Source organism: Streptomyces verrucosisporus (assembly GCF_017114865.1).
Lineage (GTDB): Bacteria > Actinomycetota > Actinomycetes > Streptomycetales > Streptomycetaceae > Streptomyces > Streptomyces fenghuangensis.
Genome location: NZ_JADEYH010000005.1, coordinates 1 through 56,899, shown reverse-complemented (window position 1 = coordinate 56,899; position 56,899 = coordinate 1). Strand labels below are relative to the sequence as shown.

The following is a 56,899-nucleotide window of genomic DNA, read 5'->3' as shown; positions in this document are numbered from 1 at the left end:
CGGCCTGAGCCGCCCGGCCGCCGTGATCGTCGAGACGGTCCAGGGCGAGGGCGGCGTCAACGTCGCCCGCGCCGAGTGGCTGCGCGCCCTGGCCGGTCTGTGCCGCCGCTGGGACATGCTGCTGATCGTCGACGACATCCAGATGGGCTGCGGCCGCACCGGCGGCTTCTTCTCCTTCGAGGAGGCCGGCATCGTCCCCGACGTCATCACGTTGTCGAAGTCCATCAGCGGCTACGGGATGCCGATGGCGCTGACTCTGTTCCGGCCCGAGCTGGACGTGTGGGAGCCCGGCGAGCACAACGGCACCTTCCGCGGCAACAACCCCGCCTTCGTCACCGCCACCGCGGCCCTGGACACCTACTGGGCCGACAGCGGGACGGAGAAGCAGACGCTCGCCCGCGGCGAGCAGGTCGGGGCAGCCCTGGACGAGATCGCCCGCGAGCACCGCCGGAGCGGGGCCGGATACCGGGGCCGCGGCCTGGCCTGGGGGCTGACCTTCACCGACGCCGGGCGCGCCGCCCGGGTGTGTGCCCGCGCCTTCGAGCTGGGACTGCTGGTGGAGACCTCCGGCCCCGAGAGCGAGGTCGTCAAGCTGCTCCCGCCGCTCACCGCGACCCCGGACGAACTGGACGAGGGCCTGCGCACCCTGGCCCGCGCCGTCGACGAGACCGACTGACCGGCCCGACCGCACGCGGTACGCCGTACGCCCGGGCTCCCGGGTGGGGCGTGAGGCCGTCTTCCCGGCCACTCGGCGGGAGGGCGGTCCCACGCCCCGCCCCGTAGCCCCGGCGACAGCGCGCCGCCGTTCCGGAAGCGTCATAGTCTTCTTGTATGGGATATATCCGGCATGCCTGCCGCGGTGTGCCGCCACCGGGACGGACGGGGGCGGCACACCGGTGCCGCACGCCGTGCGGCACCGCCGGCGGAGCGGCCGGAGGCCCGCCCCGCGGCCTGGCCCCCGCGCGGGGCCTGAGGGGAGCGCATGGTGGCCGGGGCCGATGACACGCCGGTCGGACAGGACCGGCTGGAGACGGAGTTCCTGGAGGTGGTGCGCGGCGCAGGCGCGTCCGTCGGCGCCCTGTACCTGCTGGCCCCGGAGGAGGACGTGCTGCGCCTCGCGCTGATGTTCGGGGCGCCGCTCGACTTCGTCGAGCCATGGGCGAGGGTCGCCCTGGCCACACCCGTCCCGGTGGCCGACGCGGTCCGCGAGGACCGCCTGGTGTGGGTGGGGAGTCAGGAGGACATGGCCCGGCTCTACCCGCGCACGGCGGTGGCGCTGCCCTACCACTTCGCACTGGCCGCCGTCCCCGTCGGCGCGGACCGCGCCCAGGGCGCGCTGCTGCTGCTGTGGCCCGGCACCCACTCGCCGCGGATCACTCCGAGGCGGCGCGACAACATCCTCTCCGGCTGCCGGCGGCTGGCACGGCTGCTGGAGGAGGACGACGCGGGACGGCCGGTCGGTCCCCCGGACCGACCGCGGTTGCTCAGCGCCGGCACCGTACGCGCCGGCAGGTCGCAGTCGGCGCTGGCCGCCGAGGACTTCGCCGAGCGCCTGCCCGGCGGCTGCTGCGCGCTGGACCTGGAAGGCCGGCTCACCTTCGTCACCTCGGGCGCCGCCGAACTGCTGGGCCGCAGCGCCGCCGAACTGCTGGGCACCCGCCCCTGGCACTCGCTGCCCTGGCTGGACGATCCGGTCTACGAGGACCGCTACCGGGCCGCGATCGTCAGCCGCGAGCCGGTCTCCTACACCGTGCACCGGCCGCCCGGCCGGTGGCTCGACTTCCGGCTCTACCCGGACGCCAGCGGCATCAGCGTACGCATCGAGCCCGCGGGCACCGGCCCCCGCCCCGCACCGGTCCGCGGCGAGTGGACCGGGAGGGCCGCCAAGGCCAGGGCCGGACAGCTCTACCAGCTGATGCACCTGGCCGCGGCCCTGACCGAGACCGTCGGGGTCCGGGACGTGGTCGACCTCATCGCCGACCAGGTCATGCCCGCCTTCGACGCCAAGGGGGTGATCCTGTCCGCCCTGGAGGAGGGCCGGCTGCGCATCGTCGGCCACCGCGGCTACTCCGCGGCGGCCATCGAACGGCTCGAGGGCGTGTCGTTGGACACCTCCCTCACCCCGGCCGGGCGGGTGCTCGCCGAGGCCACGCCGCTCTTCTACTCCTCCCCGCAGGAGATGGAGCGCGAGTACCCCGGCCTGCCGCGGACGACCGACAAGCAGGCGTGGGCGTATCTGCCGCTGGGCATCTCGGGACGGCCCGTGGGCTGCTGCACCCTGTCCTACGACCGGCCCCACGAGTTCACCGCCGAGGAGCGCGCGGTGCTCACCTCCCTGGCCGGACTCATCGCCCAGGCGCTGGACCGGGCGCGTCTGTACGACGCCAAGCACCAGATCGCCCACGGCCTCCAGCAGGCGCTGCTGCCCCACACCCTGCCCGCCGTCCCCGGGCTGCGGGTGGCCGCCCGCTACCTTCCGGCCACCCGGGGCATGGAGATCGGCGGCGACTTCTACGACCTCATCCGCCTCAGCGACAGCACCGCGGCCGCCGTCATCGGCGACGTCCAGGGGCACAACGTCGCCGCCGCCGCGCTCATGGGACAGGTCCGCACCGCCATCCACGCCCACGCCACCGCCGGCGTCCCCCCGGACCAGGTGCTCGCGCGCACCAACCGGCTCCTGACCGATCTCGACCCCGGACTGTTCACCAGCTGCCTCTACGTCCACCTCGATCTGGCCCGGCGGTGCGCGGGCATCGCCAGTGCCGGCCACCCCTCCCCGCTCCTGCGCGAGCCCGACGGCCGCACCCGCCCCCTGGACGTCCCGCCCGGCCTGCTGCTGGGCGTCGAGCCGGACGCCGACTACCAGGTCTTCGACACACTCCTGCCGGCCGGCGCCGTCCTGGCCCTCTACACCGACGGTCTCGTCGAGACCCCGGGCGTCGACCCCGACGAGGCCACCGCCGGGCTCGCCCGCCATCTGGCCGGTGCTCCCGACGGGGATCTGGAGCGCCTCGTCGACGCCGTCATCCGCGGGGTCCGCCCAACCCGGCAGCGCACCGACGACATCGCCCTGTTCCTGCTGCGGACGGTGTTCGGCGAGGACGGTGGGGACGGCGAGGACGGCGAGGACTGAGCGCGGCCCGGACGGCCGGGGCGCGGCGGAGGCGGAGACGGCGATCCCGCCCCGCCCCGTACACCCGGGTCAGCGGCCCACGGGGTCGCCCTCGGCGCCGTCGTCCGGCGTACGCAGCATCATGTGGCCACCGTGGTGCAGCGGTGTGTCCAGTCGCGGGCGGGCCGCCTCGCGGCCCGTCTCCGCGTCGACGATGTGCACCTCGCCGTGGCCGCCGCGGGTGACGGCGACCCAGTCGGAGCCGGGCGAGGCGGCCACCGCCCTGCGCTGGACGCCCTCCCAGGGGGTGCCGCCGCGGCGCGGAGCGCCGTCCATGGCGGCCAGGGGGAGGCGGCGTACGGCGCTGTCCGGGCCGTCCGCGTCCAGGAGGACCAGCTCGTCACCGTCGGGGTGGATGCGGGTGAAGGCCGCGTGGCGCCGGGCGAGGGCCAGGCGGAAGACCAGGCCGGGGCCGAGATCCGCGAGACGGGTGCGGCCCGTCCCCAGGTCGTGCCACCACGCCTGATTGGTCCACTCCGGCCACCTCAGCGGGTCCGGCGCGCCGCCGCGCAGTGTGCTCCACAGCGACTGCCGGCGGGTATCGAGCCGCAGGTACCAGCCCCGAGCGGGCGACTCCCACGGAATCACCGCCTCGGCCGTGAGCGCGTCGCCCGCCCTCCGGGCCCGGTGCACTCCCTCGCCCGTGGCCGCGAACACGTGCCCCGAGCCGGGCGCGTACGCGTCCCCGTGCCCGTCGTCCGGCAGGGGCAGGAGCGATCCGGGGGCGGCCGGAGGGCAGCCGGGAGGCGCCGCGAGGAGGTCCGCGAACCGGTGGACGGCCAGCGCCCCGGGCTCCCGGTGCCGCAGCACGACCAGCGGATCGCCGCCGCCCGGCATCGTCACACCCGGTTCACCGGCCCGGGTGCGCACCCGGGAGGCCTCTTCGGTGGCCAGGTCGACGACCGTCAGCAGATCCGACCACGGCTCGGTGTTCTTCCCCAGACCGGTGGTGACGGCCAGTCGGCGGCCGGACGGGTCGCAGGCGAGGTGCTCGGCCGGCACGGCGACCGGGACGGTGAGTTCCACCAGTTCGTCGCCGAAGGGGTCGAGCACCAGCAACTCTCCCCGGCGGTCGTCGACGCAGGCCGCCCGCCCTCCTGGCAGCGCCAGGAACCCGGCGTGCTCCGAGAGGTGCCGCCCTGTCAGGCGGTGTGTGACGGTGCCGTCCGGCACGGTCAGGACGTACAGGGAGCCGTCCACGTGGTCGGAGACGAGCAGCAGGGGAGCGGTGCTGGACATGGGGTTCCTCCGAAAGGCCGACATCGTGAAAACGATTATCATGTATCTTCGGCGTGTTCCGGCTCTCCCCGAGAAGAAACGAGGGCGTCAATGCTGCGTTCACCGTCGAGATCCGTCCGTGGCTGGATCGCCGCAGCGGTGCTGGGTTCCGTCCTGACCGGCTGCGGCTCGCCGTCCGGCGAGCCGGCGGACGGCAGGGCCGAACCCGGGGCGAGGACCGAGGTCACCGTCGAACCCATCCAGGCCGCAAGCGAGTTGACCGACGTCAACGGCACCAGGATCTCCCTGGACGGTGAACCGGAGCGTATCGTCTGCCTGTTCGCCCTCTGCGACGACATCCTGACCGAACTGGGCATCGTCCCCGCGGCCACCAACAGCGCGCTGCTGGCCCACCCCGACTTCCTGGGTGAGGAGAAGGCGAAGGAGGTCGACGTCATACCCGGCGGTTTCATAGCCCCGGAGGTGGAGGCGATCCTCTCCCACAAGCCCGACCTCGTGATCGGCCTGGGGGACACCCACGGCAAGCTCGCCCCCGCGCTGAAGGGCGCCACCACCTTCTGGGCCATGCAGCCCGAGACCTGGCAGGACAGCGTCGGCTATCTGCGCGACGTCGCCGCGCTCACCGGCCGCACCGACGAGGGGGAGAAGGCCGAGAAGGCCTTCCGCACCAAGCTCGCCGAGGCCGAGAAGAACCCGAGCGACAAGACCGCGCTCGTCATCTACGGCAGCGACGAGAACTTCGGCGTCGCCACCCCGGAGACCGACGTGGCCGCCAGCCTGTTCCCCAAGATCGCCGAATACCCGTGGAAGTCCCGTGGTGTGGAGGGAAGTTACAGCCTGGAGGAGATCCTCGCCGAGGGTGTCGACGTGCTGTTCGTCGAGACGATGAGCTTCGGCGACGCGGACGGCAGGCTCTCGGAGAAGCTGTCGGACAACCCTTTGTGGGGCAAGATCCCGGCGGTGCGCAACGGTGATGTCCACGAAGTGGACCCGGAGGTGTGGGCCAAGGGCCGCGGCACCCGCTCGCTGGGCATTGTCCTCGACGAGGCCACGGCCGCGCTGCGGTGAGGGCGCCCGTCCCCGCGCCCACTGGGGCGGATGAGAACGCGGCGGCGGAAACCGGGGTGGAGGACACCGGGGCGGGAGGCGCGGCGGCGAAGGGCCGGCGCGCCTCGTACCGGGCACGGTGGCGGCAACCGGTCCTGGTGGCCGTACTGCTGGCCGTCTCGTCGGTCTGCGCGCTGAGCCTGGGCACCCCCCACGTCCCGCCGCACCGGCTCGCCGGCGCGGTGCTGGAGGGCGAGGCCACGCTCGCCGGGATCGTCGTCACCGAGCTGCGCGTGCCCCGCCTGGTGCTTGCGCTCGTCGCCGGCGCCTGTCTGGGGGCGGCGGGGCTCGTGCTCCAGGAGGCGCTGCGCAACCCCCTGGCCGTGCCGGAGATGCTGGGCGTCTCCTCAGGCGCCGCGCTGGGGGTGGCCGCGCCCCTGGTGCTGGCACTGTCCCTGCCCGCCGCAGTCCAGCCCCTGCTGGCCATCGGTGGCGCCGCGCTCGGCGGCGGGCTCACACTGCTCGCGGCCGGGCTGGGCCGAAGCCCGTCCGCGGTGCTGCTGACCGGCGCGGCGGTCGCGGCCGCGCTGCAGGCCGCGCTGCTCGTCCTGATGGTCATGGCCGACCAGCTCGACCTCCAGCTCATCTACCGTTATCTGCTCGGCTCCCTGTCCGCCCGGACCTGGGACGACGTCGCGGGCCTGTGGCCCTGGCTGCTCGTCGTCGCACCCGCCCTCGTGCTGTGCGCGCCGGTGCTCTCGGTGATGCGGCTGGGCGACGAGGACGCCGAGGCGCTGGGCGTGCGCGCCCACCGGGCGCGGCTGGCCGCGCTGGCCGTGGCCGTGGTGCTGATCGCGCCCGTGACGGCCGTGTGCGGGCCCGTGGCCTGGGTGGGCTTCCTCGCGCCGCACCTGGCCCGGTGGTTCACCCCCGGGGCCGGGGCGGTGCGCCGGCTGCCCTGGTCCGCCGCGTGGGGCGCCGTCGTCGTCGCCGTCGCCGATGTGCCGGCCCGGCTGGCGCTGGCGCCCGTGGAGACGCCGGTCGGCGCCTGGACCGCCCTGCTGGGGGTGCCGGCCGGAATCGTCCTGACGCGGTCGGGTGGTCGCGGCCGTTCCCGGCGCAGGAGGACCGAAGCGGCCGAAGCGGCCGAAGCGGCCGAAGCGGCCGGAGTCGCCGGAGCGGAGGGCGCGCGGTGAGCCGGAGGTTCGCGGTGCTCACGGCACTGGCCGCGGTGTGCGCCGCGCTGGAACTGGTGGCCGGGCGCGGCATGTCCCCGGCCACGGCATGGGACGTGCTCGGCGGCGGCGGTGACGCGACCGAGCGCCACATCCTGCTGCAGCTGCGCCTGCCCAGGCTGCTGGTGGCCCTCGGCGCGGGCGCGAGCCTGGCCGTGGCGGGACTGGTCCTGCAGTCCGCGCTGCGCAACCCCCTGGCCGGGCCCGAGGTGACGGGTGTGACGCCGGGAGCGGTGCTCGGGGCCGTCACCGCCACCGCCCTGGGGCTGGCCGGGTGGGACTCCCCGCTGGCCGTCGTCCTGGCCGCGTGCGCGGGCGGATGCACCGGAGCGGCGCTGCTGTGGCTGCTGGCCGGCCGCGGCCGCGGCGACCCCGCGGCCACCGCCGTGCACGGGGTGCTGGTCTCCGCGGTGCTCGGCGGGCTCACCGCCATGGTGCTCCTGGTGGAGCCGGGCGAGCTCGGCAGCGTCGTGCAGTGGCTGGTGGGCACCACGGAGGGCCGGGTTTGGCAGCACTGGCACCTGCTGTGGCCGTGGGCGCTGCTGTGGGGGACGGCCGCCTGGCTGCTGGCCGGACCGCTGACCCTGCTGCGCTGCGGGGACGAGACCGCCCTGGCCGCGGGCCTCCCCGCCCGGCGGGCGCGGACCCTGGCCCTGCTGTGCGCGGTGGCGCTGACCGCGGGCGCGGTGGCCGCCGTCGGGGCGCTGGGCTTCGTCGGTCTGCTCGTACCGCATCTGGCCGTGGCCCTCTTCGGTGCCGACCTGCGGGTGGGCCTTCCCGGCGCCGCCGTGGTGGGCGCGGTCGTGGTGTGCGGTGCGGACGCGGTGGCGCAGCTCTCCTCGCGGCTGCTGGCGGCGGCGCTGGAGACCGGAGGGCTCACGCTGCCGGTCGGGGCGCTCACCGCCTGCCTGGGCGCCGTGCTGCTGCTGGCCGTCGTGCGCCGCACGCCGGACCGTACGTTCTGAAGTCGAGGGAGAAAGCCCGTTGACCGACACCGACACCGACACCGACACCGACACCGGCGCCGGCCCCGATACCGACACCGAGTCCGTGGGGATCCGTATCGAGGGGGTCCGCTTCGGATATCCGGAGCGGCCCGTGCTGCGGGGGGTCGACATGACCGTCCGGCCGGGCGAGCTGACCGCTCTCGTCGGGCTCAACGGCTGCGGCAAGTCGACCCTGCTGCGGCTGGCCGCCGGGCTGCTGCGGCCGGACGAGGGGCGCGTACTGCTGGGCGGGGACGACCTGGCCCGGCTGTCCCGGCGCGCCACGGCCCGGAGGGTGGCGCTGCTGCACCAGTCCGCGCCCGCGGTACCGGGGATGACGGTGCGTCATCTGGTGCGCCAGGGGCGGTACGCGGCCCGCGGCCCGCTGGGCATGCTGCGCGAGGGCGACGACCCCGTCGTGCACCGGGCGCTGCGGGACGTGGGCGTGGAGCGGTGGGCCGACCGCGACGTCGACGCCCTGTCGGGGGGCGAGCGGCAGCGGGTGCGGCTGGCGATGGCGCTGGCCCAGGACACCCGCGTCCTGCTGCTGGACGAGCCGACCACCTATCTGGATCTGCACCACCAGCTCGACGTGCTGCGGACGGTGGTCCGGCTGCGCGAGGAGCGCGGGCTCACCGTGGTGATGGTGCTGCACGACCTGGCCCACGCGGCCCGGTTCGCCGAGCGGATCGTCGCGCTGCGGGACGGCCGGGTGGCGGCCGACGGGGCGCCGAAGGACGTGGTCACGCCGGGGCTGCTGGCGGATGTGCTGAGGGTGGCCGGCCGGGTCGGCCGGGACCCCGAGGGCGGCTGGCCGGTGTGTTACCCAGATCACCCTCTCCCAGGTATGGAATATGAAAATCGTATTCACTAGGGTGTGAGTGCGGCGCTCGTCCGAACGCCGTATCCCCTTGCGAACAAGGAGAGTTCATGGACAACGAGCAGGTCTTCACGCCGATCGCCGACCCGGGCCAGCTGGCCCACGACTCGGCCTCCCACTCCAACGCCCTCGTCGAGAACCCCTTCGAGGACACCGAGGAGTAAGCGAGGGCCCAGCCGCTCTCGAACGTGGGTCCGCCCGGCGCCATCCGGGCGGGCCCACGCCCGTCCCGGGCTCCGTCGCCCGCCCCGCCGCCCAGTCCACCGCCGGCTCCCCGCCGACCCCGCTTACAGGAGGACCGCCGTGTCCCGCAGTCAGCTCGCACCCGGTGTCGAGGTCGTCGCCGTACCCGGGCGGGGTCTCGCCGTCCGCACCGCCGAGGGGGAGTTCCTCGGCGTCCGGACACGGGGCGCCGACGAGGAAGCCCTGCTCCGTCTCCTGTCCGGCGCCGCCGGAGAACCGGCGGACGCCGAACAGCGCCGCATTGTCAGGGCGTTCGAGGACGCCGGCTATCTGACGGACGGTCCGCCGCGGCCGCGGTGGACCGCCGCCCGCCGAAACGTCCGCCTGCTGGGCGACCCGGTGCTCACCGAACCGCTCGCCGCACAGCTGACCGCCCTGGGCGCACGGCCGCGCACCGCCCGGGCCACCGCTCCCGGCGCGTCGCCGGGCGGCCTGGACGATCTGCTCCACGACGACCCCGCCGCCGTCGTGTGGTGCCTGGACGGCCCCGTGCCCGGCGGACTGTGGGACGCCGCGGACCGGCTGCCCGCGCACGGCGTCGCCTGGCTGCGCTGCCACCGCGAGGGGCGGCAGGCGTACGTCGAGCCGCTCGCCGCCGCTCCCGGGGACGTCACCTCGGCCCACGTCAGGGCCCGCCGGCTCGCCGCCACCCCCGCCCACCGGGAACTGGCCGCCTACTGGAGGGGACCCCGCGCCTGCGGCGCCCCGGCCGGGCTCACCCCTCCCGCGGCCGGCCTGCTCGCGGCACTGCTCGCCGACGACCTGCTGCGGTGGGCCGCGGGCCTCCCCGAGGAGGCCGGCCTGCCCGCGCGGCGCCGGCTCAGGCGCGTGGACCTGCGCACCCTGACGGTCACCGAGCACCCCGTCCTCCCCGTGCCCGCGGTCGCACCGATGCCGGGGACCGCCCGGGAGCAGGAGGCCTCCCCGGCGCAGGGGCGGGACGGATGACGCCGTCCGGCGCCACCGGCGGGGAGCCGGTCATCGAGCGGGAACCGGTCACCGTCGGGGGACTGGCCACCGACGTCCGCCTCCCCGCGGACCGCGGCCCCTTCCCGGCCGTCCTCCTGCGCACCCCCTACGACCGCCTGCGCCACCGGGCCGAGGCGAGAGGCTGGGCCCGACGCGGATTCGCCGCCGTCGTCCAGGACGTACGCGGCCGGTTCGCCTCGCCCGGGCACTGGAGGCCGTACGAGAACGAGACCGCCGACGGGGCGGCGACCACCCGCTGGATCCGGCGGCAGCCCTGGAGCGACGGCCGGCTGGTGGCGGCCGGTGCCTCCTACGCCGCCCACTGCGCGCTCGTCCTCGCCCTCGACGCGCCCGGGGACGCCCGGCCCGACGCGGTCCTGGCCGCCGTACCCGCCCTCGGCGCCGCCGAGACCGCGCGCGAACCCTCCGGCGTGGAGCGGCTGCTGGCCCGTGCCGGATGGTGGGCCGCCCACGGCGACCGGAGCGACTCCGACGAGAGGGCCCTGGAGGCGGCCCTCGCCGCCGACCCCGGCCTGCTCGGCCACCTGCCGCTGACCGGCCTGCCTCAGCGGCTGGGCCGCGACCTGCCCTCCTGGGCGGGGCTGTGGCGCCACCGCGACCGGGGCCGCCCGGTGTCGCGGGCGGCGCACGCGGCGGTGCCCCTGCTCGCGGTGGGCGGCCTCCACGACCCCTTCGCCGAGGACACCGACGCCCTGTGGCGCGCCTGGGGCGGCCCCTCGGCGCGGCTGCTGACGGGCCCCTGGGGGCACGGACTGACCGCCGCGCCCGGCCCCGGCGCCGGCCCCGCCCACCGGGTGAACCTCGGCGAGCTGTACGCCGGCTGGGCCCACCGCGCCCTCGCCGGCGAGCTCGCCCCCGGACACCGCGGCGCGCTGGCGCTGGCCGGCGCCGACCGGTGGCTGCCCGCCGGCACCGAGGGCGAGCCGCGCGCCCAGCGGCTGCGGCTCCTGCACGGCCGCGCCTTCACCGCCGACCCCGGACGCCCCGTCCGCTCCGACGACCTCGCCGTCCCCACGGCCGGAACGCCCGACCGGTGCCTGCTGGCCACCGCGCCGCTGCCCCGCCCGCTCGACGCGGTCGGCCCCGCGCGGGTACGGCTGCGGGCCGCGGCCGACACCCCGTCCGCCGACTGGGCCGCCCGGCTCGTCGCCCTCACCCCGGACGGGAGGGCCGAGCCGCTGGCCACCGGCATCGTCCGGCGCGAGGAACCACCCGGCCGGGAAGCCGAGTTCACCATCGATCTGGGCCGGCTCGCGCGCCGGCTGCGGGCGGGCACCCGGCTGCGCCTGGAGATCGCCGGACACCACTTCCCGGCCCACGCCCGCAACCCGCACACCGGGGACGACCCGATGACCGCCGATCGGCTGCTCGCCTCACGCCGGGAGATCGGCTCCGGCGGCGTGGCGCTGACGCTGCACGTACTGCCCTCCCGCCCCACCACCACCGAACCCGCCGAGGAGATCCTGCGATGACCGCGCTGCCGCTCCAGGCCCTGGTCGACCCCGTCTGCGGCATCGTCCGCAAGGTCAAGCCCGTCGAGCACCCCGCGGGCGCGCCGCCCCGCTACACCGCGTTCACGGCCGAGATATCCGACGCGCGCAGACTCGGCCTGTGGCCCGCCGACCGGGTCTCCCTGGGCACCACCTTCGGCGACCCCGAACAGGCCCACCTCGCAGCGGTGGCCGAGGGGGTGGAACGTTACTGCGGCAACCGCGTACCGCCGCCCGGCCACCCGGACGCCCCGCTGCACGCCACCGCCGCCGAACTGGCCGGCAAGGGGCTGCGGCTGTACGGACCGGGCGACCTGCCGGCCTACGCGCCCTGGCAGTACGCCCGGGAGGGGTTCCCCTACCGCCCTCTCACCGACGACACCCCGGCCCTGTGGACGCGTGGCGCCGAGCGCCTGCCCGACGGCACGACCGCCGAGGTCTGGGCGCCCGTCGCGCTCACCCACCTCAACTGGCGCCAGGGCGGATTGCGCTCGCTGCCCCGCACCCACCACCTCAACTACGCGGGCATCGCCACCGGCCAGGGCCTGGACGACGCGGCCGAACGCGGCCTGCTGGAGATCGTCGAACGCGATGCCCTGGAGCTGTGGTGGCACCTCGACGGGCCGACGCGCGGCATCGATCCGGCCAGCGTGCCCGGCCTCACCGGCGACCTCGCCGGATCCGCGCTCGACCTCCACCTCGTCGAGATGCCCTCGGAGTTCGCCCCCTGCGTGGCCGCGCTCGTCCACGACCCCCGCCTCGGCCTGTACGCGGCCGGGTTCGCCTGCAAGTACGACCCGGCCGAGGCCGCCCGCAAGGCGGTGCTGGAGGCCGTGCACACCTGGGTCTTCACCCAGGGCCTGACCGACCCCGGCGGCTGGGTGTTCCAGGCCGTCGAGGCCGGTCTGCTCGCCCGCGGGCTCTACCTGGACCACCGCGCCGACGGCCGCTACCTCGATGTCTGCGGCGAGGAGTTCGAGCACGTACGGGACCTGGGGGCGCACGTACAGGTGTGGCTGGACGAACGGATGGCGCCCCAGGCCCGGCGCTTCACCGAACCCGCGCTCGGGACCGTGCCCGTGGACGCGGTCGAGCCCGGCAGCCGGGAGAGGCTGGAGCGCGTGCTGCGCGAACGCGGCCACCGCGTCATGACGTTCGACCTCACCACCGAGGACGTGGCCGAGACCCCGCTGCGCGTCGCCCGCGTCCTGGTCTCCGGGCTCCTGCCCAACGCCCCGGCCGCCTTCGGGTACTTCGGCTGCCCGCGCCTGGCCGATGCCGCCGTCGGGCGGGGCTGGCGTACGACCGCCCCCGCCGGGCCGGAGGACTTCACCCTGGCGCCCCCGCCCCACATGTGAGGGTCGCCCCATGGAACACACCTTCGAGGAACACGCCCATGGCGACCACCCGGTGGACCTCGCCGCCGCCCTCGCGCTCGCCCGGTCCCCCGGTCCCCCGGGCCCGGCCGCGCCCGCCGGCCCCGCCGTCCGGGCCTGGCCCGGGCCGTCGCTGCCCGTCCCGGACGCGGCCCCGGGGGAGGTCGACCTGGACGCCGTACTGCGCCTGTCCCTGATGGCCTCGGACGGCTCCGGGCGCCTGCGGCCGGCGCCCTCCGCCGGCGCGTTGCACCCGGTGGACGCCGAACTGGCCGTGGGAACCGGCTGCTCCCTGCCGCCCGGCCGCTACGGCTACGACCCGCTGCGCCACCGCGTGCACCGCCTCGGCCGGCTCCCCGGCGGCACCCGGCCGGGCGTGACCGCCCACCTGTCCGTCACCGCCCGGCGCACGGTCTCCCACTACGGCCACCGGGCCTGGCCGCTGCTGCTGCTGGACACCGGGCACGCCGCCGCGGCGCTGTTCCTCGCCGCCCGCGCGCTGGGCATGGGAGAGCCCGAGGCCCGCCTGGACGGACTCGCCGGAAACCCGCTCGCCGCGGTGCGCATCCCCCCGCCCGGCGGCACACCGCCGCCGCGGGACGCACCCGCCACCGCCGAACTGCGGGCCCGCCGCAGCGCCCCGCCGCCGCTGACGGGTGCCCCGCCCCCCAAGGCGCTGCGGGCCGTCCTGGCCGCCGCCGCACGGGCGGGAGGCGGAGAGCTGCGCTGGTGCGCCGCCGTCGGATCACCGGACCCCGGCCTGGTCGAGCCGGACGCCGACGGCACGGAGGTGCGCCGGTACGCCGCCGGAGAGGCCCGCCCCACACTGGCGGCCTGGGCCGCGGGCCAGGCGTGGATCGCCGGCGCCGGCGCCGTCCTGCTCGCCCACGGCTGCCCAGCCGACGCCGACGCCCCGCACATCCGCCGCACCCATCTGCGGGCCGGATTCGCCGTCCACCTGGCCCAGCTGGCCGCCCTGCGCCACGGACTGGCCGCCCGGCCCGTCGGCTCCTGGCAGCAGGCGGACCTCGGCGCCGCCCTCGGCGGCACGCCCGGCCGGGACTGGATCGTCCACGCACTGGCCCTCGGCACCCGCCACGCCGACGAGGAGAACACCACGTGATCGTCCACCCCGAACTGCGCCGTGCCGCGCTGCGCGCACGGCGCCCCCTGCTGGCGGCCACCCTCCTGCAGGGCGCCGTCACCCTCACCCACCTGGCGCAGGCCGCGCTGCTGGCCGTCGCGCTCGCCGACCTGGCCCGCGGGCAGACCGGCAGACTTCCGTGGCTGCTGGCCGCCGTCCTCGCCGTCGTCGCCGTCCGCGCCGGGCTCGCCGTACGGCAGCGGCGCACCGCCACCCGCGCCGGAGCCCGGGCGAGGGTGGCCCTGCGGGACGAACTCCTGTGCCGCCTCGGCCGGCTGGGGCCCGCGCACCTGGCCTCGGCCGGCCCCCGCTCCGGGGGAGCCCCGGCGCGCGCCGGGGCGGTGCGCACCACCCTCGTCGACGGGGTGGAGGGCGTCGACGCCTACGTCTCCCGCTACCTGCCCCAGCTCCTGGTCACCCTCACCGTGCCGCCCCTGGTGCTCGCCGTCCTGGCCGCCGTGGAACCGGTGGCGCTCCTCGGCCTCGTCCCCGCCCTGCTGCTCGCCCTGTGCGGGCCGCGCGCCTGGGACCGGCTGCTTGCCAGACGCGGCAGGGAGCACTGGGACACCTACGAAGGACTGGGCGCCGACTACCTGGAAGCCCTCCAGGGCATGCCCGCCCTGCGCGCCGCCGGCGCGGTCGGCCGCACCCGCGAACGCCTGGAGGAGCGCTCGGCGGCACTGCACCGGGCGACGGTCGCCAAACTGCGGGTCTCCCTGGCCGACACCGGCATCACCGACCTCGCCGTCCAGGGCGGCACCGCGGCCGCCGCGCTCCTGGCCTGCTGGTCGGCCGCCACCGGATCCACCGCGGCCACCGGCACCTATCTGGCGCTGCTGCTGGCCTCCGAGTGCTTCCGGCCGGTGCGGGACCTGGCCCGCGAGTGGCACGCCGGATACCTGGGGGCGTCGGCCGCGGACGGGATCGCGGCGCTGCGCACCGCCGAGCCGGCCGTCCGCGACACCGCAACGGCGCCCGCGCACTGGCCGGGACCGCCCGAACTGTGCTTCGAGAACGTCGAGTTCACCTTCGATGGTGCGAAGGAACCCGTTCTGCGCGGTGTCTCCTTCACCGCGCGGGCCGGACGGACCACCGCGATCGTGGGCCCCTCCGGCGCAGGCAAGTCCACGCTCCTGGCGCTGCTCCTGCGCCACCACGACCCGCAGGCGGGCCGGATCACCCTCGACGGGACCCCCACGACCGCATACGCGCTGGACTCGCTGAGGCAGGGCATCGCCGTGGTCTCCCAGGAGACCTACCTCTTCCACGACACCATCGCCGCCAACCTGCGCCTGGCCCGGCCGGACGCCACGGACGGCGAACTGGCGGACGCGGCGCGCGCCGCCGGCGTCCACGACGAGATCACCGCCCTCCCCGACGGCTACGCCACCGTCCTCGGCGAGCGCGGCGCCACCCTGTCCGGCGGCCAGCGCCAGCGGCTGGCGCTGGCACGGGCCCTGCTGGCCGACGCCCCGGTGCTCGTCCTCGACGAGGCCACCAGCTCGGTCGACGAACGCCGGGAGACGGAGATCGTCCGCGAACTGGTGAACGCCGCGAGCGGCCGGACCGTCCTGGTGGTCGCCCACCGGCTCTCGGCCGTCCGGCACGCCGACCGCATCGTCGTCCTCGACCGGGGGCGGGTGGACGCCGTCGGCGAGCACGCCGGCCTGGCCGAGGCCGGGGGCGTCTACGCGCGGCTGGTCGAGGCCGGCCGCGCCCACCGGGGAGGAGTCGCCGCATGAGCACCGCGACCGACACCGCCGACGGGGCGGACGCGCCCGCGCGGGGATCGCTGCGCGCCCTGCTCCCCGCCCTCGCCGGGCACCGCGCCATGGCGGCGCGCACCTGCGCCGCCGCGCTCGTCGAACAGGGCTCCCTCGTCGCGCTGCTGACCCTGGCCGCGCACACCGTGGGGGCGGCCGTCATAGAAGGACGCGCCCCCTCGGCCGCCACCGTCACCGCGCTCGCCGCCCTCGTCCTGGTGCGCGCCCTGGCGACCTGGCGCGAGATGGACCTCTCCCACGACCTGGCCTACCGGGTGCTGGCCGCACTGCGCGTGAGGGTCTTCGACGGGCTCGCCCGCAGCGCCCCCGCCCGCGTCGCCGGCCGGCGCAGCGGAGACCTCGCCGCCACCGCCATGGCGGACGTGGAGGCGCTGGAGTTCTTCTACGCCCACACCACCGCCCAGCTCCTGGCGGCGGGAACGGTCCTCACAGGCGGCACGGCGGTCCTCGCCGCGGTGGACCCGTGGCTGCCGGCGGCCGTGCTGCCGGTCGCGGTGCTGCTGGCCGCCGCGCCCTTCGCCGACGCGCGCGAACGCGCGGCACGCGGGGGCCGCACCCGGGCGGCCGCCGCGCGGCTGTCGGCCGACACCGTGGAGACCGTCGACGGGCTGCGCGAACTGCTCGCCTTCGGCGCCCTGGCCGAGCGCCGCCGCCTGCTGGCCGACAGGGGACGGCAGGTGGGCGAGGCCCAGCGCGCCGAGGCCACCCGGGAGGCCGTGGCCGCGGCGGTCCGCGACCTCCTCATCGTGGTGGCGGTCCTCGGCGTGGTCGCCGCGGCCGCGCAGTCGGTGACCTCCGGCCGGCTGCACGGCGCGTGGGCCCCGGCGGCCATGGCACTGGCCCTGTCGATCCTGGGGCCCGTCGCGGAGTCGGCCAGGACGCTGAGCCAGGCCGTGGCGCTGCGCGCGGCGGCCGCCCGGGTCGGCGCGGCGGCGGGCGCCCCCGCCCTCGCCCCGCCGCCCGCCGCGCCCCGCCTGCTGCCCCCGGGCCCGCTGGGCGTCCGCCTGCACCGGGTGAGCTTCGACTACGGCGGCAAACCGGTGCTGGACGGCGTCGAACTGACCGTCCCTCCCGGGCGGACCCTCGCGCTGGTCGGCGCCTCGGGGGCCGGCAAGTCGACCTGCGCCCATCTGCTGGCCCGGTTCTGGGATCCGTCCCAGGGAGAGGTGCAGCTGATACCCGCCGACGGCGACCCGGTCGACATACGGGAGGTGGACGACGCCGAACTCCGGCGCGCCGTCGCACTGGTGGGCCAGGAGACGCCGCTCTTCCACGGCACCCTCGCCGAGAACCTGCGGCTGGCCGCACCCGGTGCGGACGACGGCCTGCTCGCCGAGACGGCACGGCTGTGCGGAGTGGACCGGATCGCCCCGATGGACACCCCGGTCGGCGAACGGGGCGCCACCCTGTCGGGCGGCCAGCGCGCCCGTATCGCCCTGGCCCGCGCGCTCCTGACCCGGCCCAGGGTCCTGGTGCTCGACGAGTCCACCGCCCATCTGGACAACGACGGAGAGGCCCGGCTCGCCGCCGCTCTCCAGGAGGAGGGCCGCACCACGATCGTCATCGCGCACCGCCGCGCCACCATCCGCCGGGCCGGCCGCATCGCCGTCCTCGAAGACGGACGCATCGCGGAGGAGGGCACCTGGGAGGAACTCACCGCACGCCCGGACAGCGCCCTCAACCGCAGCCTCGCCGCCACCGCGCCCTGAGGACTCCGCGGGTTCCGCGACGTGCCGCCCCCACCGGGGCCCGGTGGGGGCGGCACGTCGTCTCCGGGCCCCTGGTGCCGCGTCGATCAGGGTCTGCCCGGTGGCGAGGCCCCCCGGCCTTCAGGTGCCGGGGCCTCCCCGGGCCCGCGGGGCCGAGGGGACGCGACCGCAGAGCGGTTGGAAGCCGCATGCAGTTGTCCTGCCCGGACTTTCGGCCGACACGGCATGGGCACTCCCCCCGGCCGGAGGCCGGGGGGAGTGCGTACCCGACGCCGCTAAGCAGGCGGGATTTGCCGGACAGGACCTGGGCCCCTGCCCGGGCCGCCTCCGCCCGGTACGGCTGTCCGGCGGGGCTGGCCGCCAGGGCTGCCGGATACGGCGCCAGGCCGGCACCCGGGGGAGCGGGGGCCGGCCTGGCGCCGCTGGAGGGCGGTGCCCTCCGTGCGGAGAGGGGATCAGCGGCTGCCGTAGGGCAGCAGGGCCATCTCCCGGGCGTTCTTGATCGCGCGGGCGAGCTGCCGCTGCTGCTGGGAGGTGACGCGGGTGACGCGGCGGCTGCGGATCTTGCCCCGGTCGGAGACGAACTTCCGCAGCAGATCGGTGTCCTTGTAGTCGATGTAGGTGATCCCGGCGGTGTCCAGGGGGTTGGGGCGGGGCTTGGTGCTCTTGCGGGTGTCGGGACGGCGTGGCATGGGGAGATGCTCCTCGGTTCTCACGGATCGGGTGGCCGGACCGGCCCGGGGTTCAGGCGGCGTCCAGAAGGGGGGCGAAGGCGGCGGGGAGGCGCCTCCACGCCTCCCGGCCCGCGGCGTACTCGGCGTCGGTGAGCAGACAGGAGTCGAGCAGCCTCACCAGGCCCTCGCGGTCCAGGTCGGGGGAGGTGAAGACCAGGTGCTGGCAGCGGTCGCCGTGCTCGGGGTGCCAGTCCAGCGCGGCGGCCGTCCGGCGGACGGGGTCCACCATCTCCCAGGCGGCGTCGGGCAGCGAGGCCAGCCAGGGTCCGGCACTCTCGACGCAGAGCGCGCCGCCGGCGCAGTCCCAGGCCAGCAGGGTGTCGGGCCGGTCGGCCAGCCAGAAGCGGCCGCGGCTGCGGGCGGCGGCGCAGGCGAGGTCCTCCAGCGCCTCGTAGAGCCGTCCGGGGTGGAAGGGGCGGTGGCGGCGCCAGACCAGGGTGGCCACCCCGGCCTCGTCCGCCTCCTGGGGCAGCCGGGAGCAGGCCGGATGCTGGGCGGTGGCGGCCATCGCCGCATCGAAGCCGGCGAGCGCGGCCTCGGCCAGCTCCCCGGAGGCGGCCCGCACCCGGCGCGCGGCCGGGTGGAGCTGGGCCAGGAGCGCGTGGTCGGTCTCGTCGGCCTCGGGGCTGTCGACGAGGGCGAGCACGGGGGCGTACTCCAGTTGCCGGGCCCAGGTGTCGGCGACCGTGCGCTGGTCGGTGGCGGCCGCGGCGAGTCCGGCCTCGGCCAGGTCGTCACCGTTTGCCAGACAGGGCAGGACGAGGGCGGGGTCGACCGCGGTGACGACGCCGGTCAGTTCCAGGACGTCGTGGCCGTGGGCGTCGATGACCTCGGCCATGCCCCTGGGCTCGACGGAGTCCCACAGTTCGACGACCGCCAGCCGGGCGGAGCCGCCGGCGGCCAGCCGCTCCAGTTCCGGGATCAGGTCCTCGCGCAGCGCGCAGCAGGCGCAGTCGTTTACCAGGGGCGCCTCGCCGCGGGACAGCTCGCCCGAGGTGTCCCGCACTGTGCGCAGCACCGTGCCGTCCGCGGCGCCGGACAGGTCGTGGTGGAGGGCCATGCCGCCCGGCACGGCGCGCAGCAGCCGCTCCACGACCTCGCGGCGGGCGTCGGCGTGCAGCCCGGCGACGATCACGACGGGCAGCCGGGCCTCCATGGTCATCGGCGGGCTCCGCGCGAGCCGTAGCGGCGCTCGAAGCGCTCCACGCGCCCGGCGGTGTCCAGGACCCGCTGGGTGCCGGTGTAGAAGGGGTGGCTCGCCGAGGAGATCTCGACGTCGACCACCGGGTAGGTGTTGCCGTCCTCCCACTCGATCGTCCTGTCGCTCGTCATGGTGGAGCGGGTGAGGAAGGCGAAGCCGGCGCTCCTGTCGCGGAAGACGACGGGGCGGTAGGCGGGGTGGATTCCGGGTTTCACGGTGGTGTCCTCGGGTCGTGCGGCCGGGGCCGGGGCGGATGTCGGATTCTGAGCCGGGGTCAGCGTTCCTCGCGGAAGTCGACGTGGCGGCGGGCCAGCGGGTCGTACTTGCGCAGGACCATGCGGTCGGGGTCGTTGCGGCGGTTCTTGCGGGTGACGTAGGTGTAGCCGGTCCCCGCGGTGGAGCGGAGCTTGATGACCGGGCGGAGTTCACTGCGTGCCATGGCGCTAGTATATGACAATGGTTTCCATTATCGAAAAGGGAGCCGTCCGCACCGACGGGAAGGAACCCCCTTGTCCGCCCACTGTCAGCTGACCGGCGCCGAGCCGGGCTTCGGCAACAACATCTCCCACTCCCACCGGCGCACCCCGCGCCGCTTCGACCCCAACATCCAGCGCAAGCGCTACTGGCTGCCCAGCGAGGGGCGCCACGTCCGGCTCACCCTCAGCGCGAAGGGGATCAAGACCGTCGACACCATCGGGATCGAGGCCGCCGTGGCCCGCATCCGGGCGAGGGGAGGAAAGGTCTGATGGCGAAGAAGAGCAAGATCGCCAAGAACGACAAGCGGAGGGCGACCGTCGAGCGGTACGCGGCCCGGCGCGCGGAGCTGAAGGAGATCATCCGCCGCACCTCCTCCACCGAGGACGAACGCGCCGCCGCACTGGCCGAGTTGCGGCGCCAGCCGCGCGACGCCAGCGCGACCCGGGTGCGCAACCGGGACGCCGTCGACGGCCGTCCGCGCGGCCATCTGCGGAAGTTCGGACTCTCCCGGGTGCGGATGCGGCAGCAGGCCCACGCCGGGTTCCTGCCCGGAGTCACCAAGTCCTCCTGGTAGAAACCCCTTCGGGGCGGAGGCGGTCGGCCTCCGCCCCGAAGAGGTCGGTGGACGGGGATGTGCGGGCGCGGTGCGAGAGGTGGCCTCACTCCTCCATGCGCCCGCGGACCCGGCGGGAGGGCGTGAAGGTGTAGAGGTCGAGGATGCCGGGAGGTTCGGCGAGGCCTGGGCCGCCCCGCTCGACCCAGGCGGTGATGTCGGCGGCGGCGTCGGGGTCGTTGACCAGGCCGAGCCAGACCGGCCGCCCGCCCGCCGCGCGTCCGGCGGAGGAGGGCTGGACGACGATGACGTTCGCGTGCTCGCAGGCGTCCAGGCAGTCGGTGGCGCGGACGGCCGCGACGCCGTCCAGGGACCGGCGCAGACCGCGCAGTTGGGCGGCGTGGTCGAGGCCGGGGATCTTGGCGCTGCCGCAGCAGCAGCCGCGGCAGACGGTGACAGTGCACCGTGCCGCGCCCGGCGGCGGGGTGGAACCGGCGGACCGGGAACGCCTGCTCACTCGGCGCCTCCCGCGGGAGCGCCGCGCCACGCGGTCTCGCGCAGCAGGCGCAGGCCGTTGAGGGCGACGACGACGGTGGAGCCCTCGTGCCCGGCGACGCCGAGCGGCAGCGGCAGGGTTCCGATCAGGTCCCAGGCCACGAGGACGGTGATGAACACCCCGGCGATGACCAGGTTCTGCACCACCAGCCGGCGGGCGGCCCGCGACAGCCTCATCACGGCGGGGACGGTGGCGAGTTCGTCACGGACCACGACGGCGTCGGCGGTCTCCAGGGCGAGGTCGGAGCCGGCTTCGCCCATCGCGAGGCCGCAGTGCGCGGCCGCCAGCGCGGGGGCGTCGTTGACGCCGTCACCGACGACCAGCACCTTCCGGCCCTGCCGCTCCCACGCCCGGACGGCCGCGGCCTTGTCCTGGGGCAGGAGCCCGGCGCGGACGTCGGTGACGCCGACCTCGGCTGCCAGGTGCCCGGCGGCGCGCTCGTTGTCGCCGGTCAGCAGTACCGGTGGCCGTCCGGTCAGTTCGGTCAGGGCGGCGACGGTGGCGGCGGCGTCCGGCCGCAGCCGGTCGGTGACGCCCAGCACGCCGACCGGGGCCCCGTCGCGGAGCACCACGACGGCGGTGCGTCCAGCCTCCTCCAACTCCCCTGCCGCGGCGCGGGCCTGCCCGGCGCCATCGGGCAGGAGCCGGCCGGGGGAGCCGACCTGGACGGCACGGCCGCCGACGGTGGCGCTCACGCCCCGGCCGGGGGCGGAGGTGAAGCCGGACGCGGCGGCCAGGGTGAGGCCGCGTTCGCGGGCGGCGTCGACGAGGGCGCGGGCCAGCGGGTGTTCGCTGGGGTGCTCGGCCGAGGCCGCCAGGGCCAGCAACTCCTCGCCGGTCAGCCCGCTGCCCGGCAGCGGGCGCAGGTCGGTGAGGTGCGGGGCGCCCTCGGTGAGGGTGCCGGTCTTGTCCAGGGCGACGGTGTCGATCTGCCCGAGGCGCTCCATGACGACGGCGGACTTGGCGAGCACGCCGTGGCGGCCGGCGTTGGCGATGGCCGACAGCAGCGGCGGCATCGTGGAGAGCACCACCGCGCACGGCGAGGCCACGATCATGAACGTCATCGCGCGCAGCAGCGCCGACCGCAGGTCGTCGCCGAGGGCGAGCGGGACGGCGAACACCGCCAGGGTCGCGATCACCATGCCGACGGAGTAGCGCTGTTCGACCTTCTCGATGAACAGCTGCGTGGGGGCCTTGGTCTTCGAGGCCTCCTCGACCATCGCCACGATCTTCGCGATCACCGTCCGCGACGGATCCCGCTCCACCCGCACCGTGAGGGCGCCCGTGCCGTTCACCGTGCCGGCGAACACCTCGTCCCCGGGCTGCTTGGCGGCCGGCAGCGGTTCGCCGGTGATGGTGGCCTGGTCCACCTCGCTCTCGCCGGCGAGGACCGTGCCGTCGGCGCCGACCCGCTCGCCGGGGCGGACCAGGACGGTGTCGGCGACCGCCAGTTCCGCGGCCGGAACGGTCTCCTCGCCTCCGCCGGGCAACAGCCGGGTCGCGGTGGCCGGGGCGAGATCGAGCAGGCCGCGCACCGAGTCCGCGGTGCGGGCGGTCGCGACCGCCTCCAGAGCGCCGGAGGTGGCGAAGATGACGATCAGCAGCGCCCCGTCGAGGACCTGGCCGACGGCGGCGGCGCCGAGGGCGGCGACCACCATCAGCAGATCCACGTCCAGGGTCTTGTCCCGCAGGGCTTTCAGGCCCTCCAGGCCCGGCTCCCAGCCGCCGGTGACGTAGACGGCGGCGAACAGCGGGCCCCACAGCCAGGCGGGGGTTTCCAGCAGGTGCAGGGGGAGGGCGGCCAGGAAGAGGGTCAGGGCGGCGAGCGCCCAGCGGGCCTCGGGCAGCGCCAGGATCCGGGTGCGCCCGCGCGGCGCGGCGGCGGTGTGTTCCCCCGGCGGCGCCGGGGCGGTCAGTGTCGAGGTCATGGGCGACGGCCTTCGGGAGACGTGGGGTCCGGGCCCCACACCATACAGGAATGGTTGAACATCCTTTCATGTGTTGGTTTCCGTAGGATGAGGACATGGGTCATGGAGCGAAACCCCCCGAGGGCGGCAGTACGGTTCCGCGTGCCCGGCTGACCGCGCAGAACGCGCCCAGGGTCGCCGAGACCCTCCAGGCCCTGGCCACCCCCTCCCGGCTGCTGATCCTGGCCCGGCTGCGCGAAGGCCCCTGCGCGGCCACCGAACTGGCCGCCGCCGTCGGCATGGAGCAGTCCGCCTGCTCCCACCAGCTGCGCGTCCTGCGCACCCTCGGCCTGGTCACCGGCACCCGCCGGGGCCGCAGTGTCGTCTACGCCCTGCACGACGATCATGTCGCCGAACTCCTCGACCAGGCCCTCCACCACGTGGAGCACCTGCGCCTGGGGCTGGCCGACGCGCGGATCGGCGCGGCCGAGCCCGCCGCCTCCTCCTCCTGAGCCGCCGGACCCTGCGGGTCCGCGCCGACCGCCGCCCGGCCGGGGCCGCCCCGAGTCACGGACTTGATTGATTTCCCCGATGCGGGGAATCCGGACGCCGGCGTGATTGTTTAATGTTCAAGCAAGCCCGGCCGACGGGTGTACGGCGCAAGGACGAGACCTGTCATGGGCATATTCAGCCGCAATCGCACACACGACACCGACGAAACGGAGACCGCAACCGTGAGCACCCCCGTCAAGCTCGCCGTCGTCTACTACTCCTCCACCGGCACCATCGCCGAGATCGCCAAGGAGATCACCCAGGCCGCGGAGAAGGCCGGCGCCGAGGTCCGTCTGCTCAAGGCCGCCGAACTCGCCCCACAGGCCGCGATCGACTCCAACCCGGCCTGGGCCGCCAACGCCACCGCCACCGCCGGCATCCCCCACGCCACCCCCGAGGACATGGAGTGGGCCGACGCGGTGATCTTCGGCTCCCCCACCCGCTACGGCAACATCGCCGGCCAGCTCAAGCAGTTCATCGACACCCTCGGCGGCCTGTGGGCCCAGGGCAAGCTGGCCGACAAGGTCTACAGCGGCTTCACCTCCTCCGCCACCGCCCACGGCGGCCAGGAATCCACCCTGCTGGCGCTGTACAACACCATCCACCACTTCGGCGGCATCCTCGTGGCCCCCGGCTACACCGATCCGTCCAAGTTCGCCGACGGCAACCCCTACGGCACCTCCCACGTGGACGCCCAGGGCAACAACCCCGTCGACGACACCACCCGCACCGCCGCCCGGATACAGGCCGAGCGCGTCGTGAGGATCGCCACCGCCCTCAAGAAGGGCCTGACCGCCTGACCGCCTGACGCGCTGCGCACCGCCCGGCCTCCGGGCACGATGCACGCGCCGGGCCCGGCCGGCGGAGCCTGGGTGCCAACGGTCCTCGCAACACCCGCGGTCTGCGGGGGTCGCGGGGACCGTGGGCGCTGAGCCTGATGGTCTCGCGGGGTCGAGGGAGCGGTTCCCTGCGCGGCCGGGTGCCGTGGGGAACGTGACCGCGGTGGCGCGTGAGCCGGGGGTGAACCGACGGCAGAACGGATCACGGACCACGGCCCGGCCCGCCCCCGGCGGTGGCTTCCGCCTCCGGGGTGAGGGAGGGGAGCGCGGCGTCGTTCCGCGGCTTCCCCCGGCGCGCCGAAGCACGGCGTCGAGGACGAACGCGCCCGCGGCGGTAGGGCGTTCTCGCGGTGAGGTGCGCGAACCGGCGGCCGTGCACCTCAGTCCCGCTCCGCGGTGCCGGGCGAGGGCGAGGCGGGCGGGGAGGGGGAGGCGGGTCCCTCGTGGAAGGACACCAGCGGCACATTGGGCTGCTCGGGCGTGCGGTCCAGGACGGCGACGATCCCGAAGGCCGTTCCGACGGCCAGTGCGGCGGCGAGAACGCAGGTCAGCAGGGCGGGAAGGAGTCTGGGCATGGGCGGCTGCCTCTTTCGCAGATGAGAGACGACATCCGACGCACACCGGCCCCGCCCGGTTACCGCTCAGTATGGGAAGGGTGTTGACACCCGTCAAGACGGCGCTCTACGTTCCCTGGCCCAGGCGCAACACGCCTTCGACCGCGGCGCCTTCGCACCGCCGGCACGCCTCTCGCCCGGTGCCCGTCGTCCTGCCCCGGCCCGGTCCGGCACGTCCGCGCGGCCCGGCCTTCCGCCCTCACCCACCCCCGTCGGGAGTTCCCATGCTCCGTCACAGCCGCTCACGCCCGGCCCTCGCCCTCCTGGGCGCGGGCGTCTTCCTGCTCGTCCTCGCGCCGATGCTCGCCTGGTACGTCGAACCACGCGCGAAACGCACGCCGACCGATGTGAACATGACCACGGTGCTGACCGGCCGCGGCAGCTACTTCGACACCGGCTCCGTCGCCGCCGTCGAGGACCAGGAGATCACCGTCACCCGCCGGGTGCTGGGCGACGTCGCCGACAGCGAGCGCAGCGGCAGGGCCGTGTGGGATGTGTCCACCACCATCGACACGCCGGAGACGCTGCCGCTGAAGGACCCCCGCAGATCGCTGAAGTGGACCACGGAGCGCTGGGTCACCGACCGCCGCACCAACCTGCCCGTGCACTGCTGCGAGGAGACACCGGCCTTCGACGGCGACGCGTACCTGAAGTTCCCCTTCGACGTGCGCAAGCGGACCTACCGCTGGTGGGACAGCACGCTCGAAGGCGCCGTCCCGCTCCGTTTCGCCGGAACGCGGGACGTGCTCGGCCACCGGGGCTACCGCTTCACCGGCACCGTGCCGCCGGCGAGGACCGGCACCCGGCAGGTGCCGGGAAGGCTGGTCGACCGCCCCGGGCAGGGCCAGGTCCTCGCCGAGGAGTGGTACGCCAACGACCGCATCGAGCTGGTCGTCGACCCGCGCACCGGAAGGCTCCTCGACGTGAGCGTCGCCCCCCGGATGACGCTGCGCGCGCCCGGGGGCGAACGCGACGAGGTCGTCCTGCTGCGGAGCGACCGCCTGAGGTTCTCCGAGGCCACCCGACGCCAGGCGGTGGAGCTGGCCGAGTCCGACAACCGCCGTCTGCGGATGCTCGGCGAGACCGCCCCGGCGGGCGCCGCGCTGGCCGGAACACTGCTCGCCGTGGCGGCGCTGCCGGCGGGACGGAGAGCGAAACGGCGTGCCGCGCGGGACGGGGCCGGCCGGGATCTCTAGAGCGAAGTGATGAAGGGGCGGCCCCCGGGGGCCCCGCATTTGTCATCCGGTGAGTAGAGAAGCGAACACGGGGCCGGAAAACTGACGGCACCACGCGCACCCCCCGCTCGCGTGTACCAAGCCGCCGCACCGTGCGGCTCGCCCTCATCAGTGCGTTCCAGACACGAGTTGGAGCTCCCATGCCCCAGCACGTCCCTCCCCCGGCACCCGCCTGGGGAGCAGCCGTCCCCGCCCGCCCACCGGCACCTGTTCCGGAACCGGCGCCGGAACCGTCCTCGCCGCAGCCGGCGGGGCCCGCTCCGCAGCCCCGCCGGATCGCCTTCCTCGCCCGCCGTGACCTCGGCAACAGCGCCGCGGGAGGCTCGGAACTCCTGGTCGACCGCATCGCCCAGGGGCTCACCGAGGCCGGCCACCAGGTCACGCTGTTGTGCGGCGGCCCGGCCGCCCACCGCGACTACCGCGTGGTGTCGGCGGGCGGGGACATCGGGCACTTCCTGCGCGCCGGACGGGCGTTCGCCCGGCAGGTGGGCGACTGCGACCTGCTCGTCGAGGTGTGCAACGGCATGCCCTACCTCGCTCCCCTGTGGCACCGCGGTCCCACGCTGTGCCTGGTCAACCACGTCCACACCGACCTGTGGCGGATGCGCTACCCCGCCCCCGCCGCGGGAGTCGGCCGCAGCCTCGAACGGTGGACGCTCGCCGGCGCCCACCGCGGCAACCTGATGGTTGCCGTGTCCGAGTCGACCGCCGCCGCGCTCACCCGCATCGGCGTGGAGGAGGACCGGATCAGGATCGTCCACAACGGCGTCGAGCAGCCCGGACCACTCGTCCCCAAGAGCCGGGAGCCCCTCTTCCTGGCCATGGGACGGCTGGTGGAGTACAAGCGGATCGATCTGCTGCTGCGGCTGTGGGAGCGCGTCCGTCCGGTCACCGGCGGACGGCTGGTCATCGTCGGCGACGGCCCCGAGCGGCAGCGCCTGGAGGCCATGGCCGGGCCGGACGTGGTGTTCGCCGGACGGGTGACGGAGGCGGACAAGCACCGGCTGCTGTGCCGGGCGTGGCTGCTGCTCCACCCCTCGCTCGTCGAGGGGTGGGGGCTGGTCGTCACGGAGGCCGCCGTCCGCGGCACCCCGGCCGTCGGCTTCGACATACCGGGGCTGCGCGACTCCGTGCACGACGGAGTCACCGGCCTGCTGGCGCGAGGGGAGAGCGCGTTCGCCGCCGCCTGGTGCACGCTCGCGCTCGGCGACGGGCGGCGGGAGGCCATGGGGCGCGCCGCCGCGCGCCGCGCCGCCCGCTTCACCTGGGACGCAACCGTCCGCCGGTTCCGCGCAGTGGCCGCCGAGGTGTACGAGGAGTACCGCGGCGGGGCCCGGGACGAAGGGCGTCGCACATGACGCACACCCGGCTGAAGGACCCGTCCGTGCGCCGCTCCCTGACCCTGTTCCGCGCGTTCCTGCGGGAGCAGACCGACCCCGAGCGGTGCTACACCCTCCTGGCCCGGGACTCCGCCGACCAACTGGAGCGGTACGCGCCGCTGTCCGGCAGCGTGGTCGTGGACGTCGGCGGCGGCAGCGGCCACTTCACGCAGGAGTTCCGGCGCAGGGGCGCGCACGCCTACCTCTTCGAGCCCGACCGCCGTGAACTGCGCGCCCGGGGAGGGCCGCAGGAGGGCGCGGTGCTCGCCGACGGCTACCTGCTGCCGCTCGCGGACGGCGCCGCGGACGTCTGCTTCTCCTCCAACGTCCTGGAGCACGTGGCCGATCCGCGGACCTTCCTCAGCGAGCTGGTGCGGGTGACCCGCCCCGGCGGCCTGATCTACGTGTCGTACACCAACTGGCTCTCCCCGTGGGGCGGACACGAGACCGCGCCCTGGCACTACCTGGGCGCGCGGCGGGCGCGCGAGCGTTACCGGCGGCGGACCGGCCGCCCCGCCAAGCACACCCTCGGCGAGAACCTCTTCGCGATCCACATCGGCCCCGTGCTGCGCCATGTGCGCGGTCGCCAGGACGTGACCGTGGTCGCGGCGCGATCCCGCTACTGGCCGTTCCTCGCCTCCGCCGTCACACGGATCCCGGGGCTGCGGGAGATCGCCACCTGGAACCTCCTCCTCATCCTCCGGCGGTGCTCATGAGCGGAACGACGACATCGGCGCCGGCGCGGGCCGGCTCCCCGGCGGAGCCGGGACACCCGCGTTCCGGCGGACCCGCGCGGCCGGCCGGCGGCGCCCCCCGGGCCGAGGCCTCCCGCGGACGCCGCACGCTCCTGGTCTTCTGGGCCGCCGCCTTCCTGGCCTTCCTGGCCCCCTCGCCGGGGAGGACGACCTTCGAGACCAAGCTCGGCGTGCCGCTCGACCCGCAGGGGTTCATCGCCGGCCTCGGCGAACTGTGGCACTCGCGGGCCGGCTTCGGCGGCATCTTCAACCAGTACATCGGCTACGCCTTCCCCTCGCTGCCGTACTACGCCCTGACGGACCTCGCCCGCGTCCCCGTGTGGCTCGCCGAGCGCCTGTGGCTGTCGCTCGTCGTGACCACGGCCTTCTGGGGCGCGCTGCGGCTGGCCGAGCGGCTGGGCGCGGGCACCGCGCCGACCCGGCTGCTGGGCGCGGTCGCGTACGCGCTGTGGCCCACGTTCACCGTCGTCGTCGGCTCCACCTCGGCCGCCGCGCTGCCCGGCGCGGTACTGCCCTGGGTGCTGCTGCCGCTGACCTCGCCCGCCCTGGGCGCGCGGGCCGCCGCGGCCCGCTCCGCGCTGCTGGTGCCGTTCATGGGAGGGGTGAACGCCGCCTCGGTGCTCGCCTCGCTGCTGCCCGTCGGGCTGTACCTGCTCAGCCGGCCCGGGCGCGGGCACGCCCAGCGGCGCCGCAAGTGGACGCTGATCGCCTGGTGGGCGCCGTGCGTGGTCCTCGCCACCGCCTGGTGGACGGTGCCGCTGCTGCTGATGGGCGTGTACGGCGAGGATTTCATGCCGTACGTCGAGCAGGCGGACACCACCACCGCGACCATGTCCGCGACCGAACTGCTGCGCGGAGCGGGCAACTGGGTCGGCTACCTCAACTTCGGCGAGGCCTGGCTGCCCGCCGGATGGACGGTGGCCGCCGCGGCCGTCACCGTGGTGTGCTCGGCGTTCGCGGCGGCCCTGGGACTGGGCGGCCTGGCGCGGCGCGACATGCCGGAGCGGCGCTGGCTGGTGCTGACCGTGCTGGCGGTCGCGCTCGTCACCCTGGCCGGATACGGCGGCCCGCTCGGCGGCCCCTTCCACGAGACCGTCCAGGGCTGGCTCGACGGACCGGTCAAGCCGTTCCGGAACATCTACAAGTTCCAGCCGGGGCTCGCCCTCGCCCTCGCCCTGGGCCTGGCCCATCTGACGGCCGCGGCAGCCCGGCGGCTCGCCGCCCGCCCCCGGCCGTCCGGGCGCCCGGCCCCCACACGCCCGGCCCCCGAACGCCTGGTCCCCGCCCTCGCGGCGCTGCTGGTCCTGCCCGGACTGGCCTGGCCCTACGTCAACGGCGCGATCCTCCAGCCCGGCGGCTTCACCGAGCTGCCCGGCCACTGGAGCCGGACGGCCGACTGGCTGGAGCGGAACGCGCCCGAGGACCGGGCCCTGGTCGTCCCCGCCACCGCCCACGGCGTCTACACCTGGGGCTCGCCCATCGACCAGCCCCTGGACGTGCTGGCGAAGTCCCCCTGGGCGCAACGCGACTTCGTGCCCTTCGGCACACCGGGTCTGCGCCGCGCCATGGACGCGGTGGAACAGGCCCTGATGAGCGGCGGCGAGGTACCGGGGCTGCGCGACTTCCTGGCGCGTGCCGGACTCCACAACGTCGTCGTACGCAACGACCTCGACCCGGACCAGATCGGCTACGTCCCCCCGCAGACCGTCAGACGAACCCTGGAGTCCTCCGGCTACCGCAGGGTCGCGGCGTTCGGACCGCTGCTGACCGGCGGCCGGATCCCCGAGGACACCCCCCTGCAGGTGCAGGGCCTGTACCCCCGGCAGCGGGCCGTGGAGATCTACGAGCCGGCCGGTGACGCCCCGCCGCCCGGCCGCGTCGCGCTCAAACCCGTCTCCGCCACCGCCGAGATCAGCGGCGGCCCCGAGGCGCTGCTCCAGCTGTCCGGCGCGGACCCGACGCTGAAGGACCGGCCCGCCGTGCTCACCGGCGATCCCGGCCCCGGCGCCGGGACGCCGCCGCTGCGGGCGGTCGCGGACGGACTGCGCCGCGCCGACACCCGGTTCGGGCTGGTCAACACCAACACCTCCCACACCTACACCGCCGATGAGCGGAACCACCCCGAGAGCCTGCAGAACCCGGGCGAGGAGCCCAAGCAGATCCTGCCGGTCCAGGGGATGGAGCACCAGACGACGGCGGTGCTGCGCGGGGCGCGCTCGGTGACGGCCTCCAGCAGCGGCAACTGGCTGTTCCACCTGCCGCAGTACGACCCGGTGGGCGCCTTCGACGGCGACCCCGGAACGGGGTGGGCCGAGGGCAGCCCCGGGCAGCCCGCCGGCCAGTGGCTGCGCGTCGGGTTCGACCGGCCGGTGCGCCTGCCCTCCTCGATCACGGTGACACCGCTGCCCGGCGACGGAACGCGCGCCGCGCCCACCGAGGTGCGCGTGGAGACCGACCGGGGCACGGCCGACAGCCCGCTGCGGCCCGACGGCTCCCCGCAGACCGTCAAGGCCCCCGAAGGCAGGGCGGACTGGCTGAAGATCACCATCCTCGACTCGCAGCAGGCGAGGCCTGGACTGTCGGGTGCCGGGTTCTCGGAGGTGTCCGTCCCCGGTGTCCGGGTCACACGGCTGCTGGAACTGCCGCGCGACGCAGAGGGGGGCCCGGCCGGCGCCCGGATCTACTCGCTGCACCGCGCCGCGGACCCCGGCGGCCTCTCCCCGGCCACGGCGGAGAACGGACTGCACCGGCAGTTCCGCACGCGGGAGAGCGGCACGTACGACATCTCGGCGCGGGCACTGGCCGTCCCCGGTGAGGAGCTGGACCGGCTGCTGGACCGCGTCGCCCCCGGACAGCGCGGGAAGATCACGGCGACCGCCGACTCCACCAGCCGGCTGGGCCGGAACCTGAGCGCGCGCAACCTGGTGGACGGCGATCTCACCACGGCCTGGATCGCGGGCGACCGGCCCGTACTCCATCTGCGCTGGCCGGGGAGGAAGGAGATCGGCGAGATCGTCCTCGCCGCCGCCGGCGGCGTCTCCACGCGCCCCGAGGAGATACAGATCAGCTCCCCGGACGGGGCCGCGACGGCCGAGGTCGACAAGAACGGATGGGCCCGTTTCGAGCCCATCCGCACCGACCGGCTGGACATCACCGTCAGCAGGGCCGCGCCGATGACCGTCCACAACCCGGTCGCCGACGCGCGGCTGCAACTGCCCGTGGGCCTGAGCGAGGTACACATCCCCGCGCTGGAGGACCTGCGGGTGCCGCCGACGGACCCGGAGAGGCGCTTCACCCTGCCCTGCGGCCAGGGTCCGCCCCTGGCGGTCGACGGCACCCTGCACGCGACCGAGGCGTCCGGCCTGGTGCGCGACCTGACCGAGCGCCGGCCGGTGAAGGTCGGGCTGTGCGCGGACGAGGGAGCCGACGGCAGCCTCCGCCTGGCGGCGGGCCGGCACCGTGTGGAGGCGGGCGCCGCGGGCCCCCTGGCGATCACGGACGTGACGCTGGCGAGCGGCGAGCCGGAGCCGGTCGAATCCGGCACCCGCGCGGTCGAGGTGCGCCGGTGGGACGGCGGCCGCCGCGAGGTCGCCGTCGGCGCGGGCGAGGCCTCCTACCTCCAGACCCACGAGAACGCCAACGACGGCTGGAAGGCCACGCTGAACGGCGAGGAGCTCCGGCCGCTGCGGATCGACGGCTGGCAGCAGGCGTGGCTGGTCCCCGCCGGCGAGGGCGGCACCGTGCGCATGGAGTACGAACCGGACGGGCTCTACCGGGCCGGACTGGCGGGGGGTGCCGCCGGTGCGGCGGCGGTGGCCGCACTGGCCCTGTTCCGGGCACGGCGCACGGACTCCGAGGAGGAGACGGCCTCTGCCCCGGCCCTGGCCCCGGTCCCGCCGCCGGGACGGCTGCTCGGCCTGGTCGCCCTGACGGCGGTCGTGGCCGTGGCCGCGGGCCCGCTCGCGCTGGCCGTACCGGTGCTGGTGCTCCTGGCCCGGCTGCGTCCGGGCGCGCTCACGCCCGTCGCGGTGGCCGCGATGGCGGCCGCGGGGATCGTCGCGGCCACGGGCGCGGGCCTTCCCGCCGCCGGGGGCGGCGGCGCGTTCGGCGCCCCCGCCCAGGCACTCGCGCTGGTCGCGCTGTCCGCGGCGCTGGTCACGGTGGAGGGCCGGGGACGGGCGAAGCACCGCCACGGCGACGGCCCCCCGGACACCCGGCCCCTGCCCGTCCAGGACGGAGCCCCCACCGCCCACGGCGGTGGGGGAGAGCGGTGGGACACCCCCGCGGCGGGGACGGCGAGACCGGCGACGCCCCCCGGCCCGGGCGGGCGCCCCGGCCCGCCCCCCGGCCAGGAGGAGATGCACCCATGACCGGACTCCGGCCGCCCCGGCGGGAACCGCCGGGGCGGAGGCCCGCCGCACACCGGCGGGCGGCGGAAGCGCCCGCGCGGCGGATCCCGTTCGGCACGGTGGACGAGATCTCACGGCACTGCCTGCGGGAGGAGGAACCCGAAACCGTCCACATCGAGGTGCACCTGCCCCGGCGGCCGGACCCCGAGCGGCTGCGGCACGCCTTCGCGCAGGCGCTGCGGCGGCACCCGCGGGCCCTGGTGCGCGAGAGGCCGGGCGCCCGGTTCCGGCGGCGGTACGAGTGGGAGCTCGCCGACGGCCCGGACACCGACCCGGTGAGCTTCCCCCCGCCCGGCCCCGACGCCCTCGCCCTGGCCCGCGCCCGTGCACTCGGCACCTGCCCGCCGCTGTCCGCGTCCCCGCCGATGAGACTGGAGGCCGTGGTCCCGGACGGCGGGGGGTGCGTGCTGGTGCTGACCCTCCACCACACCGCGCTGGACGGCCCGGCCGCCCTGCGGATCCTGGCCACGGCGGCGCAGGAGTACGTCGGCGCCGGCAACGCCCCTGCGCCGCCCCGGAACCGGGCCGCGGGCATCCGCACCGCAGACGCCCCACCCCGCCCGGTCCCGCGCGGCCGCCCGGCACCGCCGGTGCGGCCGGTGCGCCTGGCGGCCGACAGGCCCGCGGGGACGCCGGCGGCCGGCGACGGCATGCTCGTCACCGGCCTGCCGCTGCCCCCGCGCCCGCCCCGCGGCCAGGACGGCGCGGCCCCGTACACCGTCAACGACCAGCTCCTGGTGGCGACGGCCCTGACGGTGGCGCGCTGGAACCGGCTGCACGGCGGCCGGCTCGGCCCGGTGCTGGTCACCATGCCCGCCGACGACCGCCCGCGCGGCGCGGACATGCCGATCGGCAACGGCACCCGTCTGCTGGAGGTGCGGATGTCACCCGGCTACCGGGGCGACGAGCGGCTGCTGGCCGCCGACCGCCCGGACCCGGACGCGGTCGCCCGGCTGCTGCGCCTGACGGCCGGGCGCACCCGCGCGCTGAAGGCCGCGCCGCCGGGGCCGCCGCTGGGCCGGGGCGCGGCACTGCTGACCGCGCCCGTGCTGCCGGTCGGCGTCCGGGGCGCGCTGGCGCGCGGACTGCGGGCGGTCGCGGCCCCCTGGACCTCGACGGTCCTGCTGAGCAACATCGGACGCGTCCCGTATCCGCTCGACTTCGGCGACGCGGGCCGGGCGCGGGCCGTGTGGTTCTCCGGCCCGGCCCGGATGCCGCGCGGCCTGAGCCTGTCGACGGCGGCCGTCGGCGACCGCCTCCACCTGGCGATGCGCTGGAGGCGCGCACTCCTGGACGACGATGCGGGGGCGCTCCTGGGCCGCTTCTTCGCGCAGTCGCTGGCCGCGGCGACCACGGCGCCCGGGGCCGCCGCATGACCGCCACCGTGCGGCCGGCCGGGCTGCGGGACTTCTACGAGAACCCGGCCGTTCCCGTCGCCTCCGGCCACGAGCGGAGCCTGCGCCAGGCACGGATGCCGGCACGGGCACTGGGCCCCCGACGGCCCGGCGGCCCCCCGGCCACGGTGCTGGACGTCGGCTGCGGTGACGGTTCGGCCGCGGCCGTGGCGGCACGGGAACTGGCCGGGCACCGGATCGTCGGCGTCGACTGGTCGCAGGACGCGCCGCGCCGCGTCCCGTGTCCCCGCCGTCGTACGGGGCGAACTCACCGACGGCGGGCTCCCCTTCGCGGACGGATGCGCCGACGCGGTGCTGTTCGGCGAGGTGGTGGAGCACCTGGTCGACCCGGACGGCGCGATGGAGGAACTGCACCGGGTGCTCAGACCCCTACCTGCTGGCCTTCACCGGGGTCGCCGGCCTGGTGCTGTCGCAGACGGCGCTGCAGCGCTGCCGAGCGTCCCTGATCGTTCCCGTGTGCACCACGGTGACCTGCGTGTTCGCCGTGGCGACGGGGACGTACGCCTTCGGCGAGCCGCTGCCGGAGGACCCGCTGCGGCTGGTGCTGCGGCTGGGCGGCACGGCGCTGGCGATGTGCGTCCTGCTGACACTGCCGCGCCACGACCCCCTCCGGCCGGACGCGCGGCCGAGGGCCCGCCGGACCGCCGGGCGCCGCCGGCCGGGCGGTACCCCGTACGAGAGGGAGAAGCACCGTGAAGCCCGATGACCCGCTTCTGAGGATCCTCGCCTGCCCGATCGACAAGGGGCCGCTGACGCTGTCGGCGTCCGGGGACGCGCTCTACAACCCGCGGCTGCGCCGCCGCTACCCGGTCGTGGACGGCGTTCCGCAGCTGCTCCCGTCCTCGGGGGAGGCCGTGGGGCGGGAGGAGCACGAGGAGCTGTGCCGGCGGTCCGCGACGTGAGCGGCCGGGGCGGGGCGCCCGGCCGGGCCCGTGGCTGGTATCCGGGACGGGTCCGGTCACCGCCGGGGGAGGGAAGCGCCGCGCCCGGTGAGGTCCCGTGGCGGCGGACGGGTCTTTCCGGAGTGCCCGCACATGGTTAGTCTCGGGGCGCACTGCCGGACCGGTCTGCCCGGCCGGGCAGACCGCTCCTTTCACCCCCCACAAGAGAAGGACGCGTGCCGCAATGCCGCAGACCTCTGTTCCGACGACTCGCCGGAAGCGTTTGGACCGGCCCGCGCTGCGGGCGGACCTGCGGGCGGCGGTGCCCGACGCCACCGCCGCACTGGGCATCACCGCGGGCGTCTTCGCGTGGCTGTACGCGCGCGTGGAGTCCGGCGCCTCCATGACGCTCCGGGTGATGCCCGATCTGGCGGACGCCGACCGGTACTGGATGTACTGGTTATGCCAGGCATTCGGCTGGTCCGCCCTGCTGTGGGCATGGATCACGGTCATGCTGGGACTGGTCAGGTCGAGCGCCGCACCGGGACGGCTGCGGCTGCCGGCGGCGCGGATCGAGCGCTGGCACCGCGCCACCAGCCTCACCACCATCGGCCTGATGTTCGCGCACGCCGCCCTGTTCTTCGCCGAACTGGTGCGCGCGAACGAGAACGGGGCGGGCTGGGCGGGACGCCTGGCGACCTCCTTCGCCGAGGTCTTCGTCCCCGGCGTCTACTCCTCCGGAACCGGCCGGATCGCCATCCTGATCGGACTGCTCGCCCTCTACCTCGCCGTCCCGCTCGGCCTCGCCTACTACCTGCGCCGGGTCACCGGCTCCCGCATGTGGCGGGCCCTGCACCGGTTCGTCATCGTCGTCTACGTCCTGAGCGTGTGGCACACCCTGCTGTACGGCACCAACCTCTGGTACGACGGGGCCTTCCGCACCACGGTGTGGCTCCTCCAACTGCCCGTCGCGGGCATGCTCCTGACCCGGCTGCTGGCTCCCGCGCGGCGCGGTGAGCGCCTGCACCCGCACGACGCCGCCGGGCGGCCGGGCGCGCTGCCGCAGGCGGCCCGCCTGGCGGCACGGGCGGCGGCCGCGGCCGCCGTGGTGGGCCTGCTGGTGGTGGCCGCGACCGGCCGGGACGGGGGCCGCACCCCGGGCGTCACCGGCGCCGGCCTGAACGTCACCCAGACACAGGTGTGGGTGGGGCTGGCCGTGCTGCTCGCCGTCATCGCGGCCGTCGTCCACCGCCTGCGCCCCGCGCCGCGTGCCGACGCGGTGGCGGCACGCGGCGGGGAGGAAGCGTCGTGAGGGGATGGTGCGAGGAGCCGTGTCAGCCGACGCCGCCGGGCCGGGCTTCCGGGGCCTCCCCCGCGCCCGGTGCGGCCTCCCCGGGCAGGAAGGTGATGTGGGGCCTGCCGGTGCGGGAATGGAGGACCACCTCGCCCGCCACCCCGTACACCTCGGCCAGCAGCCGGGGCGTGAGAACGTCGGCGGGCGGACCCGATGCGGTGACCTCTCCGTCCTTGAGGACGTAGAGGCGGTCGCAGTAGTAGGCGGCCAGGTTGAGGTCGTGGAGGGCGACCAGCACGGTGGCCGGAAGGCTGCGCAGCAGGCCCAGGACCTCGAGCTGGTGGCGGATGTCCAGGTGGTTGGTGGGTTCGTCCAGGACGAGCAGGGCGGGCCGCTGGGCCAGGGCGCGGGCGATGAGGACCCGCTGGCGTTCGCCGCCGGAGAGACGGCCGAAGGGGCGGTCCGCCAGGCCGCCGGCGCCCACCGCGACGAGCGCCGACTCGATCAGACAGGCGTCCTCGGGGGTGTCGCCGTCGAGCAGCCGCTTGTGCGGGGTGCGGCCCATGGCGACGACCTCGCGGACGGCGAGGTCGAAGTCGGCCGCCGCATCCTGCACCACCGCGGCCACGGTACGGGCCAGCCGCCGCACCGGCAGCGACCAGGCGTCGCCGCCGTCGACGCGGACCCGGCCGGCATCGGGGCGCAGGACGCGGTAGACGGCGCGCAGGAGGCTGGACTTGCCGCTGCCGTTGGGCCCCACGAGCCCGACGGTCTCGCCCGGGCGGGCGGTCAGGGAGACGTCCCGCACCAGGCGCCGGGCTCCCGCGGTGAGTGTGACGCCGTCGACGTGGAGGTCGGTCGCGGTCATGCCACCCCCCGGTCGGTGCCCCGCCGGGTGTCCCGGCGCATCAGCCACAGGAAGAACGGCCCACCGCACAGAGCGGTGAGGACGCCGACCGGGATCTCCACCGGCGCGGCGACCGTCCGCGCGGCGATGTCGGCCCAGACGAGGAAGACCGCACCGCCGAGGGCCGCCGTCGGCAGCACCCGCCGGTGGTCGCCGCCGACGAACAGGCGCACGATGTGCGGCGTCATCAGGCCGACGAAGCCGATCGGCCCGGCCGCCGCGACCAGTGTCCCCGTGATGAGGGAGAGCAGCACGAACAGCCTGGCACGGAACCGGGCCACGTCCAGTCCCATCGTGGTGGCCGCCTCCTCGCCGGCCAGCAGCAGGTTCAGGTTGCGGGCCTGCGCGACGAGGACGGCGATGCCCAGGAGCAGGGCCGATCCGGGCAGCCACAGGGCGCTCCAGCCGACGCCGCCGAGGCCGCCGAGGGTCCAGGCCAGAACCGCGCGGGCCTCGTTGCCCCGGTCGGTGGTGAGCAGCAGGAGGTTCATCACCGCGGTGAGGACCGAGGCGACCGCCACGCCGGACAGGATGAGCCGGGCCGAGGTGATCCGGCCGCCGGTGCGGGCGGTGGCGTAGACGAGCAGCAGCGCGCCCAGCGCGCCGGCGAACGCGGCGGCCGACAGCGACAGCGGCCCCAGCCAGGTCACCCCGAACACGATCACGGCGACGGCGCCGAGGGACGCGCCGGAGGACACCCCCAGCAGATAGGGCTCGGCGAGCGGGTTGCGGACCAGGGCCTGCAGGGCGGTGCCCACCACCGCGAGCCCGGCGCCGGTCACCGCGCCGAGCAGCACGCGCGGCGCCCGCACGTCCAGCACGATGGTCTCCCATGCCCGGGACCAGCCGGGGTCCGCCCAGTCGGCGCCCAGCGCGTGCGTCAGGATGCCCCACACCTGACCGGGCGGGACCTGTACGGATCCGATCGCGAGACCCGCCGTGACGGAGCCGGCGAGCAGGGCGGTGAGCACGAGCAGGGCGGCGGTCAGGGGCGAGCGGCCCGCCCCCGGCCGGGCGGGCCGCTGCCGGGGCACACCCCGCCCGGCCGACGGGTCGGCGGCGGTGCGGGTCACCGGAAGCTCGCGGGATGCAGTCCGCGGGCCAGGTCCTCCACGGCGTAGGCCGAGCGGATGCCGACCAGGGTCGCGGTCAGCGGCAGGACGACGAACCGCTTGTTCCTGATGGCGGGCACGTCTTTGAGGGCGGGCCGGGAGAGCAGGAACTCCTTCTTCCGCTCGACGCTTCCGGCGCCTGCGTAGTCGTAGACGGCGATGACCTCCGGCTTGCGTTCGACGACCTGCTCCCAGGAGACGTCGCCGAAGACGTCGTCGAGGTCGGCGAAGACGTTCTCGCCTCCGGCCAGCCGGATCAGTTCGGTGCCGAGGCTCTTGCCGCCCGCGGTGAAGGCCGTCTTGTCGCCGCTGTCGTACACGAAGACGGGCACCTCGGGTTCGCCCTTGACCTTCGCGGCGGCCTCGTCGACGCGGCCCGTGAGATCGGCGACCAGCTCGTCGGCCCGGTCCGGGACGCCGAAGACCCTGGCGATGGTGCGGATCTCCTCGTAGGTGTCCTGCATCGTGACCCGCTTCCTGCCGCAGTACTCGCGGTTGAGGTGGGTGTCGATGCCTGCGTCGGCGAACGCCTTGCGGGAGCGGCCCTCGTGCTCGTCGAAGGCGCTGCCGTAGCCGCCGTAGACGAGGTCGGGCCCGGCCTCCAGAATCGTCTCGAACGACGGTTCCCTCTCCGCCAGTTCGGGGATGGACTCGTAGTCCTCCCTCAGCTCGGGCAGGGGAGCGGAGTCGGGGAAGGCGGTGCCGATCATGCGGTCCTTCAGACCAAGGGCGAGCATCAGCTCCGCCGGGTGCTGGTGGATGGTCACCACCCGCGACGGCGGCCTGTCGTACGTCGTCGTCACACCGCAGTTGTCGACGGTGACGGGGAAGCCCTCGGCCGGCGCCGCGGCCCCGGCGTCCCGCGAGGCGCCGCCGGATGAACCGCAGCCCGCGGCCAGCAGGGCCGCCGACAGGGCCGCGGCCGCGGTGCGCAGGACGCGGCGCCGCCGGGGAGGGGAGGGGAGATGGGCACGCGCAGGGGTGATGGACATATGAAGCCTCCTGGGGAGTCCGCGCTCCTCGGAACGGGCCCGCGACAGGCCAGTGTCCTGACTCCCGGATCGACGCTTCCCCCTGCCTTCCCGCGCGGCGCGCAGTGGCGTATCGAAGGGGTGCACTCCCCGGTCACAGTGGCGGGACCGTGCCGGATTCGCACCGGCTTCCTGTCTCCCGTCGCGGTGATGACCAGGTGATAGTACGTCCTGCCGAATCAGAGGCGAAAGGGCGTGCGGACCCGTACGCACGCCCCGCGCATCCGGTCACGCTTCGCGGACCGCCCTCAGCACGAGCCGCTCGGCGTTCTCGTCGTAGGGGCGGCCGTCGAAACCCCCGAAGACCTCCACGCGGCAGAACCCCGCCTCCTCGGCCATCCGCCGCAGTTCCACGGCGCTGTAGACGAACCACACCAGGGTGGCCCGCGTCACCCGCTCGCCCCGCACCAGCACCCAGTCGCTGCGCAGCCGTGCCCAGTCGTCCAGCACCGTGTCGGTCTGCACCATGACATCGTCGCCGCGCCGCACCACCTTGGGCGGGGTGACCCTGCGGGCCAGCAGTTCCTTCCCGGCGAGGTCCAGGACGAGGGTGCCGCCGGGCGCCAGGCAGGCGTGCATGGTGCGCAGGGTCCGGGCGTTGTCGGCGGGGTCCTCGAAGTAGCCGAACGACGTGAACATGTTGAGGACGACGTCGAAGCCGCCCGGTGCCTCGTACTCGCGTGCGTCGGCCCGCACATAGGCGACCGTGGCACCGGCGTCGGCCGACCGCTTGCGCGCCCGCTCCAGCATCGCCGGGCTGATGTCCACCCCGGTCACGTCATGGCCGCGGCGGGCGAGCGGCACGGTGAACACCCCCGGCCCGCAGCACAGGTCCAGTACCCGCGACCGGGGCGAGAAGGACAGCAGGGGAGAGGTGCGCAGCAGTTCCTCGGCCTGCTCGTAGCGCTCCTCGGAGAAGAGGAAGTCGTGGAACTCCGTCCAGAAGTCATCGTCCTGGAACCCGCCCGTCCGTGTCATACCGCTCCAGTGCTCCTTCGTCGTCGTCTCGGGGGATGGGACGCCGGGCCGCACAGCGGCGCAGCGTCAGCAGTGCGGGGGGAAGCAGCAGGCACTGCGCGGCGGCCAGCAGCCAGAACCAGCCGGTTTCCCCGGCCCGTTCACCGAGGCCGTACAGCTGCCCGCCCAGCACTCCGCTCGCGCAGGCACCCAGCCCCGCGGCCAGCCGCTGCTGGCCGAAGACCACCGCGTCGGAACGGGGGCTGCGGCGCAGCGCCTCCAGGTCGTTCTTCAGGAACAGGACGATGTCGCCCAGGGTGATCAGTGCTCCGCCCGCCAGCAGTGCCGCACGGGTCCCGGCCGCCAGGACGGCCAGCCCGGCCGCCAGGCCCGCGAAGCCGACCGCCAGGGCGGTGGTGTACGGCATGCGCCGGATCAGGCCGGAGGCGAGGGGCTGTACGACGATGACCAGCGCGAAGCAGAACAGCAGGACCAGGCTGTAGAACGTGCTGGAGGCGCGTTCGACGGCGTACACCGCCAGGAAGTGCTGGAAGTGGAAGTAGAGGTAGAACGCCAGGGCGTTGGCGGTGAAGGGCAGGAGCGCCACACCGGCCAGGAGGCCCGGTCGGTCGGCGGTCGGGACGGAGGGCCGCTCCCCGTCCGTCCCGGGCAGCCGCGCGTGACCCGCGGTGACCGCGATGAACAGCGCCGTGACGGCCGCGAACAGCCAGCCGGGCGAGGACAGGACGAACGGCCCGGCGACCAGCGGGCCCACCGCCATACCCGCGTTGAGCGCGGCGTTGCCCGCCGACAGGAACGCCGGACGGCGCTCGTCGTCCACCCCGTGCACCAGGTACGCCTTGTTGGCGGGCAGGTAGAGCGCGGCGCCGCAGCATGTCAGGATCAGCGCGCCGACGGCGAGAACCGGCCAGCGCAGGGCCAGCAGGAGGCCGACGAACCCGGCCGTGCGCACGGTCAGCGCCCACAGCATCGTGCGGCGCACTCCGATCCGGTCCGCCAGCGCCCCGCCGAAGACCCCGCCGGAGAACTGCACCAGGGAGGCCGCGGCCAGCACGACGCCGACCGTGCCGAGGCCCATCCCGAGCCGTTCGTGCAGGAACACCGACATGAACGGCAGCACCATGAAACTGCCCAGCGGGATCAGGAACGAACTCAGCAGCAGAAAGCGCAGCGGGCCGTCGAGCGCGCCCAGCGCGGACCGCAACCCCGCCGCCCCCGCCGTCCGTTCAGCCACCGGAGGCCCGCCGGTCCGCCGGGCCGGGGAACGGCTCGGTGAGCACCCGCAGGGCGTTGGCGGCTGCCACGGCCCGGTGCGTGGCGAGTTCGGCCGTCTCGGCCTCGGCGTAGACGATGCCCGCGTAACCGCGGCTGTCGGTCAGGTGTTCTACGGGATCACCGGCCCGTTTGACCGGATACCAGGCGGGCGCCCCCGGCATGTCCGCCAGGCGGTCCAGCCCGGCGACGCCGGTGAACACCCCGGACTCGGCCGGATAGCCCAGGACGAAGGCCACGGCCGGGCCGCCGGGCGGGTCCGCGTCCATGAGGCGGGGACGACGGCCCAGGGCGGTCTCGACCATCGCCTCGTAGACGTTGACGCCGAGCGCCCGGCACAGGCCCTCGCCCACCAGCGCGCCTCCGATCCGGGGGTTGATCTCCACCACCTCCGGGCCGTCGGCGGTCAGTACGAACTCCACGTGCGCGAAGCGGTCGGTGTACCCGACGGCGGCGAGTACCTCGTCGAGCCACCTCTCCAGGGAGGCCCGCGATGCCTCCGGGAAGGCGACGGGGAAGGCGGTGATCTCCTCGCGGAAGTGGGGCTCCGCCGACATGAGCCTGCTGGAGACGCCCAGCAGCCGGGTGCGGCCCGCCCAGGTGAGGGTCTCGGCGCTGTACACCGGGCCGCTGAAGTAGGGCTCGGTGAACAGCCGCCCCTTCAGCTCCCGCCCGGCCGCCTCGTCCAGAGCCGCCTCCAGCTCCGTCTCGTCGCGGACCAGCCAGACGTTCTGGCTTCCGGTGCCGGCCGTGTCCTTGAGGACCGCGGGCAGGCCGGTCTCCTTGAGCAGCGACTCCCGCGGCTCCGTGTCCGGGCCGACGGCCGCGGCCCGCCCACGGGTGAGGCCGGCCTCGTACAGCCGGTTGCGCACCGCGGCCTTGTCCCGGGTCGTCCGCAGGACGGAGGGGGCGAGCCCAGGCAGCGCGAGACGTTCCGTGAGTTCCGCCGCGACCAGGGTCCAGGTGTCGGTGGAACTGATCAGGCCGCGCAGCCCCGGGATTTGGTTGAGCAGGCCGGCGGCCCGCTCCACGTCGAAGGTGTCGGTCTCGACGATGTCGAGGGAGCCCTCGGGCAGCCGCTCCAACTCGTAGGTGTAGTAGGAGGGGTCGCGGGTCAGCAGCAGCAGTCGCTCGCCGAGCGTGCCGGCCGCGCGCACCAGATGCCCGAGGCCGAAGGTCAGCGACTCCAGACAGGCCACGGTCATGCCGCACGCCCCTTCCGGCGGTCGGGGCAGGAGGCGCGCCGCCAGGACATCCTCGACCAGGGCATGGTCATCTCCTCCGGTGCGCGGATCTCGGCGGGTTTCAGCGCCGTGGGGTCGAGGGCCTCGGCGTGCCGGGCGAAGACGCGTTCCACGTAGCGGTTCCCGGTGTCGGCGCCGATCACCAGGTGTGTCCGGTCGGGGTGGCGGCGGGCCTCGTACGTCGCGGCCAGGTAACCGGCGCCGGTGGACAGTCCGGCGAAGACGGCGTGCTCGCGCAGCAGGGCGACCGCGCCGGACATCGCGTGGGTGAAGTCCAGCCAGTGCACGGTGTCGTAGAGGTGGTGGCGGACGTTGTCGAAGACGATCGACGACCCGATGCCCGCGATGATCGCCTCGGGATCGTGGTGGTCCTGGCTGCCGAAGGTGACACTGCCGAACGGCTGGACGCCGACCAGCCGCACCGAGGGGTCTGCGGCGCGCAGGCGTTCCACGAGACCGCCCGTCGAGGCGCCGGAGCCCACTCCGCCGACGACGGTCAGCCCGGCCGAGGGGAACGCCGCCGCTATGCGGTCGGCCACCTCGTGGTAGCCGAGGTAGTGGACCTCGTCGTGGTACTGGCGCATCCAGTGGCAGTCGGGGCGCTCGGCGAGTATCTCGCGCACCCGCCGCACCCGGAGCTCCTGGTCGAGTTTGAGGTTCTGCGACGGCCTGACCTGCTCGACGGTGGCGCCGAGGATCTCCAGCTGGGCGAGAGTGGTGGCGTCGACCGTGGTGGACGCCACGATGTGGCACCGCATGCCGTACCGGTGGCAGGCCAGCGCCAGCGCGTACGCGTAGATGCCGCTGGAGCTGTCGACCAGGGTCTGCCCCGGCCGGACCGTGCCCCGCTCCAGCAGGTGTCCGACGGCGGCGAGGGCCGAGTAGACCTTCATCGACTCGAAGCGGAGAAGAATCGTTTCGTCGGTGAGCCGGACCAGGTCGGGGATCTTCAGCGCGTCGGTGATGTGGGGGTGGATCACCCGTAGCCTCCTTGGGCGAATGAGCACTGGTGGCCGAGCGAGTGGAAGAACGCGGACAGCTCGGACTTGACGTCGGCACCCGGGCGGCGGGTGAAGAGATAGCCGGCCAGGCAGCCGGTGTGGGCGACGAAGACGCCGTCGGCCCCGAACCGCCCGCGGTGGGCGAGCAGATCGCCGAACGTCGCCTTGGGCAGCACCTCCTGGGACAGCGCGGCGCTGACGGTCGCGGCACGGGCGACGGCTGCCGGATCACCCGAGTCGAAGCCCTTGAGGAGGTCGGCCAGGCACCGCTCGTACTCCTCCCCGCGTCGCCGGTAGTGCTCCAGCAGCAGGGGCGTGACGGCGGCGGTGTCCACCGAGCCGGGCTCGCGGACGAAGGCGGTGTGGAAACCGATGTCCGTGCCCAGCCGCCGGACCACCCGGTGCCGACCGCTGAGGTACAGCGCGAACTCGTCGAGGAAGACGCTGTCGGCACGCTCGATCGACGCCAGGACGCCGAGCACCACGTCCGTGTCGCAGGGCATGGAGAAGCCGCGGAACAGGCAGCGCAGCGTCGCCACGACGTCCGCGGTGGAACTGGCCATCCCCACGCCCACGGGCAGGTCGGAGTACGTGCTCCAGGCCCCCGGCGGCAGGGTCAGGCCGTAGTGCTCCAGGAAGAGCCGGACCGCGGTCGCGGCCTTCTCCCCGAGCGGCGGCCGCGGCGGGCCGGCCGTGGCCCCCGGAGTGAAGTACACCCATGAGTGGCGGTCCACGGGGAAGGACACCAGGGCGATGTCCGGATCGGCGCCCGCCCGCAGCGGTCCCTGGTACAGCTCACCCAGAGTGCCGTGGCAGACACCGGACACGGTGCGGCCCGGTCCGTCGGGCCGCGGGCCGGCCCACCCCGCGGGGACGGTGGGGCCTTGCGTGGTCACGAGCACGTCCTCCTCCCGCAGTCCAGCCCTGGACACCGGTCGGTGAGGAGGTGCGGCCGCGCGCGCAGCGTGGCCTTCCGTACCGCCGACCCAGTCCTCGAGGTCACCGTGAGCAGCCCGCGCGTCCCGCACGGGCGCAGTGGCAGGTCTTCGGACTCGCGGGCACACCCGCCGGAGAACCGGCGGACACCTACCGGCCGTCGCTTCCCCGGCCCGGTACGGGCCCAGTGCTGGATGACGGCGGTCGTTCCCACTCACCGCTGCGGGACAGTCCCGGATTCCCACCGGATTCCCTCTTGCGTCACGCCACCGGACATCCGTACCGGACAGGAGGCGCGAACCGACTGCGCGCATCAGCGTAGGGAAACCCGACTTCCCGCGACAGCACCTCTCCCGCGGTTGGCCTGAAGTGACCGGTGTGCCGAGTGCTGCGGATGCGCCCCGGACGCGGTTCGGGACGGGCCGGCGGCCCGGGCGTCGCGTTCTGCCCCGAGGTGCTGGAGCCGTACGCCTTCGCTCCGCCCGGCAGGCACCGGGCAGGGCCCGACACCCCGCGGTGACCGGCGTGGCCCGAGCTGGGGGCCCGGCGCGGGCGTGCACGTGGAAGCTCCCGTGTACGGCGCGAACCGCACGCCGTACACGGGGCGGATGACCGGCCGGCCTCCGGAAGGCCGCCGCTCTCCGGACCGGATGACCACCGGGACGGCTCGGCCTCCCCCGCCGGCCGTGCGGGGCCGCGACGGTGTGCTCGCGGCCGCCGTCCCCTCCGGACCCCGGCCTTCCCCGTGGGCTGTGGTCCCGAGTGTCCGGGTGCGGCGGACGAGGGGGCGAGCACGTGCCCCGCGGCCCGGGGCGGGGCCGGCCGGGACCGGCGGGCGCCGGGTGAGAAGACGATCACCTCTCGGGAAGGCCGCACCGTTCGTGGCGCCGCGCTACCGAAAGCTGACTGGCCGGCCCCGCCCCGCCATGTTGCTGCATTCGACTTGTTGTTGCAACTGACTCGCAACAAGGGTCATGCTGGCATCCGACGATCACCGCCTGGAAAGGGGTTGTGCCGATGGGCGCCTACGCGCTTCCGGACCTGCCGTACGACTACTCCGCGCTCGCTCCGGCCATCACGCCGGAGATCCTGGAACTGCACCACGCCAAGCACCACGCCGCCTACGTCAAGGGCGCCAACGACACCCTCGAGCAGATCGCCGAGGCGCGCGACAAGGACCAGGTCACCCCGACCGGCCTGGTCGGTCTGGAGAAGACCTTCGCCTTCAACCTCTCCGGCCACGTCCTGCACTCGATCTTCTGGCAGAACCTCTCCCCGGACGGCGGCGACCGCCCCGACGGGGCCCTGGCCAACGCCATCGACGAGCACCTCGGCGGCTTCGAGGCGTTCAGGAAACAGCTCACCGTGGCCACCACGAGCGTCCAGGGCTCGGGGTGGGGCGTGCTGGCCTGGGAGCCGCTGGGCCGCCGTCTGATCGTGGAGCAGGTCTACGACCACCACGGCAACGTCGGCCAGGGCAGCGTGCCGCTGCTGGTCTTCGACGCCTGGGAGCACGCCTACTACCTGCAGTACAGGAACGTCCGCCCCGACTACGTCACCAAGCTGTGGGACCTGGTCGACTGGGAGGACGTCGCCGCCCGCTACACCGCGGCCGCCGGTGTCTGACACGAGGTGACCGCACCATCGCATGCGGGCCGGGAAGCCGGGCTTCCCGGCCCGCCCCTTCATCCGGAGCGGTGGCGGAATCCAAGCAGGCCCTGTGCACCTGCCCGTCGGCCGCCCTGCTCGGCGGGGCCGCCGCTCCGACCACTGTCAGCGCGGAGTCCCGCCGCCGGAGGCGTTGTCCGCTCCGGCGGCGGACGGACCGCTGCCGTGCTGTTCCGCCGGCCCCTCACCCTCCCCCGCGGGCGGGGGAGGGTGAGGCGTGGAACGCCGGGGAGGCAGGGCATGGTGTGGGCGGTGGTCCTGCTGGTGGCGGTCGTACTCGCGGTGCTCGGCTGGTCCGTGCCCGCGCTGGGCCGGCTGCTGGTCGTGGCGGCCGTGCTGCTCGCCGTCGGTCCGGTGAACGGCTGGGAGAGATGGAGAACGTGACCGGCCCGCGGCCGTGGCGGACCGTGTCCAGGGATACACACGCGGACCGCGGGAACCCGACGGACCGGACGGCAGTTGTTACCTGCACGGGGGGCGAGCCGTGCGGCGCGACGGGCCACCGGGCCCACCGCCGGGGCGTGCTCCGCCGCCGCCTGCGCGCCGGCCGCGGAGCGCGGCCGTATCGTCCTGCGCGCAAGTCCACCGAACCGGTCCACCGAACCCAGGAGCCATTCTTGCCACCCCGTTCACAGAGTGAGGCCGTCCGGCCCCGCTCCGTCGCCCGCCAGGGGGGTGGTGAGCGGTGACCGCCTGGCTCGGTCTGCTCGCCGTCCTCGTGCTCACCTTCGGCACCGGGTACTTCGTCGCCCAGGAGTTCGCCTACGTCGCCGCCGACCGGCTCGCGCTGGAACGGGAGGCCGCCGCCGGCGACAGACGCGCCGCACGCGCGGTGAAGGTGCTGGGCCGGCTGTCGTTCATGCTCTCCGGAGCCCAGCTGGGCATCACCGTCACCGGCCTGGTCGTCGGCTTCCTCGCGGAACCGGCGCTCGCCGAGCTGCTGCGCCCGGTCCTGACGGGCGCCGGGGTGCCGGAGGCCGCCGTGGGCGGGGTGGCGCTGACGGTCGCGTTCGTCCTGGCCACCGCGCTGCAGATGGTCATCGGCGAACTCGCGCCCAAGAACCTGGCCCTGGCCGTTCCCGACCGGCTGGCCAAGGCCCTGGCCTCCTCCACGCTGGCCTATCTGAAGGTGACCGGTCCGCTGATCCACGTCTTCGACAGCACCGCGAACAAGCTGCTGCGGCGGATCGGAATCGAGCCGGTGGAGGAGCTCCACCACGGCGCGACGCTGGAAGAGGTCGGCCACCTCATCGAGGCCGCGCACGAGGAGGGCCACCTCCCGCGGCACACGGCCGACCTCATCGACCACGCCCTGGAGTTCGGCGACCGCAACACCGGCACGGTCATGGTGCCCCGCGTGGAGACCGCCTTCGTCGCGGCGAACGCCCCGGCGGCCGAGGTCGTCGAGCTGATCGCGGCCCACGGCCACTCCAACTACCCCGTGCTCGGCGACCGCCCCGACGACGTCGTGGGCGTCGTAGGGGTGCGCGAGCTCATGCGCCGCGACGCCGCCTCCATCGCGGCGGCGACCGCCGGGGAACTGGCCCGTCCCGCCCTGCTGCTGCCCGAGACCCAGCCGCTGCCGGACGCGGTCGACCGGATGCGCGAGCGGGACGAGGAGTTCGCCGTCGTCCTGGACGAACACGGCGGGCTGGCCGGGATCATCACCTTCGAGGACATCGCGGAGGAACTGGTCGGCGAGATCGCCGACGAGACCGACCGCCTGGCCGAGACGGCGGTGCCCGACGGCGACGGCTGGCGGGTCGACGCCGGCCGCCGGCTGGACGAGGTCGCCGAGGCCACCGGTATCCACCTGCCCGAGGCCGAGGACTACGAGACGGTCGCCGGCCTGGTCATCGACCACCTCGGCCGCTTCCCCACCGTCGGTGACCGCATCACCGTCACCCTGCCCGCGCGGGACGGGCACGCGGCCGTCGAGGTGCTGTCCCTGGACCGGCACGTGCCCGAGCGCGTACGGCTGGCCCGCACCACCGCCGAGACCGGCCGCACCGACGGCACCGGCCGCACCGGCCGCACCGGCCGCACCGGCCGCACCGGCCGGGAGGAGAACGCATGAGCCCGTGGACCGCCGCGCTGGTCACCGTCCTGCTGCTCGCGGCCAGCGGATTCTTCGTCGCCGCCGAGTTCGCCCTCGTCGCGGCCAAGCACCACCGCATGGAACGCCACGCGGAGCAGGGCCGCAGAGGAGCGAAGTCGGCGCTCGCCGGGATGCGGGAGCTGTCCCTGATGCTCGCCGGCGCCCAGCTGGGCATCACCGTGGCCACCCTCGGCCTGGGCAGCATCTCCAAACCGGCCATCTCCCACCAGGTCGAGCCCCTGCTGGAGGCCGCCGGCCTGCCCGATGAGCTGTCCTACGCCATCGCCTTCCTCCTCGCCATGGCGATCGTCGTCTTCCTCCACATGGTCGTCGGCGAGATGGCCCCCAAGTCCTGGGCGATCGCACACCCGGAGCAGTCCGCGATGCTGCTCGCCCCGGCGTTCCGCGGCATCACACTGCTGGTACGGCCGCTGCTGTGGGTCCTCAACAAGATCAGCAACGGACTGGTCAGGTTGTTCCGGGTCACCCCGCGCGAGGAGCTGGCCTCGGTCCACAACCGCGAGCAGCTCACCCACCTCATCGCCGAGTCCCAGCGCCTGGGCCTGATCACCAAGGGCGAGTCCGGCCTGCTGACCCGCTCGCTCACCGCGCCGCAGGAGCCGGTCGGCGCACTGATGGTCCCCGCCGACCGCGTCGTCGCCGTCCCCGCCGACGCGGACGCCGACACCATCCTGGACACCGCATCCCGGCACGACCGCACCCGGCTGCTGGTGCTGGACGGCCCCCGGGTCGTCGGTTCGGTCCACGCCCGCGACGTGCTGGTGGCCCGCACCCGCGGCCGCGCGGCCACCGCTCGCGCCCTGGCCCGCCCGGTCCCCGAGCTGGAGCCGCAGGACACGGTCGCGGACGGCATCGAACTGCTCCGGCAGCGCCGCGCGACCCTGGCCGTCCTCCGGGACGAGCGGGGAAGTCTGTCCGGGATCGTGAGCCTGGACGACCTGATCGCCCGCCTGACCCACGCGGCATGACCGTGCCGGTCGCCTCGCGGACGGAGCCCCGGCCGTGAGGCGACCTCGGCGCCGGCACCTCTTCGGGACGGTGCCGGACGGGCCGGCTACCCCCCGGAGCCGGGCACCCAGCCCGTCGTCGCCGTGCTCCGCCTCCCCGGCGCTCCGCCCGCCGCCGGTCCGCCTGAGCCGGACCGCGGTGATGGCGTGATGGTCGACGTCCGCGACCTCGAAGGTCCATCCGGCGGCCTCGACGCGCTCCCCGGGCCGCTGCGGAACGTGCCCCAGCTCCGTCAGGACGAGCCCGGCCACGGTGGTGTACCGGCTGTCGGGCCGGTCTCCGATGCCGACTCCGACGTCCGGCAGGTCGTGGACGGGGAAGGTGCCGGGGATCAGCAGCGCCCCGTCGGGCTCGGTACGCACCGTCGCCACGTCCCGGTCGGTCTCGTCGTAGATCTCCCCGACGATCTCCTCCAGCAGATCCTCGATGGTCACGATCCCGTCCACCACCCCGTGCTCGTCGATGACCAGCGCGAACTGCTCACGGGCGGCCATCAGGCGCCTCAGGGCCTCCGACAGCCTCGTGAACTCGAACAGGTAAACCGCCGGCCGGGCCAGCTCCCCGACGACGGTGTCGCCGCTCTCGCAGCCGACCAGATCGCGCAGATGGACGACGCCGACGACGTCGTCCAGGTTTCCCGAGGAGGTGACCGGGGCGCGGGAGTGCCCGGAAGCCGCCAGCACGGCCCGCGCCCTGCTCGCGGACATGCCACCGGGCAGCGTGAAAACCGCACGGCGGGGGACCAGCGCCGTACGCAGGGTGAGTTCGTGGATCTCCAGGGTGCTGGAGATGATCGTGCGCTGCTCGGCCGTCAGACCGCGGAGGCCGCTCACCAGCTCGCGGATCTCCTCGGGGCCGGGTGGCCGACCGCTCTCCCTCGGGTTCCCGCCGAGCAGCCGGACGAGCAGGTCCGTCGACCGGCCCAGAGCCCATACCGCGGGCCGTGACGCGGCGGCCAGGAAGCTCAGCGGTGCGGCCGCGAGCAGGGCCCACCGCTCCCCGAACTGCATGGCCAGCCGCTTGGGGGTCAGCTCGCCCACCACCAGTGTTACGAAGGTCAGGGCCAGCGTGACCAGGGCGACGGCCAGCGGTTCGGCCGCCCCGCCGGCGAACGACAGCAGGGGCACCAGCGGTTCGGCCAGCGACACCGCCGCCGTCGCCGACGCCAGGAAGCCCGCCAGGGTGATCCCGGTCTGGATGGTGGCCAGATACCGGTTCGGGTCCTCCACCAGCCGGGCGAGGCGGGCGGCCCGCTTCCCGCCGCGGCGGCGCAGACGGCGCAGCTGGCTCTCCCGCAATGAGATCAGGGCGATCTCCGCCCCGGCGAACAGCGCGTTCAGCACCAGCAGAATGGCGATGAGGGCCAGGTCGGACCAGTAACCGTCCATATCTCCAGTGTCGCCGCGGAAGGTGCCTTTCGGGCGGCCCCGAGTGCGCGGCGCGCCCCCGGCAGCCCCGCACCCCGGCCGCCGGTGCAGCCCGAACCGCCGCGCCCGGAGGCCGTTTTGGAGCGAGACGGCGGAGATCAATAGGATCCGCCGATGATCAGAAAACAATGGTCGGCGATGGGCCTCGGAGCCCTGCTCGCCGTACTCGCCGCCGGGCTCGCGTTCCCGGCCGGGGCGGCCGCCGACGAGACCACCGCGGACGCGCCGAAGGTCAACCTGGTGATCGACGTCAGCGGCTCGATGCGCGAGCGGGACATCGACGGACAGTCGCGGATGGCCGCGGCCAAGCAGGCGTTCAACGAGGTGCTGGACGCCACCCCCGAGGAGGTCCGCCTCGGCATCCGCACACTCGGTGCCGACTACCCCGGCGACGACCGCAGGACGGGCTGCAAGGACACCGCGCAGCTGTACCCGGTCGGCCCGCTGGACCGCACCGAGGCCAAGACGGCGGTGGCCACGCTGACGCCGACCGGCTGGACACCGATCGGGCCGGCCCTGCTGAAGGCCGCCGACGACCTCGACGGCGGCACCGGCTCCAAGCGGATCGTGCTGATCAGCGACGGAGAGGACACCTGCGCCCCGCTCGACCCGTGCGAGGTCGCCCGGGAGATCGCGGCCAAGGGCATCGGCCTGACCATCGACACCCTCGGCCTGGTGCCGAACACCAAGATGCGGCGGCAGCTCAGCTGCATCGCCGAGGCCACCGGCGGCACCTACACCTCGGTGGAGCACACCGACGAGCTCACCGAGAAGGTCAACCAGCTGGTGGAGCGGGCGGCCGACCCGGTGGTGACGCCGGTGGCCGTGGAGGGCGCGGCGCGGTGCGCCGACGCGCCGGCCCTGGAGTCCGGCCTGTACACCGACCGCGAGGAGTTCGGCCAGGAGCGCTGGTACCGGGTGGACGTGGCGCCCGGCCAGGAGCTGCGCGCCTCGGTGAGCGTGGCGGCGGACCGGGCGGTGAACCCGGACTACGCGGTGCTGCTGCGCGCGGTCACGGAGCACGGCCGGGAGATCGTGCGCGGCGAGGCGGCAGGCAACGGCCGCACCGACGTGATCTCCACCGGTCTGCGCTACCCCAAGCCGGAAAGCGACGGCGACGGCGGCGACGGCGAGGAGGCCGAGACCGGGGCGGAGACGGTGTGCCTGCGGGTGACGAACTCCTTCTCGGCGGCCTCCGGGGTCAAGACCAGCCCCGGCATGCCGCTGGAGCTGACCGTGGACGTGGTCGACGGCCCGGCACAGGCCGCTGATGTGGCCTCCTTCGGGCTCGGCCGCGGCTGGTGGCTGCTCGGTGTCCTGGTGGTGGCCGGCTTTCTCGCGGGTGTGCTGTGGGGCTGGCTGTCGCGTTGGCGTGTCGCGGTGTGGAGGACCAACTGATGCGGATCACACGCGTGGTGAGTGCCGCGCTGCTGACACTCGGCCTCGCGGCGGGACCCGCCGCGGCCGACTCGACACCGTCGGCGAGCCCGTCCGACGGCGACGCGGCTCCCACGTCGGCGGGCACGTCGTTCCGTACGGCGACGGAGATCGACCAGGGGCGGACGGCGACGGCGAACGCCTCGGCCGGCGACTACCTGTACTGGTCGTTCCCGGCCGACACCGGTCAGCGCCCCACCGTGAAGGCGACGGTCAAGCTCCCCGCGGAGCACGCGGCGCAGACCTGGCAGATCGACGTCTACGACGGTCTGAGGCGACGTCAGGCGTGCCAGCACGGCGCGCAGACCCGCACCGCCGCCGCGGGCACCGAGTCGGTGGAGCTGGCGTGCGTGCTGCGCACCGTGCGGGCCTGGTCGGAGCCGTGGGCCGATGACCCGCTGCCGGGCACCTACTACCTCCGGCTGACGGCGGTGGGCGTACGGACGGCCGACCTCGGGCAGCCGGTGGCCGCCGAGGTGCGGGTGGAGTCGAAGGACATGGGCGGGGCGGCGGCCGTGGACGGCCGGCTGGCCGAGCCGCTGATACCGGGCGTCGCGATGGAGCGGCGGCAGGACGAGAACGAGAACGGGGCGGGGGCCGAGGCCGAGGAGGAGTCCGGGGCTTCGGCGGTGCTGTCGGCCATCGAACCGGACGACGGCTGGTCGTCGGGTTGGTGGTCCGACCGCTGGGTGTGGACGGCGTCCGGCGCGGTGCTGGCGGCACTCGCGGGCATCGGGGGATACGCGCTGACGCGGGGCCCGGGGCGCCCGCGGCACGTGCCGCCGAACGTCTGAGGCCGCCCGGGCCCGCCGCTCACCTCGTGCGGCGGGCCCTCCCCACGGGTGTCCGGCGGGCGTTCGCCGCCGGACACCCCGACGCGTTCGCGACCTGCGCAGGCCGCCGTACGCCCGCTCTCCGGCCCTGCCGCCGGTCCCGGGCGGACGGAGGCGGGCGATGTTTCGCACCGGACGGCACGGTTACCCAGGCGGGGGCCACCGCCCATGGAACGGACGGATACCGGCCCCGCCGCCGGTGGCGGGGGAAGGGCGTCCACGGCGATGCGGCGGCCGGGCACTTCCAGGACGCAGGGAACGGAGAGACGAGTGGCGAACACGAAGGTGGCCGACTACGTTCTGCGGCGGTTGCGCGAGTGGGGGGTGGACCACGTCTTCGGCTACGCGGGGGACGGAATCAACGGTCTGCTTGCCGCCTGGGGCAGGGCGGGGGACGAGCCGAGGTTCGTCCAGTCCCGGCACGAGGAGATGTCGGCCTTCCAAGCGGTGGGGTACGCGAAGTTCTCCGGCAAGGTGGGGGTGTGCGCGGCGACCTCCGGCCCCGGGGCGATCCACCTGCTCAACGGCCTGTACGACGCCAAGCTCGACCACGTCCCGGTGGTGGCGATCGTGGGCCAGACCGACCGCAGCGCGATGGGCGGCTCCTACCAGCAGGAAGTCGACCTGAACAGCCTGTACAAGGACGTCGCCTCCGACTTCTGCGAGATGGCGACGGTGCCCGAGCAGCTGCCCAACCTCATCGACCGGGCGATCCGCACCGCCTACGGCCGGCGCACGGTGACCGCGGTCATCATCCCGGCCGACGTGCAGGAGCTGGAGTACACCCCGCCGGGCCACGAGTTCAAGATGGTGCCCTCCAGCCTCGGGCTGGGCAGGTCCGCGCCGGTCCCGGCGGACGAGGACCTCGCGCGGGCGGCGCAGGTGCTCAACGCCGGCGAGAAGGTGGCGGTGCTGATCGGCCAGGGCGCCCGGGGCGCGCGGAGCGAGGTCGAGCGGACCGCCGACGTGCTCGGCGCCGGGGTGGCCAAGGCGCTGCTGGGCAAGGACGTCCTGCCCGACACGCTGCCCTACGTCACCGGCGCCATCGGCCTGCTCGGCACCCGGCCCAGCCACGAGCTGATGCGCGACTGCGACACCCTGCTGGTGGTCGGCTCCAACTTCCCGTACACCCAGTTCATGCCCGAACTCGACCAGGCGCGCGCGGTACAGATCGACATCGACCCGCACATGGTCGGCATGCGCTACCCCTTCGAGGTGAACCTAGTCGGCGACGCGCGCGCCACCCTGGAGCGGCTGCTGCCGCTGCTGCACCGCAAGGAGGACCGCGGCTGGAGGCACACCGTCGAGGGGAACGTCTCCCGCTGGTGGGAGGTGATGCAGCGGCGCGCCGCGCTGGAGGCCGACCCGGTCAACCCCGAGTACGTGGTGCACGCGCTGGACGGACTGCTGCCCGAGGACGCCATCGTCACCGCCGACTCCGGCTCGTCCGCCAACTGGTACGCCCGCCACCTGCGGTTCAGGGGCGGGATGCGCGGCTCGCTGTCGGGCACGTTGGCGACCATGGGGCCGGGCGTGCCCTACGCCATCGGGGCGAAGTTCGCCCACCCGGACCGGCCGGTCATCGCCCTGGTCGGCGACGGGGCGATGCAGATGAACGGCCTGATGGAGATGGTCACCGCCGCCAAGTACCACTCCCGGTGGTCCGATCCGCGGCTGATCGTGTGCGTGCTGAACAACCGGGACCTCAACCAGGTCACCTGGGAGATGCGGTCGATGAGCGGCGCTCCGCAGTTCGAGGAGTCCCAGCACATCCCCGACCTGCCCTACGCCGAGATCGCCACCCGGTTCGGCCTGGACGGGACGCGTGTGGAGAAGCCGGACGACGTCCGGCCCGCCTGGGAGCGGGCGCTGGCGGCCGACCGTCCCTTCGTCATCGACGTGCGCACCGACCCCGCCGTGCCGCCGATCCCCCCGCACGCCACCTGGGACCAGATGGAGGCCACCGCCTCCGCGATCCTGCGCGGCGACAGCGACCGGGGCTCGATGGTCCGGCAGGGGGTCAAGGCCAAGGTGCAGGAGTTCCTGCCCGGTGGCAAGCGCCCCGAGGAGGAACAGGGCGGGTAACGCCCCACCCGCCGCGCTCCACGGCGCCGGCCCCGGATGTCGTCCCCCCGTCTGCACTCGCTGCACATCCTGCTGGTGCCGGGGCCGCTGGGAGGAATTCTCGGCCGCCCAGCAGGCACACAACCGCTCCCGTGCCCGCGTCCGCGCCCGGGGCGAGCAGGCGGTGGCCGCCCTCAAGTCCTGGCGACTGCTGTGCAAGCTCCGCTGCAGCACCACCCGGATCAGCGGCCTCGTCAAGGCCGTCTTCACCTCCACCTCGCCGCATCAGCCTGAGGTTGGAGAACGCTCAAGCACACGAGGCCCCTGGCCGGACAGGTCGATCCTGGCCGACCCCCCGTCTACCGGGAGCTTCGTCTGTTGTTACCGCCAGGGTCCGCCCCCAGCGCCGGGTTGGAAACGGCCTGGTGGGCGTTGAGCGGTCCCGCCCATCAGGGACACCAAACATGGGCCTTGACCCCGGATCTTGGACACACGAGACACTGGATCCTGAGGATCTGAGAACGGACATCTCGTGGTCATGAAGAACTATCCGCCGCAGTTCAAGGCAGACGCGGTCGCGCTGTACGAGTCGCGGCCCGAAGCGACGATCAGATCGGTCGCCGCCGACTTGGGGCTGAACCCGGAGACGCTGCGGAACTGGGTCAGGGCGGCTGGTGTGAGCCGGCCGCGGGGCCGCCGGGCCGGGGCGTCCGTTGAGCCGCCCACTGCGCTGGAGGCGGAGAACGCGACCCTGCGCAAGAGGATTGGCGAGCTGGAGGAAGAGCGCGAGATCCTGCGGAAGGCGGCGAAGTATTTCGCCGGGGAGACGCGCTGGTGAACCGCTTCCAGTTCGTCGCCGACCATCAGCGCCGTTACGGCGTGAAGCGGCTGTGCACCATCCTGGGCGTCGCCCGCTCCAGCTTCTACTACTGGCGCCGCACGGCCGCGGACCGGGCCGCCCGGCAGGCGGCCGACGCCCGCCTTGCCGCACGGATCCGGGCCGTGCACCGCGAGTCGGACGGCACCTACGGTGTCCCCAGGATCACCGCCGAGTTCCGCGAGGCGGGCGAGCGGGTCAACCACAAGCGGATCGCGCGCGTGATGCGAATCATCGGCCTGGCAGGCGTGCGCTTGAGTCGCAGGCACCGCACCACGGTCGCGGACCCGGCCGCGGCGAAGGCCCCGGACCTGATCGGCCGCGACTTCACGGCACGCAAGCCGAACACGAAGTACGTCGGCGACATCACCTGTCTCCCGCTGGAGAGCGGGAAGTTCCTCTACCTGGCCACCGTCATCGACCTCGCCTCACGCCGCCTGGCCGGATGGGCGATCGCGGACCACATGCGCACCGACCTCGTCACCGACGCCCTGGCCGCCGCCGAACAAACCCGCGGCAGCCTCACCGGGGCGGTCATGCACACCGATCACGGGGCCCAGTACACCAGCGCCGCCTTCGCCGACGCCTGCCGCCAAGCCGGCGTCCGCCAGTCCATGAGCACGATCGGCAGCTCGGCCGACAATGCACTCGCCGAGTCCTTCAACGCGACCTTCAAACGCGAGACCCTTCAGGGCCGAAAGCGCTGGTCCAGCGAGCGTGAGGCCCGCCTCGACGCGTTCCGATGGCTGCACCGCTACAACGTCCGACGCCGTCACTCCCGCCTCGGACACCGCAGCCCGATCGCTTACGAGAACGCCTTCCGAACGACATCAACTACGCTGACGCAAGCCGCATAACCCGTGTCCAGGAACCGGGGTCAAGGCCC

General features: G+C 74.8%; 48 protein-coding genes, 4 pseudogenes and 2 riboswitches (1 of these 54 cut by a window edge). Of the genes and pseudogenes, 35 read left to right on the top strand and 17 right to left on the bottom strand.

Annotated features, from left to right (window positions below; genetic code table 11):
• Together ectB and IQ279_RS08670 are read left to right on the top strand one after the other, a co-directional pair.
• On the top strand, positions 1-676 hold the 3' portion of the coding sequence (gene ectB / locus IQ279_RS08675) for a diaminobutyrate--2-oxoglutarate transaminase (RefSeq protein WP_206347771.1). The gene continues 593 nt to the left of window position 1, outside the view; 676 of the gene's 1,269 nt are visible here — the last part of the coding sequence; the start codon falls outside the window, past its left edge; its stop codon occupies positions 674-676.
• A gap of 309 nt (positions 677-985) precedes the next feature.
• Positions 986-3,136, top strand: coding sequence for a SpoIIE family protein phosphatase (locus IQ279_RS08670; RefSeq protein ID WP_307792271.1), 2,151 nt, complete (start codon positions 986-988; stop codon positions 3,134-3,136).
• Between the two features lie 69 nt (positions 3,137-3,205).
• On the opposite strand, the gene IQ279_RS08665 is transcribed toward IQ279_RS08670, so the two are convergent.
• Positions 3,206-4,414, bottom strand: coding sequence for a YncE family protein (locus IQ279_RS08665; RefSeq protein ID WP_206347769.1), 1,209 nt, complete (start codon positions 4,412-4,414; stop codon positions 3,206-3,208).
• A 90-nt stretch (positions 4,415-4,504) separates the two neighbouring features.
• Between IQ279_RS08665 and IQ279_RS08660 the strand changes: the two genes are divergently transcribed.
• The 11 genes from IQ279_RS08660 to IQ279_RS08615 all read left to right on the top strand — a co-directional run bounded on the left by IQ279_RS08660 (position 4,505) and on the right by IQ279_RS08615 (position 17,298).
• A complete protein-coding gene (locus IQ279_RS08660; RefSeq protein ID WP_206347768.1) occupies positions 4,505-5,482 on the top strand; it encodes an ABC transporter substrate-binding protein in 978 nt (325 codons plus the stop codon).
• Positions 5,483-5,631: 149 nt separating this feature from the next.
• Positions 5,632-6,657, top strand: coding sequence for a FecCD family ABC transporter permease (locus IQ279_RS08655; RefSeq protein ID WP_206347916.1), 1,026 nt, complete (start codon positions 5,632-5,634; stop codon positions 6,655-6,657).
• On the top strand, positions 6,654-7,661 hold the full coding sequence (locus tag IQ279_RS08650; RefSeq protein WP_206347767.1) for a FecCD family ABC transporter permease: 1,008 nt from the start codon (positions 6,654-6,656) through the stop codon (positions 7,659-7,661). The genes IQ279_RS08655 and IQ279_RS08650 overlap by 4 nt, the downstream gene beginning before the upstream one ends.
• Positions 7,662-7,746: 85 nt before the next feature.
• A complete protein-coding gene (locus IQ279_RS08645; RefSeq protein WP_206347915.1) occupies positions 7,747-8,556 on the top strand; it encodes an ABC transporter ATP-binding protein in 810 nt (269 codons plus the stop codon).
• A 56-nt stretch (positions 8,557-8,612) separates the two neighbouring features.
• Positions 8,613-8,726 carry a streptamidine family RiPP gene (gene amiA, locus IQ279_RS27865; RefSeq protein WP_240958231.1) on the top strand — a complete coding sequence of 38 codons (114 nt, stop codon included), beginning with the start codon at positions 8,613-8,615 and terminating at the stop codon, positions 8,724-8,726.
• Between the two features lie 139 nt (positions 8,727-8,865).
• Positions 8,866-9,753: a hypothetical protein gene (locus IQ279_RS08640; protein WP_206347766.1), complete on the top strand. Its 888-nt coding sequence runs from the start codon at positions 8,866-8,868 to the stop codon at positions 9,751-9,753.
• Positions 9,750-11,267: a CocE/NonD family hydrolase gene (locus IQ279_RS08635; RefSeq protein WP_206347765.1), complete on the top strand. Its 1,518-nt coding sequence runs from the start codon at positions 9,750-9,752 to the stop codon at positions 11,265-11,267. Before IQ279_RS08640 ends, IQ279_RS08635 begins: the two co-directional genes overlap by 4 nt.
• Complete coding sequence (locus IQ279_RS08630) at positions 11,264-12,643, top strand: YcaO-like family protein (protein WP_206347764.1); 1,380 nt, start codon at positions 11,264-11,266, stop codon at positions 12,641-12,643. The genes IQ279_RS08635 and IQ279_RS08630 overlap by 4 nt, the downstream gene beginning before the upstream one ends.
• A gap of 10 nt (positions 12,644-12,653) precedes the next feature.
• Positions 12,654-13,784, top strand: a complete 1,131-nt coding sequence (locus IQ279_RS08625; RefSeq protein WP_206347763.1) for a nitroreductase family protein — start codon at positions 12,654-12,656, stop codon at positions 13,782-13,784.
• Positions 13,781-15,547, top strand: a complete 1,767-nt coding sequence (locus IQ279_RS08620) for an ABC transporter ATP-binding protein/permease (RefSeq protein WP_206347762.1) — start codon at positions 13,781-13,783, stop codon at positions 15,545-15,547. Before IQ279_RS08625 ends, IQ279_RS08620 begins: the two co-directional genes overlap by 4 nt.
• On the top strand, positions 15,544-17,298 hold the full coding sequence (locus IQ279_RS08615) for an ABC transporter ATP-binding protein (protein WP_206347761.1): 1,755 nt from the start codon (positions 15,544-15,546) through the stop codon (positions 17,296-17,298). The genes IQ279_RS08620 and IQ279_RS08615 overlap by 4 nt, the downstream gene beginning before the upstream one ends.
• A 455-nt stretch (positions 17,299-17,753) precedes the next feature.
• On the opposite strand, the gene rpsR is transcribed toward IQ279_RS08615, so the two are convergent.
• From rpsR to rpmG, 4 genes are read right to left on the bottom strand one after another with little or no spacing between them, the layout of a single operon-like run.
• Entirely contained in the window at positions 17,754-17,990 is a 237-nt protein-coding gene (gene rpsR, locus IQ279_RS08610) for a 30S ribosomal protein S18 (RefSeq protein ID WP_206347760.1), read from the bottom strand.
• Positions 17,991-18,042: 52 nt separating this feature from the next.
• Positions 18,043-19,194 (bottom strand): CobW family GTP-binding protein, encoded by a 1,152-nt coding sequence (locus IQ279_RS08605; RefSeq protein WP_206347759.1) that lies wholly within the window; start codon positions 19,192-19,194, stop codon positions 18,043-18,045.
• Positions 19,191-19,448, bottom strand: coding sequence for a type B 50S ribosomal protein L31 (locus IQ279_RS08600; protein WP_206347758.1), 258 nt, complete (start codon positions 19,446-19,448; stop codon positions 19,191-19,193). Before IQ279_RS08600 ends, IQ279_RS08605 begins: the two co-directional genes overlap by 4 nt.
• Positions 19,449-19,507: 59 nt before the next feature.
• On the bottom strand, positions 19,508-19,672 hold the full coding sequence (gene rpmG / locus IQ279_RS08595) for a 50S ribosomal protein L33 (protein ID WP_093655888.1): 165 nt from the start codon (positions 19,670-19,672) through the stop codon (positions 19,508-19,510).
• A 70-nt stretch (positions 19,673-19,742) separates the two neighbouring features.
• Here rpmG and rpmB point away from each other — a divergent pair, with 70 nt between their 5' ends.
• Together rpmB and rpsN are read left to right on the top strand one after the other, a co-directional pair.
• The gene (gene rpmB / locus IQ279_RS08590; RefSeq protein WP_206347757.1) at positions 19,743-19,979 is read left to right on the top strand and encodes a 50S ribosomal protein L28; all 237 of its coding nucleotides are present in this window, start codon (positions 19,743-19,745) and stop codon (positions 19,977-19,979) included.
• On the top strand, positions 19,979-20,284 hold the full coding sequence (rpsN, locus tag IQ279_RS08585) for a 30S ribosomal protein S14 (RefSeq protein ID WP_206347756.1): 306 nt from the start codon (positions 19,979-19,981) through the stop codon (positions 20,282-20,284). The genes rpmB and rpsN overlap by 1 nt, the downstream gene beginning before the upstream one ends.
• Positions 20,285-20,369: 85 nt before the next feature.
• Here the strand turns inward: rpsN and IQ279_RS08580 are convergent, their stop codons facing one another.
• Positions 20,370-20,780, bottom strand: a complete 411-nt coding sequence (locus tag IQ279_RS08580; protein ID WP_206347755.1) for a (2Fe-2S) ferredoxin domain-containing protein — start codon at positions 20,778-20,780, stop codon at positions 20,370-20,372.
• The gene (locus IQ279_RS08575; RefSeq protein ID WP_206347754.1) at positions 20,777-22,747 is read right to left on the bottom strand and encodes a heavy metal translocating P-type ATPase; all 1,971 of its coding nucleotides are present in this window, start codon (positions 22,745-22,747) and stop codon (positions 20,777-20,779) included. Before IQ279_RS08575 ends, IQ279_RS08580 begins: the two co-directional genes overlap by 4 nt.
• Positions 22,748-22,842: 95 nt before the next feature.
• Here IQ279_RS08575 and IQ279_RS08570 point away from each other — a divergent pair, with 95 nt between their 5' ends.
• Entirely contained in the window at positions 22,843-23,238 is a 396-nt protein-coding gene (locus tag IQ279_RS08570) for an ArsR/SmtB family transcription factor (protein WP_206347753.1), read from the top strand.
• Between the two features lie 222 nt (positions 23,239-23,460).
• Positions 23,461-24,078, top strand: a complete 618-nt coding sequence (gene wrbA, locus IQ279_RS08565) for an NAD(P)H:quinone oxidoreductase (RefSeq protein WP_206347752.1) — start codon at positions 23,461-23,463, stop codon at positions 24,076-24,078.
• Between the two features lie 419 nt (positions 24,079-24,497).
• Here wrbA and IQ279_RS08560 read toward each other — a convergent pair whose 3' ends face one another.
• Positions 24,498-24,692, bottom strand: a complete 195-nt coding sequence (locus IQ279_RS08560; protein WP_206347751.1) for a hypothetical protein — start codon at positions 24,690-24,692, stop codon at positions 24,498-24,500.
• Between the two features lie 263 nt (positions 24,693-24,955).
• Here IQ279_RS08560 and pgfA point away from each other — a divergent pair, with 263 nt between their 5' ends.
• From pgfA to IQ279_RS08515, 9 genes and pseudogenes are all read left to right on the top strand, one after another.
• Positions 24,956-25,927 (top strand): cell envelope lipid trafficking protein PgfA, encoded by a 972-nt coding sequence (gene pgfA / locus IQ279_RS08555; protein ID WP_206347750.1) that lies wholly within the window; start codon positions 24,956-24,958, stop codon positions 25,925-25,927.
• A gap of 179 nt (positions 25,928-26,106) precedes the next feature.
• Positions 26,107-27,324 (top strand): glycosyltransferase family 4 protein, encoded by a 1,218-nt coding sequence (locus IQ279_RS08550; RefSeq protein WP_206347749.1) that lies wholly within the window; start codon positions 26,107-26,109, stop codon positions 27,322-27,324.
• 11 nt (positions 27,325-27,335) lie between these two features.
• Positions 27,336-28,061, top strand: coding sequence for a class I SAM-dependent methyltransferase (locus IQ279_RS08545; RefSeq protein ID WP_372445108.1), 726 nt, complete (start codon positions 27,336-27,338; stop codon positions 28,059-28,061).
• Positions 28,058-32,470: an alpha-(1->3)-arabinofuranosyltransferase domain-containing protein gene (locus tag IQ279_RS08540; protein WP_206347747.1), complete on the top strand. Its 4,413-nt coding sequence runs from the start codon at positions 28,058-28,060 to the stop codon at positions 32,468-32,470. Before IQ279_RS08545 ends, IQ279_RS08540 begins: the two co-directional genes overlap by 4 nt.
• On the top strand, positions 32,467-33,885 hold the full coding sequence (locus IQ279_RS08535) for a condensation protein (protein WP_241027821.1): 1,419 nt from the start codon (positions 32,467-32,469) through the stop codon (positions 33,883-33,885). Before IQ279_RS08540 ends, IQ279_RS08535 begins: the two co-directional genes overlap by 4 nt.
• Positions 33,882-34,293, top strand: a pseudogene (locus IQ279_RS08530) (class I SAM-dependent methyltransferase); the annotation flags it as partial. The gene IQ279_RS08535 and the pseudogene IQ279_RS08530, both read left to right, overlap by 4 nt.
• Positions 34,286-34,630, top strand: a pseudogene (locus IQ279_RS08525) (hypothetical protein); the annotation flags it as partial. The pseudogenes IQ279_RS08530 and IQ279_RS08525, both read left to right, overlap by 8 nt.
• Positions 34,617-34,826: a Trm112 family protein gene (locus IQ279_RS08520; protein ID WP_206347746.1), complete on the top strand. Its 210-nt coding sequence runs from the start codon at positions 34,617-34,619 to the stop codon at positions 34,824-34,826. The pseudogene IQ279_RS08525 and the gene IQ279_RS08520, both read left to right, overlap by 14 nt.
• A gap of 223 nt (positions 34,827-35,049) precedes the next feature.
• Entirely contained in the window at positions 35,050-36,117 is a 1,068-nt protein-coding gene (locus tag IQ279_RS08515; RefSeq protein WP_206347745.1) for a ferric reductase-like transmembrane domain-containing protein, read from the top strand.
• Positions 36,118-36,139: 22 nt separating this feature from the next.
• On the opposite strand, the gene IQ279_RS08510 is transcribed toward IQ279_RS08515, so the two are convergent.
• From IQ279_RS08510 to IQ279_RS08475, 8 genes are all read right to left on the bottom strand, one after another.
• The gene (locus IQ279_RS08510; RefSeq protein ID WP_206347744.1) at positions 36,140-36,967 is read right to left on the bottom strand and encodes an ABC transporter ATP-binding protein; all 828 of its coding nucleotides are present in this window, start codon (positions 36,965-36,967) and stop codon (positions 36,140-36,142) included.
• Positions 36,964-38,040 carry a FecCD family ABC transporter permease gene (locus tag IQ279_RS08505; protein ID WP_206347913.1) on the bottom strand — a complete coding sequence of 359 codons (1,077 nt, stop codon included), beginning with the start codon at positions 38,038-38,040 and terminating at the stop codon, positions 36,964-36,966. Before IQ279_RS08505 ends, IQ279_RS08510 begins: the two co-directional genes overlap by 4 nt.
• A 35-nt stretch (positions 38,041-38,075) precedes the next feature.
• Positions 38,076-39,110, bottom strand: coding sequence for an ABC transporter substrate-binding protein (locus IQ279_RS08500; RefSeq protein ID WP_206347743.1), 1,035 nt, complete (start codon positions 39,108-39,110; stop codon positions 38,076-38,078).
• Positions 39,111-39,140: 30 nt separating this feature from the next.
• A riboswitch (cobalamin riboswitch) is annotated at positions 39,141-39,323 on the bottom strand.
• A 54-nt stretch (positions 39,324-39,377) separates the two neighbouring features.
• Positions 39,378-40,127, bottom strand: coding sequence for a class I SAM-dependent methyltransferase (locus IQ279_RS08495; RefSeq protein ID WP_206347742.1), 750 nt, complete (start codon positions 40,125-40,127; stop codon positions 39,378-39,380).
• On the bottom strand, positions 40,096-41,361 hold the full coding sequence (locus IQ279_RS08490) for an MFS transporter (protein WP_206347741.1): 1,266 nt from the start codon (positions 41,359-41,361) through the stop codon (positions 40,096-40,098). The genes IQ279_RS08495 and IQ279_RS08490 overlap by 32 nt, the downstream gene beginning before the upstream one ends.
• On the bottom strand, positions 41,354-42,604 hold the full coding sequence (locus IQ279_RS08485; RefSeq protein ID WP_206347740.1) for an ATP-grasp domain-containing protein: 1,251 nt from the start codon (positions 42,602-42,604) through the stop codon (positions 41,354-41,356). Before IQ279_RS08485 ends, IQ279_RS08490 begins: the two co-directional genes overlap by 8 nt.
• On the bottom strand, positions 42,601-43,623 hold the full coding sequence (locus IQ279_RS08480) for a cysteine synthase family protein (protein ID WP_206347739.1): 1,023 nt from the start codon (positions 43,621-43,623) through the stop codon (positions 42,601-42,603). The genes IQ279_RS08485 and IQ279_RS08480 overlap by 4 nt, the downstream gene beginning before the upstream one ends.
• The gene (locus IQ279_RS08475; RefSeq protein ID WP_307792269.1) at positions 43,620-44,540 is read right to left on the bottom strand and encodes a GHMP family kinase ATP-binding protein; all 921 of its coding nucleotides are present in this window, start codon (positions 44,538-44,540) and stop codon (positions 43,620-43,622) included. The genes IQ279_RS08480 and IQ279_RS08475 overlap by 4 nt, the downstream gene beginning before the upstream one ends.
• A gap of 141 nt (positions 44,541-44,681) precedes the next feature.
• Positions 44,682-44,882: riboswitch (cobalamin riboswitch) on the bottom strand.
• A gap of 715 nt (positions 44,883-45,597) precedes the next feature.
• Between IQ279_RS08475 and IQ279_RS08470 the strand changes: the two genes are divergently transcribed.
• The 4 genes from IQ279_RS08470 (at position 45,598) to IQ279_RS08455 (ending at position 49,335) form a co-directional block, all read left to right on the top strand.
• Positions 45,598-46,206: a superoxide dismutase gene (locus IQ279_RS08470; RefSeq protein ID WP_206347738.1), complete on the top strand. Its 609-nt coding sequence runs from the start codon at positions 45,598-45,600 to the stop codon at positions 46,204-46,206.
• A 282-nt stretch (positions 46,207-46,488) separates the two neighbouring features.
• Complete coding sequence (locus IQ279_RS08465; protein WP_206347737.1) at positions 46,489-46,632, top strand: hypothetical protein; 144 nt, start codon at positions 46,489-46,491, stop codon at positions 46,630-46,632.
• Between the two features lie 301 nt (positions 46,633-46,933).
• The gene (locus tag IQ279_RS08460; RefSeq protein WP_206347736.1) at positions 46,934-48,325 is read left to right on the top strand and encodes a hemolysin family protein; all 1,392 of its coding nucleotides are present in this window, start codon (positions 46,934-46,936) and stop codon (positions 48,323-48,325) included.
• Positions 48,322-49,335, top strand: a complete 1,014-nt coding sequence (locus IQ279_RS08455; RefSeq protein WP_206347735.1) for a hemolysin family protein — start codon at positions 48,322-48,324, stop codon at positions 49,333-49,335. Before IQ279_RS08460 ends, IQ279_RS08455 begins: the two co-directional genes overlap by 4 nt.
• 219 nt (positions 49,336-49,554) lie before the next feature.
• Here IQ279_RS08455 and IQ279_RS28775 read toward each other — a convergent pair.
• Positions 49,555-50,763, bottom strand: a pseudogene (locus IQ279_RS28775) (hemolysin family protein); the annotation flags it as partial.
• A 153-nt stretch (positions 50,764-50,916) separates the two neighbouring features.
• Between IQ279_RS28775 and IQ279_RS08435 the strand changes: the two are divergent.
• The 5 genes and pseudogenes from IQ279_RS08435 (at position 50,917) to IQ279_RS08415 (ending at position 56,870) form a co-directional block, all read left to right on the top strand.
• On the top strand, positions 50,917-52,200 hold the full coding sequence (locus IQ279_RS08435; protein ID WP_206347734.1) for a VWA domain-containing protein: 1,284 nt from the start codon (positions 50,917-50,919) through the stop codon (positions 52,198-52,200).
• Positions 52,200-53,033: a hypothetical protein gene (locus IQ279_RS08430; RefSeq protein WP_206347733.1), complete on the top strand. Its 834-nt coding sequence runs from the start codon at positions 52,200-52,202 to the stop codon at positions 53,031-53,033. The genes IQ279_RS08435 and IQ279_RS08430 overlap by 1 nt, the downstream gene beginning before the upstream one ends.
• A gap of 309 nt (positions 53,034-53,342) precedes the next feature.
• On the top strand, positions 53,343-55,157 hold the full coding sequence (locus tag IQ279_RS08425) for a thiamine pyrophosphate-requiring protein (protein ID WP_307792268.1): 1,815 nt from the start codon (positions 53,343-53,345) through the stop codon (positions 55,155-55,157).
• Between the two features lie 79 nt (positions 55,158-55,236).
• Positions 55,237-55,430, top strand: a pseudogene (locus IQ279_RS08420) (IS5/IS1182 family transposase); the annotation flags it as partial.
• A 238-nt stretch (positions 55,431-55,668) separates the two neighbouring features.
• Positions 55,669-56,870, top strand: a protein-coding gene (locus tag IQ279_RS08415) for an IS3 family transposase (RefSeq protein WP_206347732.1) whose coding sequence is annotated in 2 segments (ribosomal slippage) — positions 55,669-55,960 and positions 55,960-56,870 — 1,203 coding nt in all. Because the reading frame shifts where the segments join, the coding sequence is not laid out codon by codon here.
• Positions 56,871-56,899: the final 29 nt, after the last annotated feature.

Excerpts from the sequence above, each read along its gene's own strand:
- IQ279_RS08665 (WP_206347769.1), bottom strand. The coding sequence starts at position 4,414 with ATGTCCAGCACCGCTCCCCTGCTGCTCGTCTCCGACCACGTGGACGGC.
- IQ279_RS08660 (WP_206347768.1), top strand. The coding sequence starts at position 4,505 with ATGCTGCGTTCACCGTCGAGATCCGTCCGTGGCTGGATCGCCGCAGCG.
- amiA (WP_240958231.1), top strand. The coding sequence starts at position 8,613 with ATGGACAACGAGCAGGTCTTCACGCCGATCGCCGACCCGGGCCAGCTG.
- IQ279_RS08635 (WP_206347765.1), top strand. The coding sequence starts at position 9,750 with ATGACGCCGTCCGGCGCCACCGGCGGGGAGCCGGTCATCGAGCGGGAA.
- IQ279_RS08630 (WP_206347764.1), top strand. The coding sequence starts at position 11,264 with ATGACCGCGCTGCCGCTCCAGGCCCTGGTCGACCCCGTCTGCGGCATC.
- IQ279_RS08625 (WP_206347763.1), top strand. The coding sequence starts at position 12,654 with ATGGAACACACCTTCGAGGAACACGCCCATGGCGACCACCCGGTGGAC.
- IQ279_RS08615 (WP_206347761.1), top strand. The coding sequence starts at position 15,544 with ATGAGCACCGCGACCGACACCGCCGACGGGGCGGACGCGCCCGCGCGG.
- rpsR (WP_206347760.1), bottom strand. The coding sequence starts at position 17,990 with ATGCCACGCCGTCCCGACACCCGCAAGAGCACCAAGCCCCGCCCCAAC.
- IQ279_RS08605 (WP_206347759.1), bottom strand. The coding sequence starts at position 19,194 with ATGACCATGGAGGCCCGGCTGCCCGTCGTGATCGTCGCCGGGCTGCAC.
- rpmG (WP_093655888.1), bottom strand. The coding sequence starts at position 19,672 with ATGGCACGCAGTGAACTCCGCCCGGTCATCAAGCTCCGCTCCACCGCG.
- rpsN (WP_206347756.1), top strand. The coding sequence starts at position 19,979 with ATGGCGAAGAAGAGCAAGATCGCCAAGAACGACAAGCGGAGGGCGACC.
- IQ279_RS08575 (WP_206347754.1), bottom strand. The coding sequence starts at position 22,747 with ATGACCTCGACACTGACCGCCCCGGCGCCGCCGGGGGAACACACCGCC.
- IQ279_RS08570 (WP_206347753.1), top strand. The coding sequence starts at position 22,843 with ATGGGTCATGGAGCGAAACCCCCCGAGGGCGGCAGTACGGTTCCGCGT.
- IQ279_RS08560 (WP_206347751.1), bottom strand. The coding sequence starts at position 24,692 with ATGCCCAGACTCCTTCCCGCCCTGCTGACCTGCGTTCTCGCCGCCGCA.
- pgfA (WP_206347750.1), top strand. The coding sequence starts at position 24,956 with ATGCTCCGTCACAGCCGCTCACGCCCGGCCCTCGCCCTCCTGGGCGCG.
- IQ279_RS08550 (WP_206347749.1), top strand. The coding sequence starts at position 26,107 with ATGCCCCAGCACGTCCCTCCCCCGGCACCCGCCTGGGGAGCAGCCGTC.
- IQ279_RS08540 (WP_206347747.1), top strand. The coding sequence starts at position 28,058 with ATGAGCGGAACGACGACATCGGCGCCGGCGCGGGCCGGCTCCCCGGCG.
- IQ279_RS08535 (WP_241027821.1), top strand. The coding sequence starts at position 32,467 with ATGACCGGACTCCGGCCGCCCCGGCGGGAACCGCCGGGGCGGAGGCCC.
- IQ279_RS08515 (WP_206347745.1), top strand. The coding sequence starts at position 35,050 with ATGCCGCAGACCTCTGTTCCGACGACTCGCCGGAAGCGTTTGGACCGG.
- IQ279_RS08510 (WP_206347744.1), bottom strand. The coding sequence starts at position 36,967 with ATGACCGCGACCGACCTCCACGTCGACGGCGTCACACTCACCGCGGGA.
- IQ279_RS08500 (WP_206347743.1), bottom strand. The coding sequence starts at position 39,110 with ATGTCCATCACCCCTGCGCGTGCCCATCTCCCCTCCCCTCCCCGGCGG.
- IQ279_RS08495 (WP_206347742.1), bottom strand. The coding sequence starts at position 40,127 with ATGACACGGACGGGCGGGTTCCAGGACGATGACTTCTGGACGGAGTTC.
- IQ279_RS08485 (WP_206347740.1), bottom strand. The coding sequence starts at position 42,604 with ATGACCGTGGCCTGTCTGGAGTCGCTGACCTTCGGCCTCGGGCATCTG.
- IQ279_RS08470 (WP_206347738.1), top strand. The coding sequence starts at position 45,598 with ATGGGCGCCTACGCGCTTCCGGACCTGCCGTACGACTACTCCGCGCTC.
- IQ279_RS08465 (WP_206347737.1), top strand. The coding sequence starts at position 46,489 with ATGGTGTGGGCGGTGGTCCTGCTGGTGGCGGTCGTACTCGCGGTGCTC.
- IQ279_RS08455 (WP_206347735.1), top strand. The coding sequence starts at position 48,322 with ATGAGCCCGTGGACCGCCGCGCTGGTCACCGTCCTGCTGCTCGCGGCC.
- IQ279_RS08435 (WP_206347734.1), top strand. The coding sequence starts at position 50,917 with ATGATCAGAAAACAATGGTCGGCGATGGGCCTCGGAGCCCTGCTCGCC.
- IQ279_RS08430 (WP_206347733.1), top strand. The coding sequence starts at position 52,200 with ATGCGGATCACACGCGTGGTGAGTGCCGCGCTGCTGACACTCGGCCTC.